The following is a 55446-nucleotide window of genomic DNA, read 5'->3' as shown; positions in this document are numbered from 1 at the left end:
GTTTCATTGATAATTCTTTTGTTGACTATCATTTCACGAGTGCCCACACAGATTGCATGGTCAAATTGTTAAAGAACGTTAACTCGACACTGTGTGTCGGTTGAGGCTGCGTATCTTACCAGCGCTAACCTCGATGTCAACAACTAATTTCAAAAAACATTTTTCGAAACTCTTTACTGACAAGGCTTGTTAATAGATACATTCTTATTTTAAAGAACTCATCACTTTTAACAAGCAAGGCCGGCAATTCTAATCATTTACACTTCAGAGTCAAGCTCAAAAATGGCAACAAAACTTAGCAGGCCAATCACCAACAAGTTATCCACAATTTGTGAATAGCTTACTAATAAGCCGTCATCCCGTTGGTGAGGCGGCATTATAGGGACACCTAAAGTATTAGCAATGGTTTTTTTGACTTTTTTTGCCAATTGATGACAAAAGAAACGTAAACGGGGAAAAAACACAAAAAACGGCCAAAGCAACGCTTCAAGTACCCATTGTTATTGAAGCGCAACGTTAAGCGTAGACAATAACTACTCTCTGTGTGGTAGAACCTTTAAAAAAGAGGGCATATTAGCCCTATAAAGAGATCTAGCTCGGTAGGCTAACAATAAAAGAAGGGTTTAGCAGATTTTCACGGTCATAACGCAGTGGAGTATCATCAAGACTTTTAACAATAGCTCCTGCACTTTCAGCAATACATTGACCTGCTGCAGTATCCCACATCATTGTAGGACCAAGCCTCGGGTAATATTGAGCTCGCCCTTCAGCGACTAAGCAAAACTTCAATGACGAGCCCACCGCGACTAATTGGTATGTAGAAAGCTGCGCTAAGAACTCTTCCATCTTCGGGCTAGGATGAGAACGGCTCCCGACCACAACCGGCGAACTGGCAGGTTTTACTTTGATTTTTTCTCGCTGATTATTACTAACGAGCCAAGCTTGACAGCCATTACCTAGCCACGTCTGACCAAGGGCAGGAGCATGAACAACAGCCATGACCGGTTGCCCATCTTCTATCAACGCAATATTAACGGTGAACTCACCATTCTTACGGAGGTACTCTTTCGTGCCATCTAAAGGGTCAACTAACCAAAATCGCTGCCAGTTTTTTCTCTCCGACCAAGGGATATGTGCTGACTCTTCAGAAACAATGGGGATATCGGGTGTTAATGCTGCCAACCTTTTTAAAATAATTGCATTTGCAGCTAAGTCGGCCGCGGTAACTGGGCTGCGGTCCTCTTTTTCTGACACCTCAATATGAGAGTGGTAAAGCGACATAATGGCCTCACCGGCTTCCAATGCAATTTGGTACAGTGACTCAAGCTGGTTTCCCACACATCACTCCTTTCGTTATTCAATAATTTTTCGATCTCTCAGTACATCGACACATTGATCAACTAATCGCTGCACATCATCATGACCCGCTGATAAATGAACCTCAGCGCCTAATGGCTGCTCATACTCTGAATCAATGCCAGTAAACTGTTTGATCTCACCTGCACGCGCTTTTTTATATAAGCCTTTCGGGTCTCGCCTTTCACATTCATCCAGCGGTGTGTCTACGAACACTTCCAGAAACTCTCCAGAAGGAAGCATGTCACGCACTAACTGACGTTCGTGGCGGTGGGGAGAGATAAATGCACTTAATACAATCAACCCCGCATCGGCCATAAGCTTTGCCACTTCGCCAATTCGACGAATATTTTCCCGGCGGTCTTCCGCGGAAAATCCAAGATCTTGGCACAACCCATGTCGAACGTTATCGCCATCTAATAAATAGGTGTGATAACCCATTCCTGCCAAGCGGTGCTCCAATGCCCCGGCAACCGTCGATTTACCCGCCCCACTTAGCCCTGTAAACCACAGTACACATGGTTGTTGTTTTTTCTGATCGGCCCGGAAGGCTTTATCGATTTGGTGAGTATGCCAAACAATGTTGTCATTGTTTGTCGAACGAAAAACCGACGTCATAACTGACTCCATATACGTTTATCATTAAAAAGGAAAAAGTCGAGGTATCAAGGCCAGTACGACGACCGAATACACCAGTGAAATAGGCAACCCAACACGTAAGTAGTCTTTCAGCTTGTAATTCCCCACGCTATAGACCAACAAGTTAGTTTGATAACCATAAGGAGAAATAAAACTGGCACTTGCACCAAATAAAATCGCCATGATGAAAGGCATAGGATCAACGCCATAACTCAGCGATAGACTGTAAGCAATGGGGAATGTCAATGCAGCTGCCGCGTTATTGGTCACAAGCTCCGTTAATACTAAGGTAAGTAGATACACAGCAACTAAAGCACCGTACATCCCCCCCCCTGCAAACCCGGTCATCAGCATATCTCCCATTCGTTCAGAGAGCCCGCTCGATAACATCAATTGAGCGAGTGACAAGGCCGAGCCGACAATCACCACAATATCAATAGGAAACCGTCGTCTAAGTTCGGCAAACGAGACCACTCCGAAGGCAATCAACAATACTAAGTAACCAGCCAATCCTTTGATAATGGGCAAGGCATCCAATAATGCCGCCGCGATAACCAGCATGAAACCAAAGAGAACCATCGTACTTTTCTGGCTATCCAGCCTGGCACTCGAGTCCAACCCGTTCACGAGAACAAATTCACGATTAAGCTGTTGCTTTTTACTGTTGAAGTTTTTCCCCGGTACCACCACTAAGGTATCGCCAGCATGCAGTTCAATGTTACCTAGCCCACCAGCTAACCGTTCATGGCCGCGACGAATAGCCACAACAACCGCATCGAACCGCTCTCGGAACTGGACACTCTTTAAGGTCTTGCCACGGATTCCAGCTGAATGACTGACAATAACTTCAAGCATGGACTGGCCATTAAGATGATGCTGACCGAACAACTGGAGCCCGTTGATTTCCTGCAGTGTCGTAACACTCTCCACATCACCACAAAAGAGCAAGATATCACCCGCCTTAAGCTGCGTGTCAGGACAGACCGGCGCTAATGTTTGACCATCTCGAATGACCTCCGCTAGGAACAACCGTCTTAGCGCTCTCAAACCATTTTCGGCAACACTTTTACCGACTAAAGGAGAGCCCCCGATAACTTTCGCCTCCAAGAAATAAGGCAGATCGTCCTGTGAATTCTCATCATAGATAGGAAGCAGATAACTCAACGGGATCAAAATCAGCAAGCCAACAGCCAACACCGCCAGGCCAATCGTCGTTGGCGCAAAAAATCCTAAACTGGGCAATCCGGCATCTTCGACAAAACTATTGATGATCAAATTCGTCGAGGTACCGATCAAGGTCAGTGTCCCACCTAAAATGGCGGTATAGGATAAGGGGAGCAACAAACGCGATGGTGCATGGCGCTGATTACGCTTAATCGCCCCAATTAAAGACACCACAACTGCGGTATTATTGGTAAAGGAGGAAAGAAAGGCGGTAGATAGTCCTAACTTTGCTACAACCGTCGATTGTCCTCCACTTGATATTTGTTTACCGACCCAGCTGATCAATCGGGTTTTTTCCAATCCAATAGAAACAAGGATCAGCAACACCAAAGTCAATAGTGATGAATTGGTAAAATTGCCTGCCAGCGTAGGCAGATCAATCATCCCGGCCTGAAAGCCAACGAAGGCCGCTCCCGCAAACAAATATGCAGGCTTGATCCTTGTTGTTAGCAGGCAGGTTACAATCACCATCAACATGGCGAGAACCATTCCTTGTTCCCATTGCATCATCATTATCCCAACAACTTACTGATGTCCTTCGCCTGCCAATCAGGGAAGTGTTTACGGATCAGAGCGTTGAGCTCCACTTCAAACGCAGATACCGAAGTTGAGGTGAGGGTTTGCTCTATGGCAAGTGCCTCTCTAACCATTCCAGCACCAACGGTGACATTGGTTAGGCGGTCTATCACAATGAAGCCACCGGTATCTGAACTATTAAGGTAGGGATCAACGGCAATTGACTCTGTCAGGGTCACTTCACATAAACCAATACCGTTCAGTGGCAGGCTGTCAGTCTCAAATGTGCCAAGATTGTTGATGTCCACCTGATGACGAATAGCTGAAATGCTCCCCACCGTCTTTTTACCGGCCACTTTAATATCGTATTGCCGTCCCACTTCAAGCGGTGCTTCTGCCATCCACACAATGTCAGCGAGCACTCGGTTGCCTAATGGGACCTCGTTATTGGCAGCAGCCAAGGTATCACCACGGCTAATATCAATTTCATCGGCCAATGTCAGCGTTACAGCTTGGCCCGCAAAGGCAGCAGGCAAATCACCGTCAAAAGTCACAATACGCTCAACATGAGACTGCTTACCCGATGGAAGCACCTTAATGGCATCACCTACGTTGATCGTGCCCGATGCGACAGTGCCAGCAAAGCCACGGAAATCTAAATTAGGTCGATTCACATACTGGACCGGCAGACGGAAATCTCCCGCTTGGCGGTCAACATTGATATCTACCGATTCCAGCATCGCTAGCAACGATTCACCATCATACCAAGGAGTCTCATCGCTGAGGTCAACGACATTGTCCCCTTCCAGAGCGGATAGCGGTACCAGCTTGATGTCCAGCTGTGGATTGAGCTGCTCGGCAAACGCAAGGTACTCATCACGGATAGATTCAAAACGTGACTGTTCAAAGCCCACCAGATCCATTTTGTTGATAGCCACGATGAAATGGCGGATCCCCAGCAGGCTGGCAATGTAGGAGTGGCGGCGAGTCTGATCCAATACCCCTTTACGGGCATCAATCAAGATAACGGCCACATCACAGGTTGAGGCTCCGGTCGCCATGTTGCGGGTATACTGCTCGTGTCCAGGTGTATCGGCAATAATGAACTTACGCTTTTTGGTCGAGAAATAACGATAAGCGACATCAATTGTGATCCCCTGCTCCCGCTCGGCCTGAAGGCCATCAACCAACAGTGCCAAGTCTGGCTTATCACCGGTCGTCCCGACCTTCTGGCTATCGGCATGAATGGCAGCCAATTGATCTTCATAAATCTGCTGCGAGTCATGGAGCAGGCGACCAATTAAGGTACTCTTGCCATCATCTACCGACCCGCACGTCAGAAAACGCAGTAGAGATTTGTGTTGATGCTGGTCGAGATAGGCTTCAATACCCAGCTCGGCCACTTGTTGTTCAATTGCACTATTCATTACTCTCTCCTTAGAAGTATCCCTGACGTTTTTTGAGCTCCATCGAGCCGGACTGATCATGATCAATCGCCCGACCTTGTCGTTCACTGGAGGTGGCCACCAGCATTTCTTCAATAATGCCGGTGAGCGTATCGGCCTCTGATTCAATCGCTCCCGTCAGTGGGTAACAGCCCAAGGTTCTGAACCGCACACTCTTTTGTTCTATCTGTTCACCGGGTTGAAGTTTCATTCGGTCATCATCAACCATGATCAACATGCCATCACGCTCAACAACCGGTCGCACGGCCGACAGATATAAAGGCACAATCTCGATACCTTCGAGGTAGATATATTGCCAGATATCCAATTCAGTCCAGTTAGATAGCGGGAATACACGTATGCTTTCACCTTTGTTTATCTGGCCGTTGTAGGTCTTCCATAGCTCCGGTCTTTGGTTCTTCGGATCCCAGGTATGGTTCTTGTCACGGAATGAGTAAACCCGCTCTTTAGCACGAGACTTTTCCTCATCACGTCTCGCGCCACCAAACGCGGCATCAAACCCGTATTTATTCAGCGCTTGCTTGAGACCTTGGGTTTTCATGATATCGGTATGCTTAGATGAGCCATGGGTGAAAGGGCCCACCCCCATTGCCAACCCTTCAGGGTTTTTGTGTACCAGCAGGTCAAAGCCGTATTTCTCGGCAGCCCGATCACGAAACTCGATCATTTCACGGAACTTCCAATCGGTATCGACATGCAAAAGCGGAAACGGGATCTTCCCCGGGTAAAAGGCCTTACGGGCAAGATGTAGCATGACCGAGGAGTCCTTACCGATGGAGTACATCATGACTGGGTTATCAAACTCGGCGGCAACCTCGCGAATAATATGAATACTCTCCGCTTCCAGTTGCTGTAAATGGGTGAATCTTTTCGGGTCCATTACTCTCTCCATGCTAAGCCAGTTTCACCACAGCACCTTGTTCATCCGCATTGGGATAATCCGGCTGTGGTTGCTTTCCAAACCAATGTAATTTTTCTGATAAATTGACCACTTCACCCACCACGATCAGTGACGGGGAAGCCGCCTGTTGAGCTAACTCTCCCAACTCTTTGAGTTGGCCTTTGTAAACCTTCTGGGTTGGCTGAGTACCACGCTCAATGATCGCAACCGGAGTGGTACCCTCGCGGCCATGCTGAATCAGCTGCTGCTGGATATCTGAGGAGTTCATCAGTCCCATATAGATGACCAAAGTCTGATTGCCCCTGGCCAAGGTTTGCCAGTCGAGCTGATCACTACCGGCTTTTAGGTGCCCTGTGACGAACATCGCCGTTTGGGCATGATCCCTATGGGTCAATGGAATGCCAGCATACGCCGTTGCCCCCGCCGCTGCAGTGATCCCCGGTACCACCTCAAACGGAATATTGTGATCAAATAAGACCTCCAACTCTTCACCACCGCGGCCGAAGACAAAGGGATCACCTCCTTTTAGGCGAACAACACGCTTACCTTTGGCAGCATATTTCACCAGCAAGCGGTTGGTCTCCCCTTGAGGCACGCTGTGAAAGCCCGCTTTCTTACCGACACACACCCGCTCGGCATCACGACGGACTAAGTCCATCACCTCATCCGATACCAAGTAATCGAACAGCACCACATCGGCCTGTTGCAATAATTGCAACGCCCTGAGAGTCAGTAGCCCAGCCTCCCCGGGACCAGCACCAATAAGAGCGACTTCGCCACCAAAGCTTTGCCCTTGACTCAATTGATCCAGTTCATACTCGGCCGATTCAATCTGTCCAGCAGCTACCAATGAGGAAAAACGCCCATTGAAAGCTTGCTCCCAGAAACGGCGACGGGCCGAGAATGATGTGACCGTCTTGGCCAAGCGAGAACGAAAACGTCCCGCGATCGTAGCCATTAGGCCGAGGTGTTGTGGCAGTAATGCCTCGAGCTTTTCACGTATTAATCTTGCCAGTACCGGCGCTTGGCCCGATGACGAAACGGCGACGATAATGGGTGAACGGTCGACAACCGATGGGACGATAAAACTGCAGCGCTGAGTATCATCCACCACATTGACCAACACCTGCCGCTGGTTGGCTGATTGGTAAACAAGAGCGTTTAACGCCTTGCGCTCAGTAGCGGCAATCGCGAGGAAAATGCCATCAAGGTGATGTGGCGAGAATTCCTCGTCCTGGTAAGTTAACTGGCCGTTATCGACCGCTTGCTGGAAAAGAGGAGACAGCTCCGGGCTGATGACTTTTACGTCGGCCCCTGCCTTTAACAACATCTTCGCCTTGCGCCAAGCAATATCATTGCCCCCGACAACCAAGCACGGTCGGCGCTTTAAATCAGCAAAAATTGGCAGATAGTCCATATGAGAGTGCCCCTGAGAATCCGTTGATAGAAGCACTATAGTTGCGGTGATTTATTACCTGAAATTCTTAAATTTCATTTTTTATTCCAAAAAGTTCGCCCCAAGATATATCTCTCGCTTGCTCGATAAAAACAGAGATAAATCAGCTTATTTGGGCAAAACCCTGTAATTGTCGGGAAAGGGATGCTCCATCACTGTGATATAGGCTATTTCCTCATAAGCTATGACTTTTTGGCCTAGGCTTATGCGTAGCCAAAATGTTGTTTTCTGATCCAACCTATTCCAACAACTCGAGAAAATACGCAGAAAAACGCGATTAATCACACATAAAAGCTATTCTCTTACGCAATTTAGGAAGCGTTTTTGTTACCTTATGCACGCTTTCCTATACCGAACTCACGGAGAAAATTATGAAGTTATCAGCCAAACCCTTATCGGTTGCGATTTTGGGTGGCATGCTGGCTATGGCAGGACCGGCTACAGCAGACACCATCAAGCTTCGCATCCTGGAAACAACGGATATCCATACCAATGTCATGGACTATGACTACTACAAAGACAAGCCGACTAAAAAAACAGGCCTCGTCCGTACAGCAACATTGGTAAAGCAAGCCCAGTCTGAGGTAACCAACAGTGTTTTGGTTGATAACGGGGATTTGATCCAAGGTAGCCCTATGGGCGATTACATGGCGGCTAAGGGCCTAAACCAGGGTGATATCCACCCCGTTTACAAAGCGATGAACCAACTGAACTATGAAGTGGGTAACATCGGTAACCACGAGTTCAACTACGGCTTAGACTTCTTGGACAAAGCAATTGCAGGGGCGAACTTCCCTTATGTCAATGCCAACGTCTACGACCTGAAAACAGGTAAAAACCTATTTACACCTTATGTGATCAAGTCTCACACATTCAAGGACACTGATGGTGCCGAGCACGAAGTGAAGATCGGCTACATCGGCTTTGTGCCACCGCAAATCTTGGTGTGGGACAAGCGCCACCTAGAAGGCAAGGTCAAGGCTGAAGATATCAAACAGTCTGCTGAAAAGTTCGTCCCTCAGATGAAAGCAGAGGGTGCTGATATCATTGTCGCAATCCCGCACTCGGGCGTGTCGACAGACCCTTACAAAGTCATGGCTGAAAATTCGGTGTATTACCTCACTGAAGTGGAAGGTATCGATGCGATTGCCTTTGGTCACTCACATGCTGTTTTCCCAAGCACAGCATTCGCTAGCCTGCCAAATACCGATGTGGAGAAAGGCACCATTAATGGTATTCCTGCCGTCATGCCAGGCCGCTGGGGTGATCACCTCGGTGTGATTGATTTGGTTTTGAAGCAGAAAGACGATAGCTGGACGGTAACCAGCGCTCAGACAGAGGCCCGCCCAATCTTCGATAAGATCAAAGGCGAAGCGATTGTTGAAGCTGACGAGAAAATGGTCGAGGCCATTAAAGCTGAACACGATGGCACCCGCGAATTTGTTAACCAGCCTATCGGCAAAGCCAACGATGTCATGTACAGCTTCCTAGCTCTGGTACAAGACGATCCAACGGTACAGATCGTCAGCCTTGCCCAGCAGGATTACGTTGAACGCTTTATCCAAGGCGATCCGGATCTAGACGGTATTCCAGTATTGTCTGCAGCGGCTCCATTCAAGGCCGGCGGCCGTGGTAACGATCCAACAAACTTTACCGAAGTGGAATCTGGACAGCTAACCTTCCGTAACGCAGCTGATCTCTACCTGTACCCAAATACCCTAGTGGCACTGAAAGTTACGGGTAAAGAAGTAAAAGAATGGCTGGAATGCTCTGCAGGCCAGTTCAACCAAATAGACCTGAACAGCACCAAGCAGCAAGGCCTGATCAATTGGGATGGTTTCCGCACCTATAACTTCGATGTTATCGACGGCGTCAACTACACCATCGATGTTTCCCAGCCAGCCCGTTACGATGGCGACTGTAAGCTGATCAACGACAAATCAGAACGTATTCAAGGTTTGACCTTCAATGGCAAGCCTGTTGACCCAGCCCAGCCATTTATCATCGCCACCAACAACTACCGCGCATACAGCGGTAAGTTTGCCGGTACCGGTGAAGAGTACATTGCATTCGCTTCGCCAGATGAAAACCGCACTGTTGTCGCGGATTACATTACCCGTGTAAGCAAAGAGCAAGGTGAAGTAACACCAAGCGCCGACAACAACTGGCGTTTTGCCCCGCTGATGAGCGAGAAAGAGCTAAACGTCACTTTCGAAACCTCACCGAGCGACAAAGCTGCCAGCTTCATCAAAGACAAAGCACAATACCCAATGGAAAAAGCCGGTAAAGATGAAATCGGCTTTGCGGTTTACCGAATCGACCTGCAAAAATAAGTCAGAAGAACGAATCGCCTATGAAAATACCGCAGCCTCGGCTGCGGTATTTTTTTTGGTATGATATAGCGTTATCTGATCCCTGCGAGCACAAGATGAAAACAGCCCTGACCCAGTATCTCCAGAACCATGGCGCCGATGAAGAGACCCTCCAGCAAGCCAATGCGGCAGCAGAGCCGATGGAACTTCCGACCCGCCATATCCTGCTCAACCAAGGCGCGCAACCTGACTGTGCTTATTTTCTGGCTGAAGGTATTTGCCATGCCAGTTACCTAACGCCTGAAGGCCGTCACTTCAGCAAGGAGTTTTACTGGGAACAAGAGCTCATCATCGGCTTTGAAAGCCTACTGACTGGCCGACCTTCCGAGTATTTACTGGAGACCTTATCAGCTAGCCAGTTACTGGCACTGCCCCTTACGCTTATCAAACAATGGAAAACGACCAGCCCTCGCCTCTATATGGCCTTGCTGGAGCGCCAACTACTGTTTAAGGAGCACAAAGAGCGCTTTATGCTCATCCACTCCCCGGAAGAGAGATACATCTTGTTTTGTGATCACTTCCCTGTTCTTCAGGCACAACTTGCCGATTACCAAGTTGCCTCTTACCTTGGCATTACCCCCACCAGCCTGAGACGGATCCGAAGCTGTGAATAACAGCAAAAATAACAGCTCAACTTACCTTAAGTTAATGCCAAGCCTATAGGGTTCATTTATCCTGATGGGCCTATGAACCACATCAACCACCAGGAGAATGTAATGCAATGGCAATGCCTTCGCTTTGACCAACTAACCACACACCAGCTTTATGACTTACTCAAGCTGCGTAGCGATGTCTTTGTGGTTGAACAGATTTGTGCGTACCCGGACTTAGATGACCATGACAAAAACCCCGGAACTTACCATTTACTCGGCTATCAAGCAGAGACATTGATTGCCTACTTGCGCCTATTGCCTGAAGGTACGACCTATGATGGCGTCAGCATTGGTCGGGTTGTGACATCGCCAACTATACGTGGCAAAGGGGTAGGTTATCCGCTGCTTGAGCAAGGGCTGGCGATGGCCGAACAACTGTGGCCAGGGAAAACCATTGAGATTGGCGCTCAGTCGCACTTACAACATTATTACCAGCGCTATGGTTTCGAGGCGTTCTCTGCTGAATACCTTGAGGATGGCATCCCTCATATCGATATGCGGATCACCAAATAAAAAAGCCACAGAGGTGGCTTTTTTATTTGTTTCTATCTAGGCGCAAATAATGCGCTACTGGGTACGGCGAACAAAACTGCCATCGGAGCGGCGGAAAAACAATACCGGCTCGCTGTTACGACGTTCAATTTGCAGAGCGTCCAAACCACCCTGCGCAGTCTGGCGGTAACGTAACCATTGGCCAGCCTTGATTCGGCTCAGTGGTTTGTCATCGCCTTCAATCGCAGCCACCGCATAGAGATCATTGAGCGGCAGGTTATGCTGGCGAAATATATTGGCGAGGGTCTCGCCACTTTTTACCTGATAGCGCTGCCAATCAGCACTTGCTGACTGAGATAACGCCGCTTTCACCGTTTTTTCTGGCTGCTTGGTTGCAGGCTTGGAGGCAACAGGCTGACTCTCAACCGGATCTAATGGCCTGATACGGGAAGGACGAGGCGGCGATACCGGCTCTTCCCTATCCCCTACCGCCACACTTTGTGGTTGCTGGCTCTCCAAGTTCAGTGACAACTCACGTCGAACAGGCTCGGATGACTCAACCTGCACTGTTTGCTTTCCTACAGGCATGATCAATAAGACAGCCGTAACCGGAACCAATACCGCCAAGGCACGGCGATGCAGTTTAGGTAACAGCTGCCACTTGCTTTTCAGCGGTGCAAGCTTGGCACAAATAGCCACCCCTCCCTGTTTGAACGCCTCCTTATCAAAGGTGATACGAGGCCACGTAAATTCACTCTTTTTATTCGAACGGCGTTTGGCCTGTCCCATACACTCCACTCCAGCGCTATCTGATTCACGCTATCCATCGACAGCTTATTACAATGGTTTACCCCTAGGGGGAGAAACTGTTATCCTGCCTGCTTTATTTATTCTACTAAAGAGATGACACCATGTCTGACGTAAAACTAGATACAGTTGAAACTAAAGCAAGCTACGGTATCGGTCTTCAAATGGGCCAGCAACTAGCACAAAGTGGTCTAGAAGGCCTGAATGTTGCTGCTATCGCCAAAGGTATCGCTACTTCTCTAACTGGTGATATGCCAGAAATCGAAGTCGACGACATCAACAACGCACTACGTGATCTACACACTCGTGCAGAAACTGTTCGTCAAGAGCAAGCTAAAGCTGCAGCCGCTGATGGCGAAGCGTTCCTAAAAGATAACGCACTACGCTCAGAAGTTACAGTAACTGAATCTGGTCTTCAGTACGAAGTTCTTGTTGAAGGTAACGGTGAAATCCCGACTTCAGACAAGCAAGTACGCGTTCACTACCACGGCGAACTAACAGACGGTACTGTTTTCGACAGCTCCGTATCTCGCGGTCAGCCTGCTGAATTCCCAGTAACTGGCGTAATCGCTGGTTGGGTTGAAGCTCTACAAATGATGCCTGTTGGCTCTAAGTGGAAGCTATACATCCCACAAGACCTTGCATACGGTGAGCGCGGCGCAGGTGCTGCGATCCCTCCATATGCAGCTCTAGTATTCGAAGTAGAACTACTAGACATCCTTTAATCGCCCAGCGATTACTGACAAAAACGGTGCTTCTGGCACCGTTTTTTATTGGCCTAATATCACCACCTTCCCGTATTATCCTACCCAAATTTTGTCCCTTTTTATCTTTTAATTCATTTTTTGCCATAGAATTTGGTATCTAAGCCGCATTCCTGACTAATCTTTAATAAGAAACCCAATAGTCGACGCCTACATGGAGGATTGCGAAAGATGTACCTATTGACCCGAACCCGAGCCAAAACTTGGCTACTGCTGCTTGTTGGCTGCTTGCTATTACCTGCCACCAGCCACGCCTTCAGCCTTTCTGACTTATTCGGCGGTGATGACGAAGAAGCGGCATCCACCCTTAGCAACCCACTTACCGATTTACTCAGCAGCCAGCTAGATGTCTCGACAGAGCAAGCCGCAGGCGGAGCTGGCGCCTTGCTTTCCATTGCCGCTAGCCAGCTTGGTGGTGAGCAAGCAACCGAACTAACCCAGATGATCCCCGGGCTGGACTCCCTGACCGGCAGTCTGCCTCCCGGCACCAGTGCGTTGCTAGGCAATATGGATACCATCAACCAGATCTTCAGTGCACTCGGTATGGATCCCAGCATGGTAAGCCAGTTCATACCGGTCGTGATGCAGTTTGTGGGCGATCAGGGAGCCAGTTCGTCCCTGATGGATAACCTCGGCAGCATCTGGCAAGCCGCAGGATAACTAGTTACGGATAAAAACGCGCGCAAAGATACCGCGCAAGCCCTACCTTTCTGTCAGCATGATGTAAAAAAGCCTTACCCAGCAATGGGTAAGGCTTTTTCATTCCGCTATTTAGACAAGCAGATCCGACTAGATACCGGAACCATCCGCTTCGGCATCATCTTCATGCAAGCCACATTCACGCTTGAGGCCAAAGAAACGAGTTTCCTCTTCCTTCATACCCGGCTGCCACTTTTGGCTGGTATGGGTATCCCCGATAGAAAGGTACCCCTCGTCTTTAAGTGGGTGATAAGGAAGTTGATACAGGGCCAGATACTGCTCAATGTCCCGGTCACTCCAATCAATCAGCGGCAGGAACTTGAACAGGCCATTTTGCACCGCCAGCACCGGCAAGGTCGCCCGGCTTTGTGACTGTTCACGGCGCAAGCCGGAGAACCATGTCGAAACTCCAAGCTCATCCAAGGCGCGGCGCATCGGCTCGACTTTGTTCAGTCGGTTATATTGCTTGATCCCATCAAGGCCCTGCTCCCAAAGCTTGCCAAATCGCGCCTCCTGCCAATTAGGACTCAATTCAGCACGGTAAATGTGCAAATTCAAGCCCAGACGATCAGTCAACTCATCGACAAACTGGTACGTTTCCGGAAAGAGGTAACCGGTATCAGTCAGAATCACAGGGATATCAGGCTTAATCCGCGTGACCAGATGCAGCATCACGGCAGATTGAATGCCAAAGCTCGACGCCAAACCAAACTGCCCGGGCAAATTGTCCAGGGCCCAACGAATTCGTTGTTCTGCGCTCATCACTTCAAGCTTGGCATTGACCTCTGCCAATTTCAGAATCTGCTCCACCTTGCTGGCTTGCAGCAACGAGGCATATTGGCTATCAGGCATAAAAGTCTCTCTTTGAAATCAGAACCGGCTCAATAATCCCGGTACGGATAGTGAAATCGCCAAAATCTTCCCCGGCTTCCCTTTCTTTGGCCCAACGACCCACTAGGCTATCTATCTCGGTAAGAATTTGTTCGACTGTAATGTTTTCACGGTACATTTTCGGGATCCGGGTACCATTACGGTTACCACCAAGGTGCAGGTTATACCGCCCAGGCGCCTTACCCACCAAGCCGATTTCAGCCAGCATCGCCCGTCCACAACCATTCGGGCAACCGGTCACCCGCAAGATGATGTTGTCATCTTCGGGCAGGCCGTACTTAGCCAACAACTGTTCGATGTCAGTCACAAACTCCGGCAGAAAACGCTCCGCCTCAGCCATTGCCAGCGGGCAGGTGGGCAGCGAGACACACGCCATGGCATTTTTCCGCTGCTCGGAAACGCCATCATCGATCAGGCCATGATCACGGGCGATCTTTTCGATCTTAAGTTTATCTGCCGCAGGAACGCCAGCGACAATCAAATTCTGGTTCGCTGTCATGCGAAAATCCCCTTTATGGATTTTCGCGATTTCCGCTGCACCTGTTTTCAAAGGCTTACCCGGATAATCCAACAAACGACCATTTTCAATAAACAACGTCAAATGATGCTTACCATCAATCCCTTCGACCCAACCAATATTGTCGCCGCGTTCGGTAAATTCATAAGGTCGGCTCGGGGCAAACGCAATCCCCGCCCGTTTCTCGACTTCGGCCTTGAAGACATCGACACCAACCCTGTCCAGCGTGTATTTGGTCTTGGCATTCTTACGGTTAGATCGGTTACCCCAATCGCGCTGGGTGGTGACAACTGCCGCAGCGACATCGAGGGTTTTCTTCAACGGGATAAACCCAAAATCATCCGCCTGACGAGGGTAAGTTGCCTTATCGCCATGGGTCATGGCCAAACCACCGCCCACCAGCACATTGAAACCAATCAACTTGCCCTGCTCGGCAATCGCGACAAAGTTCAGATCATTGGCATGAACATCGACATCGTTTTGCGGCGGGATCACCACGGTAGTCTTGAACTTCCTGGGCAGATAATTGCTGCCCAGGATAGGCTCTTCGTCTGTCGTTTCCAGCTTTTCACCATCCAACCAAATCTCGGCATAGGCACGGGTTTTCGGCAATAAGTGTTCACTGATCTTTTTCGCCCACTCATACGCCTGCTGGTGCAACTCAGACTCCACCGGGTTGGTGGTACACAGCACATTACGGTTCACATCGCCAGCGGTGGCAATGGAGTCAATCCCTATCTGATTCAGGGTTTGATGCATCAGTTTGATATTCGGCTTGAGCACACCATGAAACTGGAAAGTCTGGCGGGTGGTCAAACGAATACTGCCATACAGAGAATGCTCCTCGGCAAACTTGTCAATCGCCAGCCACTGCTTGGGGGTGATCACCCCGCCCGGCATCCGAGCTCGCAACATCACATTTTGTAGCGGCTCCAGTTTCTGTTTAGCTCGCTCAGCGCGGATATCCCGGTCGTCTTGCTGGTACATACCGTGAAAACGGATTAGCTGAAAATTATCAGCGGTAAAGCCACCGGTGATCCGATCATTCAAATCCTCGATGATGGTGCCACGCAGGAAGTTACTTTCACGCTTGAGGCGTTCGTTATCCGACAGTTTTTGCTCGCTCATTAGTACACATCCTTTTGATAACGCTTGCTCTTGCGCAGTTCACTCAAATATTGCTCAGCCTGCTCACGGCTCAGTTTTCCCTGCTGCTCGACAATCGAAAGCAGAGCCTCGTGGACATCTTTGGCCATACGAGTCGCATCGCCGCAAACATAAAAATGGGCACCGTCTTGCAGCCATTGCCACACTTCAGCCGCATGTTCGAGCAAGCGGTGCTGGACATACACTTTCTCAGCCTGATCACGGCTAAATGCCACATCAATCCTATCCACAACACCTGATTTCAAGTACTTCTGCCATTCCACCTGATACAGGAAATCTTCGGTAAAGGTACGGTCGCCAAAGAACAGCCAGTTCTTGCCATCAGCCTCACGATTATCACGCTCCTGTACAAAGGCACGGAATGGGGCGATGCCAGTGCCCGGGCCAACCATAATCACAGGTGTCGCATCGTTTTCCGGCAGCTTGAAGTGGTTATTCGGCTCAACAAAGACCCTGACGCTGTCGCCTTCTTCCAGACGCTGGGCCAGGTAACCAGAGGCGCCACCCTGACGGGTTTCCTCGCCTTTCTGGTATTCCACTAGCCCTACTGTCAAATGGACCTCCTCACCCACCTCTTCCTGGCTCGAGGCTATCGAATACAGGCGCGGGGTCAGGCGGCGCAGTAAACCAAGCAGCTGCTCGGCACTCAGGATTGCTTTTTTCTCACCCAGCACATCAATAATTTGGCTATTGCCAGCATATTCGCGCAGCTTGTCTTTATCCTCGACCAGCTTGGCCAGCTTTTTACTGCCCGAGAGTTCAGCATATTTGGTCACCAACTGCGGGTTAGACAGTGTGATCTCATAATGCTTAACCAGTGCCTCTTTCAGTGATACCGGCTCGCCATCCACCTCAACCTGCTCATCAGCAGCCAGCCCCACTTTGGCTAATACTGCCTCGGCAAGGGCAGGGTCGTTGTCATACCACACCCCCAGCGCATCTCCCGGCTGGTAGATCAGCCCGGAGCCTTCTAAGTCAATTTCCACATGGCGGACATCTTTGCCTGACTGTCGGCCGGTAATTTTCTGGCTGGTCAGCAAAACTGCCGGGTAAGGGTTCTTCTTGTTGTAAGCCGATACCGCTGGTGCCGCTTGGCCAAGCGGTAACTGAACCACATCCGCTTCACCGGATACCACCTCAGATTTCAACGTTTCCTCAACCTTACCCAGAGCCTGGGCACGCCACTGCGTAGCCTCTGACTCATAGTCGACGTCACAATCGAGACGAGGCAGGAATGCTGTTGCCCCTAGTTTGCCAAGGAAGGCATCAAAGTCTTTGGCAGTCTGGCAGAAATATTCGTAGCTGGAGTCACCCAAGCCAACCACCGCGTACTGCAAGTTAGGTAGTTTCGGGGCTTTTTTCGATTGCAGAAATTCATGCAGCTCAATGGCATCATCGGGGGCCTCTCCCTCACCATGGGTGGAGGCCACAATAATGACATGGGTCTCTTTGGCGAGGTTTTTCCCCTTGTAGTCACCGGCGGCAAATACCTCAGCCTTGATGCCCTTGGCGTCAGCCTCATCTTTCAGCTGCTCAGCAACACCTTTGGCATTCCCGGTCTGGGAGGCATAAATAATAGTCAGCTTACCGGCAGGTTGATTGCTGGTTGCTAATGCGGGGGCCTGAGAAGGCTGAGTCTGGCCAGCCACCTGAGTTTGGCTAAGACCCCAAAAATATCCACTGATCCACGCCAACTGTTGTGGCGAAAGCTCGGCAGCAGCCTGCTGTAATTGACCTATTTGCTGATCATTGAGCGGGCTGGCCAAAGCTGAAAGTTCCTTAAGTAACATGACACGACGATCCCTATACATTGCGTATGGGTTAGATTAGCTACTCAGGGAAATAACAAGAAAGAATAGATAAGAATGTTTTATAACGATTTGTAAGGGTGGAAGGTAAAAAAACTGCAACTCATGCTGCAGTTTTTCTTTGTATTCAAAAAGTATCGGCTATCCTCACTTGGTGAAAGCCGACCTCAAATGCCCGCTCGGTGGCCGTATCAATATCGTGATAGCACTTTTCACTACCAGACCCATCGGTAAGAGGGACAAAGCCGCCCCGGCGATGGCGAAACTCGACAATCCATCCATTCGCCTGAATGGAGGGTTCGATTACGGCTTCCACTATATCGCTATTGGTATAGAGGTTCTGCAATTCTGTTAACGTCATAAGCCTCTGCCCCTTCCAGTTACACCTTTTATAAAAATGGTACAAAAACGAGAAAATAGGCAACAAAAAAGCCACGATTTCTCGTGGCTTTGGAATAGATGTGCTAATTGAGCCGCTTAGATATCGAACTCTGCACCTAGGAACCAACCATCAGCGAAGAATTCACCACCGTTAGACCCCTTGATGAAGTCAAAATCATAGTCCATCACACGGTAGCCCGCGCGCAGATTCAAATCTGCTGCTACCAATGGAATGGTCCACTTCACGCCGGCCTGGCCGTCTACGGTGCTAGTACTGTCATAGTTACCGAAATTAAGATCACCGAACAGTGATACAGGTGTCATTGGGATACCCAGCTCAACATTACCGTAGATATTTGGCTGCCATTCGCTGAAGCTCTCATCATTGAACTTGCCCGAGTTGAACTTGCTCATGGTTACACCGATATCGAACGCCACTGCGTTGTTATCCAGGATTTCGTAGTATGCGGTATAATCCGTTTGACCGAATGAAACATTACCGTTGTCGACATCGGTGTAGCGCAAGCGGAAGTTTGGCACCAATGGAACGAAGTGCTCAAATGCCACATAGTAAGAGCCCGAGGTATTGCTGTCAGACTGGCTACGGCTATCATTAACTTTGGCATCGGTGAACCAAGCATCGGCACCGGCTTTTACCCCAAAAAGCGTTGCTGCTTGGGCAGGTACTGCCGCAGACAGCACGACTGCAGCGGCTACCGCAGAAAGCGCTAATTTTTTCATTTCGAGTCTCCGCTCTTTATTAGTATTTAGATAAAAAACGGCCAGACTATATCAGATGCTGGTTAATAAAGCCTCACCTGTAATGTCAAACATCTATTTTCTTTTCAAAATTTTACATTCTTTTTGTGGCCTAATTCCCAGCCACTATCAGCGGTAATATCGCTTTCTGTGCGTTTGCTCGGCCTTATGCTCACGATAAAACCATACCCCGACAACAATCAACAGCAACCAAGGCAGCAGTTTAAACATCACCCCAATCATGCCTGCGACCGCCATGACAACAAAGCCTGCGGCAACCGCCAACGCCATACCCAGGATACTCACGCCGGTACAGACCAACACCACAGCAAACACCAGCAAAAATAGAAACTCAATCATCGCGCGCTCCCCCTTATATCCAATAAGCTCTTTGGCAACATCATACGCCTTGTATGACATAGACACTGCACAAACCAGACCAAGTTTACCAAACCAACTAAATACAAAAAAATCAAATAATTAAAAAAGGCCCACTACTGAGTAGAGGGCCTCTTCTTGATAAGCTTGGTATTTTTCGCCAACTATTTGGCTTAATTAGCCATTATTATTCCACGGCTTTACACGTCTAGATGAGCTGGGATCTTCGCCATCGCCTGCTGCAATACCTCAATACCAGAGCCTGGTTTATGGGCATTTTCACTGATATGACGACGCCATTGGCGCGCACCAGGCAAACCCTGGAACAAACCCAGCATATGGCGGCTAATGTGGTTCAGGTAAGCACCTTTAGCCAGCTCACGTTCAATATACGGGAACATAGCCTCCACAATTTCACGGCGCTTTTTCACCGGCTTATCAGAGCCGTACAAGCGTTGATCAACCTCAGCCAGCAAATAAGGGTTTTGGTAGGCTTCGCGGCCAACCATAACTCCATCCATGTGCTGAAGGTGTGCTTCAATCTCTTCCATGGTCTTCACACCACCATTGATCCCCATGGTCAGGTGCGGAAAGTCTTTCTTAAGCTGATATACACGCGGGTAATCCAGAGGTGGGATCTCGCGGTTTTCCTTCGGGCTCAAGCCACTCAGCCAAGCTTTTCGAGCATGGATAGTAAAGTCTTCACAACCGCTTTTTTCGCTGACAGTGCGAATAAAATTGGTCAGAAATTCATATGAATCCTGATCATCAATACCAATTCGGGTCTTGACCGACACCGGAATATCCGCCACTTCGCGCATTGCAGAAACACACTGTGCTACCAAGTCAGCCTCACCCATTAGGCATGCACCGAAACGGCCATTTTGCACGCGATCAGAAGGACAACCAACGTTAAGGTTAATCTCGTCATAGCCGCGCTCAGCGGCCAACTTGGCACACTTAGCGAGATCTACCGGGTTTGAGCCACCCAGCTGCAATACCAGCGGGTGCTCTTCTTCGTTGTAGGCCAGGTAGTCACCCTTGCCGTAAATAATGGCACCCGTGGTCACCATTTCGGTATACAGCTGAGTACGCTCACTGATCAAACGATGGAAATAACGGCAATGACGGTCAGTCCAATCGAGCATTGGCGCAATAGATAAACGACAGTCTGGGTATTGACCCAACTGTGGTTGCTCATCATTAGACTGTTCATTCATTACAACAGCAGTATCTGTCATCGGAAACCTCATTATCGACCGCTAAATCTCTCGTTCAAGGCGCTTTGGGAAGGATCCTCCCATGCCATGGATCTCACAACGCTGCGAGGAGGCGGATTCTACCCTATTACTGCCTCTATCCCAAATCACATCGCCATGACCTATAAAGACTAGGCAACAGCTACTGTAAACCCCAACACTTCAGATGAGCATATAGAACATAGCACCCATTTTAAATAATTAATATAAAACCAATAAGAACATACACATAAAAACACAACACGTTATCACGTACAGCTTAAATAGTAATTAGAACACTGGTATATAAAAACCCCTTAAAAAGCTGAACACACTCAATAAGCAATTGAAAAGATACACATAAAATCCTTATCTGACATAAAAAACAAACACCAGAACAGCTTTTAGCTGAAATTTACCCTCATAGCTGTGCGGCGTATTGACGAAATACTCCCGTCATGAAAACCAGTAAAAAGATCATGATAGACTCAAAGCTTCTATTAAAAGGATCATAATAGGCTTAAAACTTACATTAAAAAGATCATAATAGACTAATTAATTAGAGTAAAAATAACATCATGTTCTAATTGATTTCACCAGCCAAACCAAATTAACATAAGACACTGATTTTAATCAAAATAGTTATTTACCACCAACAGACAAATAGCTAGATCACCTTAGCCAGAAAAAAGCCCCAAAAGCTGAACACCAAAACAAACCCTTACTGAACAATGCCTTACCGCAAGAAAGCACTAGAACCACAATCAAGCGCACCTTTTAGCTGAAATAAAGGCGAAATACTGAACGCGCATACAAAAGGCTTTGAGCTGGGCTAAAAACACAACCACCAGCTGATCTTTTCTGGCGTGATTAACGGAAACGCCATAACAAAGGTCACTTTAAGTATGAGTGTGGTAATATATAAAGCTTATCGCTTGTATTTTGAGGTTATATGGCAAATAAAGGTCAGTTGCTGGCAACCGCCCAGCAGCTCTGTGAGCAACGAGGAGTAAGACTGACACCTCAAAGACTGAAAGTTCTGGCTCTGATCATTGAACATCACAGTTCCATCAGTGCTTATGAACTCTTAGATTTGCTGCGCGAAAGCGAACCACAAGCCAAGCCGCCGACGGTTTACCGAGCGCTGGACTTTCTTCTTGCCCAAGGCTTTGTCCACAAAGTCGAATCAACCAATAGTTATATTGCCTGTTGCTTGCTGGGCCACGCTGATCATTGTTCCCAGCTTCTTATCTGTAGCCAGTGCGGTAACGTCGAAGAGTGCCACGACGAAGAGCTTGCCAAGCTCCTTCGCCAACGCGCGGAGCAGCGAGGCTTTGAGGTCACTAACCATGTCGTTGAAAGCCATGGTGTTTGCCAGCATTGTAAAAACAAGTAAGTTATTTTATTCAGACAGAGATCGTCGTTATTAAATTATGCGCGCAGAATTCGTAAACCCTTTCTTAGCGTCACTGTTGAATGTTCTCAAAACAATGGCGTCAATGGAGCTGGCTCCTCAGAAACCCCGGCTGAAAAAAGATGAAGTTGCCAGAGGCGATGTCTCAGGCTTGATTGGTATGGTCGGACCGAAGACCAAAGGTTCGATGTCGATCACCTTTGATGAAGGCCTGGCATTGGAGATCATGCAGAGAATGCTGGGCGAACGCCCACACAGTATTAACGAAGAAGTCACTGATATGGTCGGTGAAATCACCAACATGGTGACCGGCGGTGCAAAACGCATTTTGGCCGAGAAGGGTTACGAGTTCGATATGGCAACACCTGCCGTCGTCTCAGGCCGTGGCCACACTATCACTCACAAGTGTGATAGCGCCATCATCATCATGCCGTTTGATTCCGAATACGGTAAAGCTTTTATCGAAATATGCTTTGATGGCTAACCCCCGCCATTAGACTCCCCTTTGATTTTCAGCCAGCCTCGCTGGCTGAAAGCCTTTCCTGCTACGTATCATCAAACTTATCACTTTGATTTTTATGTGAAGTTGCCACAAATATCGAACAAAAAACTACCAACTGTCATATATTCGATCTAGACTCGATATGCTGGATAGGCATCAAGACACTTATGGTTTGATGTCCCCTGCGCGTCATTTTGCTTACCCGTAGGGACTAAGCAAGGAAATACCCTCATTCAAAGGAAAGAACGTAACATGAACAAACTGACTGGAACCGTTAAATGGTTCAACGATGAAAAGGGCTTTGGCTTCATCTCTGGTGCTGATGGCAAAGATGTATTCGTCCACTTCAGTGCGATTCAGGCTCAGGGCCGCCGCAGCCTGCAGGAAGGTCAAAGTGTTGAGTTTATCGTGACAGATGGTCAGAAAGGTCCGCAAGCTAGCGAAGTTGTTGCTCTGTCTTAATGCCGCCAACCAACTTTTGATAAAAAAAACGCCGCTATAAGCGGCGTTTTTTATTACCTCAGCAATCCATTGCCCTTACTGGCGCCATTGTTTGAATGCGTTGATCAAACCGTTGGTTGAGCTATCGTGGCTCGCCACCGCTTCTTCACCACCTAGTTCAGGTAGGATCTGGTTTGCTAGCTGCTTACCAAGCTCAACCCCCCACTGATCAAACGTGAAAATGTTCCAGATTACGCCCTGGGTGAAGATCTTGTGCTCGTAAAGAGCAATCAGAGAGCCCAATACCTCAGGAGTCACTTGCTTAACAAGGATAGAGTTAGTTGGGCGGTTTCCGTCGAATACCTTAAATGGTACTAGCTCAGCGACTTCTTCCTGAGTTTTACCAGCAGCGAGGAACTCAGCTTCAACTTGCTCTTTGGTCTTACCAAATGCTAGCGCTTCGGTCTGGGCAAAGAAGTTCGCCATCAATTTAGGATGGTGATCGCTAAGCGGGTTATGGCTGATTGCCGGGGCAATGAAGTCACAAGGGATCAGTTTAGTCCCTTGGTGGATCAACTGGTAGAATGCATGCTGACCATTAGTTCCTGGCTCACCCCAGATGATTGGGCCTGTTTGGTAATCAATCGGGTTACCGCCGCGGTCAACGCACTTGCCGTTTGACTCCATGTTACCCTGTTGGAAATACGCCGCAAAGCGGTGCAGGTACTGATCATACGGCAAAATAGCCTCAGACTCAGCGCCATGGAAATTGTTGTACCAAATACCGATCAGTGCAAGGATCACTGGTAGATTTTGCTCAAGCGGCGTTTGGGCGAAGTGCTGATCCATCGCATGGGCACCGCCAAGCAACTCTGCGAAGTTGTCAAAACCAATAGACAGGCTGATAGATAGGCCAATCGCTGAACATAGTGAGTAACGACCACCAACCCAGTCCCAGAACTCGAACATGTTATCGGTATCGATACCGAACTCAGATACTGACTGAGCGTTAGTTGATAGCGCCGCGAAGTGCTTGGCGACGTGAGCCTGATCACCCGCTGTCGCTAGGAACCAATCACGTGCAGAGTGCGCATTAGTCATCGTTTCCTGAGTGGTGAAAGTCTTAGAAGCGATCAAGAACAGTGTCGTTTCAGGGTTAAGATCTTTTAGCGTCTCAGCAATATGAGTACCGTCAACGTTCGATACGAAGTGCATGTTAAGACGGGTTTTGTATGGTGCCAGCGCTTCGGTCACCATATATGGACCGAGATCCGACCCACCGATACCGATATTGACTACATCGGTGATCTCTTTACCGGTATAACCTTTCCATTCACCGTCAACAATACGTGCAGTGAAGGCTTTCATCTTTTCCAGTACTGCATTGACGTTTGGCATTACGTCTTCACCGTCAACCAAAACTGGCGTGTTGCTGCGGTTACGCAGCGCCGAGTGCAATACCGCGCGACCTTCTGTTTGGTTGATCTTCTCACCGCTAAACAAATCAGCAATCGCAGCTTTTACTTCTGTCTGCTCAGCCAGGGCAAATAGCTTACCCATGGTCTCTTCAGTGATCAGGTTCTTGGAGTAATCCAGTAGGATGTCATCGCCAAAGTTGGCCGAAAACTTATTGAAACGCTCGCTGTCACTTGCAAAAAGCTCGCTGAGCTGAAGGTCCTGTGCGTCTTCGAAGTGTGCAGTCAGCGCTTTCCACGCATCAGTATGGGTCGGATTGATGTTTTTCAACATGATGAAATTCCTGATTTTTAATTGTTAATCCATTAATCTTGTCAGCATTATCCAAGTAATGGACCCCCGATTTTAGTAAATGTTATTCGTTATGTTGACCCTAGTGTAGCTCAACTTATCAGGCCAGCTAAATTTTTGTAATTTTACAACTTATGAATGATTATGACGTGAAGAGATACTTACCTTCATTGCGTCAGGTCACGAAATTCGAGAGTAAGTTGCAGGGGCAAAAACCGCCATGTATTTAATCTATGCGGCATATCTTGCTCTAGTATCAGTAAGGATAATAACTATGTGGTACCAAAAAACAATCCAGCTTCGCCCAAGAGCCCGTGGCTTCCACCTTATAACCGATGAAATTGAACAACATATTCCGGCGCTGGCTCAGATCAATATCGGCCTGGCTCACCTCTTTATTCAGCACACCTCGGCCAGCCTAACCCTCAATGAAAATGCCGATCCGACGGTACGCAGCGATATGGAGGCGCACTTCAACCAAGCTGCTCCCGAACGCGCTCCATACTACCAACACACCTATGAAGGCGATGATGACATGCCGGCCCATATCAAGGCCTCAACGCTTGGGGCCAGTGTCAGTATACCGATAAGCCATGGCCGGCTGGCATTAGGAACCTGGCAAGGAATTTACCTCGGTGAACACCGTAATCAGGGCGGTAGCCGGCGAGTCGTGATCACCCTGCAAGGAGAATAATGCCTAGCTGGCGACCCAAAGAACGGAGGTTACTCGGTGTCACCATGGAAAAGTAGGTTTCTTGCGAGGTTTGCGCTTCTTCTCGATATCAACGATACAGAGGAAGTCTTCATGAAACTGCGGAAGCTCGAGGATCGCCTTTGGCACAAATAGCTGCACCTTCGAATCTGCCAAAATAATGGTTTGCAGCGTGTCTGCTGGCATACACACAATCTCGCCGGCAGTCAGCTTCACCCCATAATTGAAAAACACCTTGCCGTTGTTACCAACGGATTTAACCAAGGGGTAGCCAAACAGGGTCAGTGGCTCTGTTGTTAGCTTAATTGTTTCATTGAAGGTCGCTTCGATATAAAACAGTTCGGAATTGAGCTGCTCGGCTAATTTGTCGACTTCATGTTTAATCGCCGCCGAGAAGACCCATTCATTGAGTACTGGCTCCCATTTGCCGCCAAGCTGTAAACAACGCTTGTATACAAAGCGGTTCTTTCGTCCCGTGGCCAGGGTACAAATGTCGATATTCCCCTGCTGCTCAAAAGGCATCAGCAACCGGAACACGCTATCGTTGGCGTGGTGGGTATAGCGGTCTGATATCTCTTCGGCATGCAGCATGAAGGTGCCTAAAGGCAGAGTCTGGCTATTTTCATCAATAATGATACGGCAGTGGCCTGTCCCTTTTCTGCACAGGAAATAGGCCTCTTTACGCTCTAGCACCGTGAATTCTTGCATCAACCCAAACCTTATAAAAACAAAACAGCGCTATCTTGCGAGTATGGCATAAGGTTAGTCAATCTCGTCGATAACCACATGACTGTTACTCGACCTCAGGGATTGGATCCTGTCGAAAGTTTCCCCTAGCTTACCCGGCAGTTTGTAGCCATGTGCGATTCGGTCATCAATATCTTTATCCGTCTCTGATTTGGGGATGTTATTGGTGACTTCGCTGATTGCCGACTCTCTTTCGTCTAACTTGATGTCACGGTCATAAATTTCCACTTCCTCAAACGCCTCGAGGTAAAGCGTACGAAATTCTTCCGCGATATATTTTTCAGATAGCGTTCTGAGCTTGGCCGATTTACGCTTGCTGATATAGATTTCAACCCGGCTAACCGGTTTTTTCAGCGTCAGTATATTGGTCCGGGCTTCGAGGATCTCACGATCGGTCGGGGTATCTTTCAGTGCTTTGAAAACCGCAAAAGACGGGGGCCATTCTTGGCCTTTCTTCAAGCGCTCATCCAGATTGTCTTTGAGCCGGCGATAGCTATTACGATCCAGCGAGGCGGCAAACTGCATCAGCCTTTCACCCGGCTCATCACCGAACTCCTGGCGCACCTTGCTCTGCCCGAAATTCATGTTCATATCATACCAAAACTGCATGATTTTCTTTTGGCTGGTTCCGGTGTACTTATCCAACATCACCTGAGTTTTCGGGGAAAATCCCGAGACCGCTTGGCCCTCAGCTGAAAAGCTTATCGCCCCGGTATCATCCGGTTGTGGGACAGGTGCCGTTGCCCTGACCGCAGGTGCCGCCGGCTCTCTCTCTCTCTGAGCGGGAACCGGAGCAGAAAGCGCTGACGTCTCACTTTTGCCTGATTGCTTGGGGGCTTTAAGCTCGCTTTTAATTCGGTTCCAATACTCGGCGTGCGTTTCACTGATGTTCTTTGGCGAACTCATAGTAAATCATCCCCTTCGTCGTCACTCTTAAAGTTAAAGTTAGCAATCTTTTCTTCCAAGATATCAATGGCGCCACGTTTCACAGCCTGAGGCCTAGAGGCTGAGCGGTTATAGCCCTGCTTGTAACTTTTTTCGCTATGAAGATGGGAGTGAAGGCGACTTCTTAGCTCATCAAGCGAATAGAGGTGTTTGCTTGGCGTTTCCTTGATACGTTCGATAAACGATGCCCAAACCTGAGTTTGGTTGCCATAACCACTCTTAAACATCACGGCTTCGGCCCAAGGCTCAATCACATTCGGGGAGAGTTCGAGAATATTGATCGCTTTACCTGAAATCGTCTTATTCACCGGAGTAACTTGAGAGCGATGGAAACTAGATACCCGTTTGGCATTGCTATACACATCTTGACGGGCATGGGGCTGGGCATAGCCCGCGTTACCTTGCGGCGCGCTGTGCTCAACCGCGCGATGCTCCACATAAGTATCGATGTTCAAGCGCCCATTGATTTTGCCGCTGGTACGATAGCTTGCCGATGCCTTGTTGACCCCAATGATCAGCTGCTCCATCGACAGCTTGGCGATCAGGTTGTCAATCATACTCTCTGAGGCACACATCATCTCTTTAAGTTGGGACATGCTAGTGATGAAGGCACCATCCCTGTCCGATAGCTCTGCCAGGGCAACCAGCAGCAGCTTATCTTCAAGGTTAACGGTTTTTTGGCTCCAGGCCTTTTCGAGATATTTCGATGACATGAGTATCTATACCAGAGAATTTATGGATAACGGCGAGACAGAGGACATATTGTAACAAACACAGACGGTGGTACGAACAAGTATAGCGCAGATTATTTCTTGACCAGACAGGCACCGAGCCCGTAAACCGCCCGCTATTGCCTTGTGCGACACAAGCAGCACAACGGGCTCGCTATCAGGCCAACACTAAAAAGGCTGGTTGATCATCACCCGGAACAAACTGTCCTCACTGCCCCAGGCCATTTCAGTCCGTACGACGATCCCTTCAACCTGGAAGCGCACCGCACCGCCAACACTCCATTTCATATCACTATGGAGTTCAGCCAGATCATACTCATCAGCTACCCGGCCCACATCGACAAAGGCCACCCACTGCCACCAAGGCACGTCATACCATTCGAATACCGGCCACTCTTCCAGTGGTTGCCAGTCGGGCATCACCCGGTATTCCATGCTGTAGCTAAGCGCTGAGCGATCAACAAAGCGGCCTCCAGAAAAGCTCCTAAGCCGATACAAGCCGCCCAGACGGTTTCCTGCATAGGCCGGTGGTCGGCGGAACTCTTCGCTGCCATTGATCTGCTCGGTGCTATTCCAGCTTGGGGTATCAGCCGTATATATATTGAATGCCAGTACCTGCTGATCGAACAACTCGCCCAGGTTTCCGAAGGACCAGAACCAACTCTGTTCAAACTCCCATTTCCACCAGCTAGGACGCTCACTGCTGCCGGGATCGACGGTCACCGAGAGCTGGCTTTGACTCCCCTCCGTCGGGTTACGGGTGTTGTTGCGGTTATCCCAATCAAACCGGGTTTCCAACCCCCACACCTTCTCGACCTCGGTAAATTCAGCAGGTTCAACTTGCGATGTCGGCAAGTCATCAAATTCCCGTCCTTGGTAAAACGGCCGGAACTCGACGGAACTCACACCACTATTCCAGGGCGTATGGCCCGTGAGCTTGCGTGCAGGTATCAGGGCTGCACGGATCCCCTGACTTTCCCCTGCCCCCAGAGGCAGGACATAGCGCATCGACAGCCGGTACTGGAACTCCTTGGCATCAGCCATTACCTTGTCATCTGCACTGGAATCATTACCCGAGGATTCACCCAAGTAGTAGTCAAACTGCTTGTAGCTAGCATCAAACAATTCAGCTCCAAACAACCAACGGCTGTCTTGGCTGAGAATATAATTACTCGCCCCCAAATAGGTCAGCCAGGTCCCTTTTTCACTGTATACCCCAGCCCCGAGCAAGGCCGCTTGTGGCTGGCCTGCCCCCTTGAGCAGGCCGGCCATACCGACAGACAACCCCATGGCGTCGGTCGAGAATGCAAAGGGAACAAAAGCCGTATCAGGCGTCCATGAAGGCCAACTGTCGGCCAAGGTTGTCGTTGAGCATGAAAAAGCCGCAACCATTGCTGCGGCTTTAAAAATTTTGGTCATGATAATGGGCTATTCTTATGTCGATTAAAGGTAAGACATTGACACTCTTGATGTTAGCTTAGTCACCAGCTCATAAGCAATAGTTCCAATATGGCCAGCAACAACTTCTGCTGGCAAGCCCTCGCCCCACAAGATCGCTTCATCGCCCACCTTGTCGGTGCTATCGGGGCCAAGATCGACCGTCAACATATCCATCGACACCCTCCCCGCCATCGGGACAACACGCCCATTGACCAGTACCGGCGTGCCATTGGGTGCGGTACGCGGATAGCCATCACCATAGCCGATCGCTATCACCCCTACCTTAGTATCACGCTCGCTGGTCCAGATCCCGCCGTAGCCCACTGATTCACCTTGCTTGACATCACGTACCGCAATCAAGCTGGAGGTCAACGTCATGACAGGCTTCAAACCGTATGAGTCCGCACCACGGCCTGTTTCGGCAAACGGAGAAACACCATACATAATGATCCCAGGGCGAATCCACTCAAGGTGGCTATCAGGCCATTCCAATATACCCGCCGAGGCCGCTAATGAACGTTCCCCTCGGCAACCATCAGTCAAGGACATAAAGGCATCAATCTGACGCGGTGTCACTTCGCTCGCAAGCTCATCGGCACAGCCGAAATGGCTCATATAGCGCAGCGGCTTGGCAACATTATCACAAGCATGAAGCCGCTCGACAAAATCGGTATATTGCTCAGGGCGAACACCTAGTCGATGCATGCCAGTATCGATTTTCAACCACACAACCACCGTACTATCAAGCTCGGCTTGCTCTAACGCTTCGAGCTGTTCAATAGAATGGACAACAGTATGGATATTGTTGGTTACCAGTACCGGGAGATCCGATGGGGCATAAAAACCTTCCAGCAACAGCACTGGCTTGACGACCCCCGCTGCACGCAGGGTCAGGGCTTCTTCAATACGGGCAACACCAAAGCCATCAACGTCGGGCAGGCTTTTGGCGACATGCTCCAACCCATGGCCGTAGCCATTTGCTTTCACCACCGCTAGGATCTTACTGTCTGGTGCCCGGCTGCGGATTTTCTGCAGGTTGTGAGTCAATGCCTCGGTACGAATATACGCTGTTGCCGCTTTCATCTTTGTTCCTACTTATAAATGCCCCGGCAAACCGGTATTACATCATGTGGCGGTATATACCCATGTAACCTCAAGATACTTGAATATACACCTTATTCATCATCAAAGGCTGGACCGGCGTAATTATCGAACCGGGAATACTGGCCTTGGAATGTCAGTCGTACCGTACCGATCGGGCCGTTACGCTGCTTTCCAAGAATGATTTCGGCAATGCCCTTCAGGGCACTGTCTTCGTGATAAACCTCATCACGGTAGATAAACATGATCAAATCGGCATCCTGCTCGATGGCGCCCGATTCACGCAAGTCCGAGTTTACCGGGCGTTTATCCGCACGCTGCTCCAACGAGCGGTTCAGCTGCGACAGCGCGACCACTGGCACATTGAGCTCTTTGGCCAGAGCTTTGAGCGAGCGGGAGATTTCCGCAATTTCCAAGGTACGGTTATCTTGCAAGCTTGGAACCCGCATCAGCTGAAGGTAGTCAATCATGATAAGGCTAAGGCCGCCATGGTCACGGGCAATACGTCGTGCCCGCGAACGTACCTCTGTCGGGGTCAGGCCTGAACTGTCATCGATATACATGTTCTTCTTTTCCATCAGAACACCCATAGCAGAAGACACTCGCGCCCAGTCTTCGTCATCAAGCTGCCCGGTACGGATCTTGGTCTGATCGACGCGTGCCAACGAGGCCAGCATACGCATCATGATTTGCTCCGATGGCATCTCCAACGAGAAGATCAAGACCGGCTTTTCTTCCGACATCGCTGCGTTCTCACACAGGTTCATGGCAAAGGTGGTCTTACCCATCGAAGGACGGGCAGCAACGATAATCAAGTCCGATCCCTGCAAGCCAGCCGTCTTTTTGTTTAGGTCGGTAAAACCGGTTGTCACCCCGGTCACGCCGTCTTGTGGTGATTGATAGAGGATCTCGATACGCTCAAGGGTCTTTTCTAGGATCCCTTCTACATTCTGCGGACCTTCGTTTTCCGAGGTACGTTGCTCGGCAATGGCAAAGACCTTGCTTTCTGCCATATCCAGCAGCTCTTCACTGTCACGACCTTGGGGATCATAACCAGCATCAGCGATCTCATTGGCCACGCTGATCATGTCACGGATCAGTGCACGCTCACGGACTATCTCGGCATAGGCTAAGATATTGGCCGCTGATGGCGTGTTTTTAGCGAGCTCTGCCAAATAGGCAAAGCCACCGACATCCTCAAGTTGATCGGCCGTTTCAAGGTGCTCGGACAAGGTGATCAAATCAAGCGGGTTGCCGCCTTCTAACAAGGCGGCTACGCCTTCAAAGATAATCCGGTGAGGGCGACTATAGAAGTCTTTGGCCACAACTTTCTCGGCAACAACATCCCATTTTTCGTTGTCCAGCATCAAGCCGCCGAGGACCGACTGCTCTGCCTCGAGCGAGTGCGGCGCCATCTTGATTGCGTCCATCTTGGAGTCTTTCTGGGGGTTCGGTTTGCTATTCTCTGCCATAGAAATTGAAATGATTGCCGGAAACTAGGCCGTGCATTATACCTTAATTCACAAAGAGTCTATCTATCAATATAGCGTTGATGGCAATTTTCCCGATTGAAATGCCATATTAGGCGCTTACAAGCTAATAGGTACATTCAGTTAGTATTTCCTGACCAAAAGATGACATTAATCGGTTACACTGCTGTGTTTGGTAATTGTTTGTTTCAACCGATGAGGAGGCCGCTTGGCAAGAACCCTGTTAGCTCTATTACTGCTTGCCAGCACCCATGCCAATGCCGCCACCAGCGATGAGCGCCCAACCCGGATCCCGCCGCCATTAACCACCGAACTGGAGCTTGGCTACCAGTCTCTGGGCGGAAACTCGGACTCGCAAACCCTCAATACCCGCATCGGCGGCACCTACCTCAAGAACCAGTACCGACACAGCGGCGAGTTGCGATTCCTACTTGCCGAAAAAGACGGTGAAGAAGACAAGCGCAAGGGCCAAATCGAGCTGCAGAGTGATAAAAAGGTCAACGAACGGACCTATGTACTGGGCAATGTCAACTATGTCGATGATCGCTATGGGCCTTATTTTAACGACTTCACGCTCGCAACGGGTATGGGTTACCAGCTCATCCGACGGGAGACTTTGCAGGTAGAAGTGGAAGCTGGCCCAGGCTACCGACATCAGGAGCCCAACCTTGATGAACTCGATGATGACGACATTGTCGTTAGGGATACGGTGGATGAGCTAATTCTTCGTGGCAGTGCCAAGATGACCTGGAAACCGTCGAAAACCGTCGAGATCGGTGTCCGGCTGACCGGTATTGCCGGCAACAGTAACAGCACGATGGAAGCCGAGTTCAATCTCACAACAGACATCAGTGACTTTGCCGCCATCAAGATCAGCAACAACCAAAAGCTCAACAGCTGGGTACCCGAGGGCTTAAAAAAACGCGACTCCGCCATGACCGTGAACTTACTGTTCAAGATGTAAGGTCTGCCATTACCCAACGGCTTTTACTTCCCCAACACCCATATCACTATTTTTCAGGCATAAAAAAACCAGCCCGGAGGCTGGTTTTAAGCTACCAACAAAAACGTTATTAGTCTTCAGCAACAACGTTTAGGTTAGCAGTTGCGAATACGTCAGAGTGCAGCTGGATGCTGATCTCGAATTCGCCAGTCGTACGTAGTGCACCTTCTGGTAGGCGAACTTCGCTCTTCACTACTTCAACGCCAGCCGCAGTAATTGCGTCAGCGATATCACGAGTACCGATAGAACCGAATAGTTTACCTTCGTCACCAGCTTTAGAAGCGATAACTACAGCTTCAAGCGCGTTGATTTTCTCAGCGCGTGCTTCAGCAGCAGTCAGTTGCTCAGCAACTTTAGCTTCTAGTTCAGCACGACGAGCTTCGAACATTTCAACGTTAGCTTTAGTAGCCATTACTGCCTTGCCCTGTGGGATAAGGAAGTTACGAGCAAAACCCGCTTTAACGTTAACCTGATCGCCAAGGCCACCTAGGTTACCGATTTTATCAAGTAGAATAACTTGCATTATCTTGTCCTCTTAAACTTAATTAAACCGCTACCGATTACAGATGCTTATCTGTGTATGGTAGAAGTGCTAGGTAGCGAGAACGCTTGATAGCGCGAGCTAGCTGACGCTGGTATTTAGCGCGAGTACCAGTGATGCGGCTTGGTACAATTTTACCAGCTTCAGTGATGTAGTTTTTTAGAGTTGCTACGTCTTTGTAGTCAATCTCTTGTACGCCTTCTGCAGTGAAACGGCAGAATTTACGACGACGGAAGAAACGTGCCATGGGCTATCTCCTGATCTAAATTATGTCAATGTGGTTGGCTGCAACACTAATTACCAATGCCTTAAGAATGGCGTGGTATGAGACAGAGCCTCTTACCTTAATGTGACTGCCAACAGCTAAAACTTGAGAGAGTATTTGTTGACCTTGCTTGCTAACTACCACGTTAATGTACGAAACAATTACTGCAGTAAATTGGCTTCCTGCTAGTTAGAACGCTAAAGCTATTCTTGCTAGCAATGTGCTTCGCTTGGGGTCTTAGGCAATAAAGCCAGGCAACACCAGGCGACTGGTCATTCAAAAATTACTCAGCTGCTGCTTCGCCTTCAGATGGTGCTGGAGCTGGTTGCTCTGCACGCTCTTCACGACGTGGGGCACGCTCTTCTTTAGCCTTCATCATTGGAGATGGCTCAGTGATAGCGCCTTTAGTACGCATGATCATGTTACGGATCACTGCATCGTTGAAACGGAAGTTAGACTCCAGCTCGTCAATTACAGACTGCTCAGCTTCAACGTTCAGTAGAACGTAGTGTGCTTTGTGCAGTTTGTTGATTGGGTAAGCCAGTTGACGACGGCCCCAATCTTCTAGGCGATGGATCTGGCCACCAGAATCTTTGATAGCAGCAGTGTAACGCTCGACCATGCCAGCAACCTGTTCGCTTTGATCAGGGTGCACCATGAATACGATTTCGTAATGACGCATTGGTTGCTCCTTACGGATTAATCAGCTTCCTGAGTTGGCTCGGTTATCCAGAGGAAGCAAGGAACTAAAAATAGAACCGAGAATTTGGACGCTGAATAGTACAGAGAATGGACAATTGAAGCAAGAGAATTTTATAGCTTGGAGGAAGTTAAATAGTTAAGGAAAGAAAGTGGATGGTGGGCAATAAAAAAAGCAGGCGCGCAATATTCACTGCGCGCCTGCTCTTGCTAGAAACTAGGTTCTGACTTCCTCGTTTCTATTGACGCTGACGTACCGCTTCGAACAAGCAAATGCCGGTTGCGACTGACACGTTCAGGCTAGATACCGAACCCGCCATCGGGATCTTGATCAAATCATCGCAGGTCTCACGGGTCAGGCGACGCATGCCTTCGCCTTCTGCGCCCATCACAATGGCTAACGGACCCGTCAGTTTGCTTTGGTAAACATCGTGGGTGGCCTCGCCAGCCGTCCCAACAACCCACACACCCTTGTCCTGTAGCGCACGAAGGGTACGAGCCAGATTGGTCACTCGTACCAGTGGCACGACTTCAGCTGCACCACAAGCTACCTTGCTTGCCGTGGCATTCAACTGGGCCGAACGGTCTTTCGGTACAATCACAGCTACAGCGCCGGCTGCATCGGCATTACGTAGGCAAGCGCCCAGATTGTGCGGATCGGTTACCCCATCCAATACCAGCAAAAGCGGGTTTTCTTGGCTAGCCAGAAGGTCATCAATGTTATTTTCATTGAACTGCTTCCCCGGACGCACACGGGCAATAATGCCCTGATGCGATGCCCCTTTCGCTTTATCATCCAGCGCTTTACGACCAGCCTGCTGAATAGTGATACCCAGCATTTGCAGCTCATTGATCACTGGCAGCAAACGGTCATCTTCACGGCCTTTCAGCACAAAGACTTCAATGAAACGTGAAGGGTCAGACGCCAAAACGGCTTTGACGGCATGAATGCCGAAAATCATGTCATTACTCATGGTTTAGTTCTTCTTAGCTGCTCGTTCTTTCTTACCGGCACGCTGTTTCTTCTTACGGGCCTTGGTCGATTTCTTCTTCACGGCCGGCTTACCCTTGCCGCCCTCTTTATCCGCTTTACCTGCCGGTGCTTTGTCGCCCTCGAGTTTCGGGATAGCACCCGCTTTCAGCTTCTGGCGTACCGAGCTACGCTCTTTCTTCGACTTAGAGCGATGCTCCTGCTGGGCTTCGCCATCAGCCACGCGGTACACTTTCATACTCTGGCGCTGCATGCCTTCGGCTTTGCGCATGCGCTGTTTTTTCTCGCGGTTTTTTGCTGTCTTGCCGTCACCACGAGGCTTGCGGTTGCTGCCAACAATGTCAAAATCAATCTGGCGATCATTCAAGTTAATGGACGCGACCTTCACTTTGACCGTATCGCCCAGGCGGTAAACCTGCCCAGAGCTATCACCAATCAGGCGCTGTCCAACCGGATCAAACTGGTAATAGTCATTGGCCAAGTTGGAAATATGAACCAAGCCGTCAATGTTCAACTCATTAAGACGAACAAAGAAACCAAAGCCAGTTACATTGGCAATCACACCATCGAACTCATCACCGACGTGATCTTGCATGTACTCACATTTCAGCCAATCGGCCACATCGCGGGTCGCGTCATCGGCACGACGCTCTGTGGTTGAACACTGCTCGCCAAGACCGTCAACATCATCAAAAGAATAGTGGTAACCGCCTGTTGGCGTCCAGCGATCCTTATTGGTCCCTTCCTGTTTGGCCACAAGGTACTTAATCGCACGGTGCAGGGTCAAATCAGGGTAGCGACGAATTGGTGAAGTAAAGTGCGCATATTGCTTCAACGCCAAGCCGAAGTGACCGATATTATCGGCTTGATAAACCGCTTGCTTCATCGAGCGCAGCAGCATGGTTTGGATCAGCTCTTTGTCCGGGCGATCCTGAATTAATGCTGCCAGCTCGGCATAATCTTTTGGCGATGGCTCCAAGCCACCTGACAACTGCAAGCTTAGCTCACCAAGGAAGTCACGGAATCCCAGCAAGCGCTCTTCGCCCGGGGAGTCATGTACCCGGTACAGGGCCGGCTCTTTGGCTTTCTCCACAAAGCGCGCAGACGCGATGTTCGCCAGAATCATACATTCTTCGATGATCTTGTGCGCATCATTGCGAACAGCCGGTACAATACGATCGATTTTGCGATCAGCATTAAAAATAAACTGCGTTTCAATCGTTTCAAACTCAATTGCGCCACGCACTTCGCGCTCGCTTTTGAGTACCTTGTACATGCTGTAAAGCTCTTCAATATGCGGCACCAACGGGGCATATCGCTCGCGCAGCTCTTCATCGCCGTCCAGCATTTTGCTAACTTTGGTATAAGTTAGACGGGCATGAGAGTTCATGACCGCTTCATAGTGCTTGTAGCCTGACAGTTTGCCGGTTTCAGATATGGTCATTTCACACACCATACACAAACGGTCAACCTGCGGGTTCAGTGAACACAGGCCGTTGGACAGGACTTCCGGCAACATCGGGATCACCTGCGAAGGGAAGTATACCGAGTTACCACGCTTCACCGCCTCATTATCGAGAGCCGTGTCTGGACGCACGTAGTAGCTGACATCGGCAATCGCCACCCACAGGCGCCACCCACCTGATTTTTTACGCTCACAATATACAGCATCATCGAAATCGCGGGCGTCTTCACCATCAATGGTAACCAGCGGCAAGTCGCGTAAATCAACACGGCCTTTCTTCGCTTCTTCAGGTACTTCTTCGCCAAGACCCTGAATTTGCTTTTCAACTTCAGACGGCCACTCGTGCGGAATATCATGAGTACGCAAAGCAATTTCGATTTCCATGCCCGGCGCCATATTTTCACCAAGCACTTCAACCACTTTACCAACAGCATTATATTGACGCGTCGCACGCTGGTTGACTTCGACTACCACCACGTTGCCCATACGGGCACCCATGCGCTGGTCATTCGGGATCACGATATCCTGGGCAATACGGGAGTCATCCGGTACCACATAACCCATATTGTCTTCGATAAAGAAACGACCGACAATTTGTCCTTCGTAATGCTTCAGTACACGTACCACACGACCTTCACGGCGGCCACGCTTATCAGTGCCCGCCACCTGAGCCAGGATGTAATCACCATGGATAACACCTCGCATTTGGTGGTGGGGCAATAGCAAATCTTCTTCTTTGCTATTGGTGCCTTCAGGGCGCAGGAAGCCAAACCCATCTCGGTGGCCAATCACATGACCTTTGATCAAATCGAGACGTTCCGGCAGGGCGTAGCACTGGCGGCGGGTAAAAATCAGCTGGCCATCACGCTCCATGGCGCGAAGGCGGCGGCGCAGACCTTCATATTGGTCGTCACCCTCAAGTTTCAGCTCTGCAAATAGCTGATCACGGCTAACAGGCGCCGAGTAACCCCGGATCACTTCCAGCAACATTTCACGGCTGGGGATAGGATTTTCGTAGTTTGATGCTTCGCGATCGCGAAAAGGATCGACCGGTAAATCGGTAGTACCTTTTGACATAATTAGATCCAAGTTAGCGAAGAGATACTTCAAGTATATCTGCGCCCTAGGTGAACAGACGGGAGCTAAGTCGAAAATTTAGCTCCCCAGAGAGATTTTGAAGTTATTGCGTTTCTATCACTGCGCTGACTGATCCAACAGGACACGTAGAGGCGGGTTGTCATCGATCATCTCTGACAAGGTGTGGTTGTCCAGCTCATCCAAGAAGGCTTGGCGCGCATCGAAGAGGATCCCCTTCAGCCGACAGGCTGGTGTTATATGGCAAAAATCCTCGCTGCAATTGACGATTTGCAAAGGTTCAATTGCCCGCACAACGTCGCCAATCACTATTTTATCGGCAGGCATACCTAGGCGGATCCCGCCATTTTTACCGCGTACTGTTTCGACGTAACCCAGCTGCCCCAGCTTATTGATGATTTTCACCATATGGTTACGTGACACGCCGTACACCTCGGTCACTTTGCTAATACTCGCGAGCTCCCCCTGTGGCAGGGTAGCTAGGTATATAAGGGCACGCAGGCCATAATCGGTAAAACTCGTCAGTTGCACAATAACTCCTCCTGTCGACATTTTAATCTGGATATTGACTAAAAGATACAGATACGATACAACTTAAAACATACATTATAAATACACCATTATAAGGTGAAGTCATGCTCAGCTCCCAAACTATTGAGATCGTTAAAGCAACCGCGCCAGTTATTGCCCAGACTGGCCCAGCTTTGACAGCACATTTCTACGATCGTATGTTCAGCCATAACCCCGAGCTCAAAGATATTTTCAATATGAGCAACCAGCGCAACGGGGATCAACGTGAAGCGCTGTTCAATGCAATCTGTGCCTATGCCAACAATATCGAAAACCTACCGGCCCTGCTGCCAGCGGTAGAAAAGATTGCCCATAAGCACACCAGCTTCATGATCACCGCCGAGCAATATGCCATTGTCGGTAGCCATCTGCTAGGTACGATTGACGAATTACTATCGCCAGGCCAAGAAGTGCTGAATGCCTGGGGAGAAGCCTACAGCCTGCTTGCAGACATCTTTATCCAGCGGGAAGAAGCGCTCTACAAAGAGAACGAAGACAAGGACGGTGGCTGGCGCGGCACCCGTAAATTTACCTTGGTTGAGAAAAACCAAGAGAGCGATGTAATCACCAGTTTCACCTTCAAACCCGTCGACGGTGCAGCTGTCGCAGCCTACCTGCCGGGTCAATACCTGGGGGTTTACCTCCAGCCAGCAGGGTTCGAGTTTCAGGAGATCCGCCAATACAGCCTATCCTCAGCCCCGCAAAGCGATCAATACCGCATCTCAGTCAAACGCGAAGAGGGAGGCACGGTGTCGAGTTACCTGCATGACACCCTGCAAGTCGGCGACGATGTTCTGCTTGCTCCACCGGCCGGTGATTTCTTCCTCGATGTGGAAGCAACAACACCCGTCGCACTGATTTCAGCCGGTGTGGGCCTGACCCCAACCCTGTCAATGCTGGAAACCCTGACCAACCACAAAGCTGACGTGCACTGGCTGCACGCCACCGAAAACGGCAAGCATCATGCATTCAAGCATACTGTCGCCCGTATGGTTGCCACCCACGAACATCTGTCCAGCAACATCTGGTACCGTGAGCCATTGGCTTGTGACAATCCGGCCGAAGATTTCCAGTTCGACGGTATAATGGATCTCAACAAAGTTAAAAAGCGAGTGACGACGCCGGACATGCATTATTACTTCTGCGGCCCGGTCGGTTTTATGCAGCATGTAGCCAAACAGCTGATCGCAATGGGGATCGCTAAAGAGCAACTCCACTACGAATGTTTCGGTCCACACAAAGTGCTGTAAGCAAAAACGCAAAAGAGAGGCTTGAGCCTCTCTTTTTCTTTCACCTTGCTGTCAAACCGCTTCCTGCTCCACTCTCTTACCCTACCAAAAGCTATCCCGCCGCTTGGCCCTGGCAATCACATTGGCCGGCATTCGATTTTCCAATCCGCGCCGCAATCGAGCAATCTTGTTATGGGTGTTTTGGCTGGCAGTCGCGGTGTTATACAGCCAGCGGTAGGCATCTTCAAAGTCCAGTGGGCTACCATAGTTACTCAGCAGTAACTCGGCAAGCTGGATACGGGCGTCGACATTTCCCATCGCGGCGGCTTCACGCAGGTAAGGGATCGCCCGCTCCCGATCTTGCTGGACCAAGGTGCCACGAGCATAGTAGCGCCCGAGCTGCTCCAGTGCCGCCGGAGAGCCTTGCTGGGCTGCCGACTGCATATAGTGGACTCCGAGCTCAACATCCCGCTCGACACACACGCCCCAAGCGAGCATATCGCCATAGAGAAACTGGTAGGAAGGAGACTCAACTCGGATCGCCCTGGCCTCGATGTCCTGAACCAACTGGCAATCGTCGGCCTGAACTTGTTGCAAGTGATTGTTAGAAACGAACATCCGGTTAAGCTCGTTTTCGCTATACACCGGCACGGCATCGCCGACCTCTTCCAGGGCGGAAACAGGGACTGCGCTGCACAGGGCAATTGCAACTATAAACGGGCGTAGGCTCATGGATGGATCTCTTTCCGAACGTGCTAACCTTATCGGCGGCGGGCGCTGAGACTTTAGAGAAAAAAACGCCTAAGCGGCAACTTTGTGGCACATCAATGACATAATCTAAATACGTTTTTGACGCAATCCCTGACACCTATTTTTGGAACCAATCCCCGTTGAGACAGCACTAGTAAGCAACTGAGCGCCTATTGGTTTTTAACGAGTAATTTAGCCATAAAAAAAACCAGCCCCATAGGGCTGGCTTTCAAATCAATCACTGTAATCAGCAATTATTCACCGTATGGGTGAACCTTGATAATTGTCTCGTTACGATCAGGGCCGGTAGAAACGATGTCGATTGGCACACCCGTTAGCTCTTCGATACGTGCGATGTAGTCTAGAGCCGCTTGTGGAAGCGCATCCAAAGACTTAGCACCGAAGGTGTTCTCAGACCAGCCAGGAACCGTTTCGTAGATTAGCTCTAGATCTTCGTAAGCATCAGCCGCCATTGGTGATACCTCTAGGATTTCGCCATCTTTGGTCTTGTAGCCAGTACAGATCTTAAGTTCTTTTAGGCCATCCAATACATCTAGCTTGGTTAGGCAGAAACCTGAGATTGAGTTGATTTGTACCGCACGGCGCATAGCAACCGCATCAAACCAACCAGTACGACGTAAACGGCCTGTTGTAGCGCCAAACTCGTTACCGACTTCACCTAGGTGCTTACCCACTGGGTCTTGCTTATCCAGACCATCGTATAGCTCAGTCGGGAATGGACCTGCACCAACACGTGTGCAGTATGCTTTTGCAATACCTAGGATGTAACCAAGGTGGCGCGGACCGAAACCAGAACCTGCAGCAACACCACCAGCAGTAGTATTTGAAGAGGTTACGTATGGGTAAGTACCGTGGTCGATATCAAGCAATGTACCTTGCGCACCTTCGAACATGATCTTATCGCCACGTAGACGGGCATCATCAAGTTCTTTCGTTACGTCGATAACCATTGAAGTTAGAATGTCAGCCTGAGACATAATTGTCTCAAGGACTTCATCGTAGCTTACAGGCTCAGCATTGTAGTAATGCTCAAGCTGGAAGTTGTGGTAAGCCATCACTTCTTTAAGCTTCTCAGCAAATGCTTCTTTGTCGAAAAGGTCACCAACGCGTAGGCCGCGACGAGCAACTTTATCTTCATATGCAGGACCGATACCACGACCCGTTGTACCGATCGCTTTCTTACCACGAGCGATTTCACGCGCTTGGTCAAGAGCAATATGGTATGGAAGAATTAGCGGACAAGCTTCTGACAGGAACAGACGTTCGCGCACAGGGATACCACGTTCTTCAAGTGGGCCCATTTCTTTCATCAGCGCGTCAGGAGAAAGTACAACACCGTTACCGATGATACATTTAACGTTGTCACGTAGGATGCCTGATGGGATCAGGTGAAGGACAGTTTTTTCACCGTCAATGACAAGGGTGTGACCTGCGTTGTGACCACCTTGGTAGCGCACTACGTATTTTGCATCTTCGGTCAATAGATCAACGATCTTACCTTTACCTTCGTCACCCCATTGGGTGCCAAGAACGACTACATTATTTGCCATCTTTCTTCATCTATAGTAGTTAAAAAGGGATTCTAGCACCTTCAACGTTGGCTTGCAGTCATTTTTTGACCATAGGCGGCAAATGTACAAGATGCCTGTCACGCAAACGTGCTAGCGGAATTTACATACTAGTGTACATCATATAAGCGATGACACTGCCAGCAACCACCAAGCAACCGCCGATTCGACGCAGGGCATTATCATTCTGCTGACTCAACTGGCTCACCATCTCACGCCAACCTCTCGGAGCCAACAACGGCCCAAGCCCTTCAAAGACAAGGACTAACCCCAATGCCATCCATATTGCTTTACTCATCATTTTCTCCTCGCAGTACAAGCGGGACATACCCAATAAAAAAGGCAAGACCGAAGTCTTGCCTTTTCATTGCAACCAGAATGGTACTTAGTTGGCTACCGCGTTGGATTCTTTCATGTATCTGAAGAAATCCGTGTTCGGGTCAACAACCAAGATATCGTTCTTAGAGTTGAAGCTGTTCTCGTATGCTTTCAATGAACGCAGGAAGCTATAAAACTCTGGGTCCTGATTGAAAGCCGTTGAGTAAATCTCTGCGGTTTGCGCATCGGCGTCACCGCGAACAACGGCTGCCAAGCGGTTAGCATCGGCCAAAATCTTCGCGACTTCAAGCTCAGACTGGGCACGGATAACCTCGGCTTTCTCGCGGCCCTGAGAGCGGTGCTTACGGGCAACCGACTCACGCTCAGCACGCATACGGCGGTAGATAGATTCGCTGATCTCATCCGGTAGGTTGATTTTCTTCATACGGAAGTCAACCACCTCAACACCCAAGTCTTTGAAAGCGCTAACTTTAATGTCGGCCAGTACATTGGCCATGATTTGATCACGCTGACCTTCTACCTCTTTACGAGGAGCAATTTCAGCGACGATTTCGGTTGCCGGTGCGTCATCTTCTTCAACAACAGCATTGCTGTCGATTAAATTACCGCGGTCTGGGCCTGAAACAATCTGCTTAATTTCACGAGAACCGATTTCAGCACGTAGGCTGTCAATCACTTTACGTTTTAGCAGTGCTTCTGCTGTTGATGAATCACCACCACCTGTTGTCAGGTAGTACTGGCCGAAATCTTCGATTTTCCACTTCACGTAGGTATCGATGATAACGTCTTTTTTCTCAGACGTTACAAAACGGTCAGCTTGGTCATCCATGGTCTGCATACGGGCATCCAACGTACGGACACGATCAAACACTGGCACTTTGAAGTGCAGGCCTGGTTCGTAGATCCGTGCGACATCCGAATCAGGAGCCTTGAGGATACGACCGAAACGCACCACAATACCGCGCTCGCCTTCCTGTACCACAAACATTGACATTAGCAACGTCGCGATAAAGACAACAATCACCGGGATCATTAACTTACGCATAATTAAAATCTCCCCTGGCGGCCAGTATCGGTACTGCGTGGAGCGGTTGATACCGGAGCGGTCTCGACTTTCTCCAATTCAATACCGTAATCGGTAGATGAGCCACTCTTTGGCTGACTGCTCTGCTGGGCTGGGTTAATCAGCTTATCCAGAGGCAAGTACAACAGGTTACCGCTTGATTGCGAGTCGACCATAACTTTGCTGGTGTTAGAGTAAACACGTTCCATGGTCTCAAGGTACAGACGGTTACGTGTCACATCTTGTGCCGCTAGGTATTGTGGCAACAGCTTTTCAAACTGAGCGACTTCACCCAATGCACCGTTGATCACGCGCTCAGAATAACCTTCCGCTTCTTTCTTCAGACGCTCAGCACGACCAGTTGCCTTCGGCAAGATGTCATTGCTGTATGCTTCTGCTTCACGAACGAAACGCTCTTCATCCTCTCGCGCTGCGATAGCATCATCGAAAGCATCTTTTACCGCTTCCGGTGGACGAGCAGACTGGAAGTTGACATCAACAACGAACAAGCCCATGTCATAACGCTGAATAATGCTGTCGATCGCTTCTTGCGTATTCGCACGAATCACCTGACGCCCTGTGGTCAGAGCCTGATCCATGGTCGAGTCACCAATCACCGCACGCAGTGCAGAGTCTGTGGCCTGACGCAAACTATCATCGGCATTAGTTACGCTGAACAGATATTTTTGTGGCTCTGCCACACGGTACTGAACATCCATTTCAACTTTCAGTACGTTTTCGTCTTTGGTCAGCATCAAGCCTGAGCTGCGCAAAGAGCGAATAGCCTGCACGTTTACCGGCTCGACTTCATCGATAAAAGTAGGTTTCCAGTTCAGACCTGGATCTACCATTTCGTAGAATTTACCGAAACGCAAAACAACCCCGCGCTCCGCTTCGCCGATGGTATAGAAACCAGAAAAGCCCCATACCGCTGCAGCCACAACTGCTATTGCCCCAAGACCTGCAGCGCTGCCGCCGGTCGAAGGTCCCTTTTTATTCCCAAAAATACCACCGAATTTACGACTCAGTTTTGAAAAAACTTCATCGAGATCCGGTGGACCTTGTTCACGACCACCGCGATTATTGTTCCCCCAAGGGTCTTTATCACGGCCGCCGTTGTTTCCAGGCTCATTCCACGCCATTATAGAACTCCATCAATATGATATGACGACAGTTTTTCTTATTACTCTAGCAGTCCATTAAGCAACGATAAAGTCATCTAACGAAGTACTTTCTCTTTTTTGTAACCTAGACCACTCTACCAGCGGTAAGCGAATGTCAATTTGCAGGCTGCCATCATTGTCATATTCCTCACTGACAATGCACCCCAGCTGGTAAAACTTGCTCCGGTAGCGCCCAATGTACTGAGGCGGTAACCGCAGGGTATGCTTCACCATGGTACCAGAGAGACGTTCGGTCAGAGCTTCAAACAACAGCTCAATCCCCAGCCCTTCCATCGCCGAGACCCAAACCCGTTGAGGAACACCGTTTTCATCACGTTCAATACGTGGCGATGCACCTTCTAGATTATCGATCTTATTCATCACCACCAAGATTGGCACCTCACCGGCATCAATCTCTTCGAGTACCGTCTCAACCGCTTCAATATTTTCACGGAAACGGTCATCACTGGCATCGACCACATGCAGTAGCAAACTGGCATCCTGAGTTTCTTTCAGGGTTGCCTTGAAGGCCGCGACCAAATCATGGGGCAAGTGACGAATAAAACCGACCGTATCAGCCAAAATTGAGGTACCAACATCGGCCACATCAATCTTGCGTAGAGTCGGGTCCAGAGTAGCAAACAGCTGGTCAGCAGCATATACGCCAGCATCGGTCACCCGGTTGAACAACGTCGACTTGCCGGCATTGGTGTATCCAACCAGTGAAATCGTTGGGATTTCGGCACGGTTTCGTGCACGGCGCCCCTGATCACGTTGCTTGGAGACTTTTTCAAGACGGCGCAAAATCGTCTTGATCCTATCGCGAAGCAAACGGCGGTCCGTTTCCAACTGGGTTTCACCCGGTCCACGCAAGCCGATCCCGCCTTTTTGACGCTCAAGGTGGGTCCAACCGCGGATTAATCGGGTTGAGATGTGACGTAGCTGTGCCAGCTCGACTTGCAGCTTACCCTCGTGGGTACGCGCTCGTTGAGCAAAGATATCGAGGATCAGACCGGTACGGTCCAATACACGGCATTTGCAAATCTGCTCCAAGTTGCGCTCTTGCGCTGGAGAAAGAGAATGGTTGAATATAACGATTTCGGCGTCTTCAGCCCTAACCGCTTCGGCAATTTCCTGTGCTTTACCTTCACCCACGTAATATTTAGGGTGGGGAGTTTTACGACTACCGGTTACCACCCGTAGCGTATTGACTCCCGCCGAGGAGACTAGCATTTCGCATTCGCTTAAGTCTTCCCACTCCCCATCTTGCGTGAAGTTGATATGAACAAGAATTGCCTGCTCACCGGCTTCATAACGGTCAAACAAGCAATCAACTCCTTAATGAAGAGTATTATTCTTCGGTTTTTTCTTGTGAACGTTCTGCCGAAGCTGGGCGATCACCTGTATGGTGGTGGTTAACTGGACGAGCCGGTACCACTGTTGAAATCGCATGCTTGTACACCATCTGGTTTACAGTGTTCTTCAGTAGGATCACAAACTGATCAAAAGACTCAATCTGGCCCTGTAGTTTGATACCATTAACCAGGTAGATTGAAACTGGGATTCTTTCACGACGCAAAGCGTTCAAAAATGGGTCTTGCAGAGATTGCCCCTTAGCCATTATTTCTTTTCCTTATTTGTTTGTAGTTGTAGTTAGCAACGAACAAAATTAAAAATACGCAAAACAGTAACCAGTATACACGTTAATCAAACATCACATCTAACTGAGTTTGTGACGGTTTGTAACGCCAATTCTGGGTCACTGCTATCCAACCACGTCAGATCTTTCCAGCTTCTTAGCCAGGTGATTTGACGCTTCGCCAATTGACGAGTAGCACAGATACCGCGGAAAACCGCATCATCCAAAGAACACTGCCCGTCCAAATATTCCCACATCTGGCGGTAACCAACACAACGAATTGAAGGAAGGTCTGGGTGCAGATCATCGCGTTCATACAAAGCTCGTACTTCCTGCTCAAAACCTGCGTCGATCATTTTCTCAAAGCGTTGCTCGATCCGCCGATGCAGCACAGCCCTGTCCGTGGGCGTTATTGCAAACTGGTGAACCCTGTAAGGCAAGGTATCACCTTGAGTTTTCGTCAGCTCAGTTAAAGTTTTACCCGAAATTCGAAAAACTTCCAATGCGCGTGAAAGACGTTGGGGATCATTGGGGTGGATCCGAGCCCCGGACACCGGGTCGATCCGTACCAATTCCTCGTGCATCGCCTGCCAACCTTTCTCCGCCGCTTCCTGCTCAATCTGAGCGCGGATCACCGGTTCAGCCGCTGGCAGTGGCGATAAACCTTCCAATAATGCCTTGTAGTACAGCATAGTACCACCAACCAATAAAGGAATGCGCCCTTGTGCAACTATATCAGCCATTTCTTTCAGTGCATCAGCGCGAAAGTCTGCAGCTGAATAACTTTGCGCTGGATCACGAATATCGATCAATCGATGTGGCGCTTGCGCCAATTCGTCGGCATCGGGCTTTGCCGTACCGATATCCATATTCTTATAGATAAGGGCTGAATCAACGCTTATCAACTCTACCGGAAGTTGTTGGCGCAATCGGATCGCCAAATCAGTTTTGCCCGACGCTGTCGGGCCCATTAGGAAAATTGCCTGTGGTAATGGCTTAGTCATAATTAAAAGCTTCTACTGCTGCGCTCACGTCGACCGGGCGCAACAAGTCTGAAAAGTAGTGTTCGAGTTCTGGACCCCATAGCTGCTCCAGTTCAGTAACCAACTGGATTGCTTGGGATAAGGTATAGGCTTCTGTGGGCACAGTCAGCTGCCCAACCAGCCAGTCTAACAGCTTGTCCCACCCTTGCGCTTCTGCGTCTTCGGCCACGGACATGAGGTAGGCTAGCAGCGCCGGTATCAATTGTTGCAAGTTCTGATGACGTAGTGGCTGGCATACCGACAAGATAATCAACTGCTGTTTATTCTTGGCCTTAAGCTGTATACCGAGCTGCTTAAGCAACATCGCATGCTGCTCGACGCAGTTTATCATATCCGGCTCGACGGGAATGGAATGCGGGATCAGCAGGGGCTGTGGTTTCAATCCTTCTCCCTGTGCCAAACGTAACTGTCCTTTGGTCCGCAGGCTCTGAGCTCGGGGCAATGACAACAGGGCCAGACCGTTATCACGGTTAAGCAGCAAGTATTGCTTCGCCACGAGTGACAGGGCCTTGCCCAGCCCGACTCCATTGGTCGTATCGATGGCATCCTGGCGAGTTGGTACCTGGCTGACAGCTTTCCTCTCAGGAAAGGAGGCTGGCTGCTTGGCCTGTGGTTGAGCCGGCGATGGGCTAGCAAGAGATGGACTGGATACCGACAAAGTCGATGAAGCTGGCGTCGACGACGATGCCACCGTCTGCATCAGCTGTTGGTAGACCTCGACTTCTTCCGGACTAGGGCCGTCATCCTGATAGCGGGAGCGGCTATTGCCACCAGAACGGCCTGCTCCACCCTTAGCACCATCATTTCCACGATAGGTCTGTTCATCCCTTGACGGAACGTAGGAGGTATCCGTTCCGTCCCGATAGCCTGATGATTGCTCAGAGCCTTGAACATCAGCATCACTGCCCGCGGTACTTCCTGAAGGCGTACCAGCTGCTGTTAGCCAGTCACGGGCAGGAGCCTTGTTAGGGTAATCCGGGGTGCGAGCCACGGCAGCCAATGCCGCATTAGGTTCGGCAATACCATGAGAATGAGAAGACGGAGTTGAGGAAGAAGCCGATGAGTACGGTGCTTCCGGTGCTCGGGCACTGGCCCTAGGAGCCGGCGCATTCACCACCTGCTCGGCGTCATCCGCTGCCCCTTCAATCAGGGCACTTTGCAGTCCCTGACAAATAAAGTCATGCACCAAACGGGCCTGGTGAAAGCGGACTTCATGCTTGGCCGGATGCACGTTGACATCCACTTGGTGTGGATCGACCTCGATAAACAGCACATAGGCCGCATATTGATCGGCGGCCAGACTGGTCTCGTAAGCTTGGCGGATAGCATGATTGATCAGCTTGTCTTTCATCATCCGGCCGTTGACATAACAGTACTGGATATCGTTCTGTGATCTTGCGCCCTGCGGACTGCAAATCCAACCGCCGAGTTTGAGATCGCCATGGGCCAATTCAACCGCCAGGGCATGCTCCAAGAAGGCCTGCCCGCACACAGCGGCCAAGCGACGTTCTTTTTGGATTTGGGTGTTGGCCGCACGATATTGACGGATCACCTTGCCGTTATGACGCAGGTTAATGGTGGCATCCATCCGGCTAAGGGCGATGCGCTTTAGCAGCTCGTCAATATGGCCAAACTCGGTCTTTTCGGTACGGAGAAATTTACGTCGGGCCGGTGTATTGAAAAACAGATCCAATACCTCCAGCGTAGTCCCGACAGGATGGGCCGCAGGCTTGAGTTGCACCTCCATGTCCCGCCCTTCGGCATACGCAGCCCAGGCCTCTTCTTGCTCAGCGGTGCGGGAAGTTAAGGTCAGGCGCGACACCGAACTAATACTGGCTAGCGCCTCACCGCGAAACCCCAGACTGGCAATGGCTTCAAGATCATCGAGCGTGGCAATTTTTGACGTGGCATGGCGGCTTAGGGCCAAGCCCAGCTCGTCCTTGGGGATCCCCTTACCGTTGTCGCGGATCCGGATTGTTCGACTGCCCCCCTTGTCGATATCAATATCGATGCGGGTTGCCCCTGCATCCAGGCTGTTTTCAACCAGCTCTTTGACCACCGACGCGGGTCGCTCTACCACCTCACCAGCAGCAATTTGGTTCGCCAAACGAGCTGGCAAGATCTGAATAGGCATAATCAACTACTCGGAATAGTAAGTTTTTGTCCAACCGCCAATTTATCTGAACGTAATTGGTTCGCTTCACGTAAACGACTGACAGTTACTCCATAACGAGTGGCAATCTTACCGAGAAAATCCCCCCGCTGCACGGTATGGACTACCGATGCCGGGGCCTTCACTGAAATTTTCAGCTGTTGGCCAACCGCCAGTTCATCGGTGCGTAACGTATTGTCACGCCTGATACTCGCGACAGTCACCCCATACTGGTTGGCTATCTTGCCAAGGAATTCACCACGCTTCACTGTATGCGTCACTGTTTTGGTGGTTGTCGCTCTAGCTACCGTTTCAGGAGCGGTTATCGGAACCGTCGTTGACACTCTCAGTTTTTGGCCGACTGCCAGTTCATCGGAACGTAAGTTGTTGTCACGCCTGATACTCGCGACAGTCACCCCATATTGGCTGGCTATCTTGCCAAGGAAGTCACCGCGCTTCACTGTATGCGTCACCGTCTTTGTCGTTGTCGCCACAGCCGCCGTTGTTGCGGATGCCGTTACCGGGGCTTTACCCGGGATCACCAAAACCTGACCAACCTTCAAGGTATTCGACTTGAGATTGTTCGCCTGCTTTATAGCAGCCACAGACGTACCATAACGGTTAGCGATCACGCTCAGCGACTGACCACTGGCTACCTTATACTTGACTCCCTGGTTGCGGGAAGCAAACAGAGTCCCTTCCGGTGGCTTCTCGTTAAAATACGACAATACGCCACGGTAGACCGCATCCGCCAGTTTGTTCTGGTGTGACTTCGAGTTTAGCAGCCGCTCCTCGGTCGGGTTGGTAATGAACCCGGTTTCAACCAACAACGACGGAATATCCGGAGACTTCAACACCGCCAGGCTGGCATGCTCCGGCCTGCTTTTGTGCAAGGTCGTGACCTTGCTCATCTCTTTCAATACCCGACTGGCAACGTCGTACCCTTCCTTCTGGGAATGGCTAAACTGCAAATCAAGAACCGCCATGCTCAAGTACTGGTCATCACTGCCACCGGACAGTACATCACCGCCACCGAGTAGCTCAGACTGCTTTTCATGCTGCTCAAGCCAGCGGCCAATTTCATTGTTCGCCCGGCGGGTATTAAGCACCCATACCGATGCACCACGAGGTTGAGGTTGATGGAAACCGTCAGCGTGAATAGAGACCAGTAAGTGGGCACGTTCTTTACGGGCCAAATCAGTACGCCGGTTAAGGTTTACAAAGTAATCCCCCTGACGGGTCATCACGGCCTTCATTCCCGGGGTGGCATTGATCCGAGACGCAACCTTTTTGGAAATATCCAACGTCACGTTCTTTTCATACAACCGGCTCGGGCCAATTGAGCCAGGATCCTCACCACCGTGGCCAGGATCGATCGCAACGATGATATCATCGCTGCCGTAAGGCAATATGGCCTGCTGGTTCGCAACAGACGGCTTCGAAGTCGGTTCAGGCTTCTTAACTAAGGCTGCTTTACCATGCGGCAAGTCCAACACCAAGCGATGGCTGTAATGACCATCGGGCGTAGGTGCCAGCGTAAACAGGTTTGGGGTCATCCCCGCTTTCATTTCCAGCACCAGACGATAGGTCCCTTTTTCTGGCGCACCACTGTTGCGAATTTTGGTCAGGATCGCACTGTCCTTCACCACCACTGGCAACTTGGTTTTCAACGAAGTCTGCTTGAGATCCACCACCAAGCGATCTGGCTTGGTCAAAGTGAAATAACTGAAAACCGCTTCGTCTTTTAGATCCAACACCACGCGAGTTTCCTCTGGTGCTGGCCAAACCCTGATCCCTTTCAACTCATTTGCCATGGCCAATGAGCTAAACAGACTGGCCCCTAAAATCACAGCATTCAAAAAAGCCCGTAACGACATCCTATCAACACAACTCCAAGCGTTTAATGAGTTCACTACCGTATTCGTTATTTGCCGTCAGGGTAACTTTACGTTGCTCACCGTGATAGCGCATATCTAATTCAAGATCAGCTTCTGGCAATACGCCAGCCCCTTTCTCCGGCCATTCCACCAAGCAGATAGCATCCGCGGCAAAATAGTCACGGATCCCCATAAATTCTAGCTCTTCAGGATCCGCAAGGCGGTACAGATCAAAATGATAGACCTGCCAAGGCGGAAGTTCATAAGGCTCCACCAAAGTATAGGTAGGACTTTTCACATTCCCAGGGTGACCCAAAGAACGAATAAAGCCTCTGCTAAAGGTGGTTTTCCCAGCCCCCAAGTCACCATGAAGATAAATGGTGGTCTGGCGCTGACAGGAGTGGGCCAGCTTGTGGCCTAAATCTACCGTCGCCTGCTCATCAACGAGCAGGATTTCAAAACTATGCATTGTCTTCTTATCTTGGATTTACTAATTGTCGAATATGAGGGAACAAGTCGCTGGCAAGCATACCACGCTCCCCCTCAGCTGCGCAGCGGTCAGCAGCGGTGCTGTGGATCCATACTCCGCATCGGGCAGCAGCAGCCAAAGACAAACCTTGGCCCAACAACGCCCCTATGATACCGGAGAGCACATCCCCCATCCCACCCGTTGCCATTCCTGGGTTCCCCGCTGCACATACCCAGCACAGGGTACCATCATCCACTAAGGTCCCTGCACCTTTTAGCACGACCACTCCGCCGTACTTCTGTTGCAGGGTTCTTGCGGCGCAGAAACGATCGGCTTCCACCTCGGCGACCGAACAGGCCAGCAACGTTGCCGCCTCACCGGGGTGAGGAGTAATTATACGATTATTTTTATAGTCTGGTGAATGCGCCAATAAGTTCAATCCATCTGCATCCACCACATGCCTTTTTTCTGTCTGGGCGAGCACGTCGTATAAAGCCCGGCTCCATGCCGATTGACCAAGCCCAGGGCCCAAAACCAGCACATCAGCCCACAACTGACGCTGGGCCAGCACAGAACGTTGTGAATCCTGCCAGCCAAGAACCATTATTTCAGGTCTTGATGCCACAATTGCCAACACATTGTCAGGTTGCGTCAGTACGGCCGTCAGGCCTGCTCCGGCCCTTACCGCCGCTTCGGCCGCCATACGGATCGCCCCGCCCATCCCATGATCACCTCCGGCCAACAAGATCTTACCGTGATCACCCTTGTGGGCATCACGCTGGCGCGGAGGCAAACAGCAGGCGATATCTGAAGCTTGGCTAAGAATAGCCGGTGGTGACTCGATTTGCTCAAAAGCATCCGCCACCTCCAACCCAGCAAACTGCACGTGGCCAACATAACAGGCCGCCTGCGCCGTCCATAAGCCTTGCTTGCTGCCAATAAAGGTCACCGTGACCCAGGCTTTGATGGCCTGGCCGAGGATCTTCCCGGTATCCGCGCACAGCCCAGAAGGAATATCCACCGCTATCACCGGCAACGCGATCCGATTGATCATCGAGATCAGCCGCTGTCCTTCAGGGCGTACTTCACCACTAAGGCCGGTTCCCAGCAAGGCATCAATCACCACCTCGATCATGGTAGGGATCGCCTTACCGGGGGGCAAGATCTGACCTCCGCCCGCCAGCCAGGCATCCCGAGCTTTGGCTGCATCTCCTGTGAGCCGTGCGGCGTCCCCCAATTGCCAAAGCGTCACCAGATAGCCAGCTTCGCGTGCCAATCGGGCGACGACATAGCCATCCCCGCCGTTATTACCGCCGCCACAGCATACCAATACGTGCTGCTGGCGGGAAAATTCTTGTTCAAGCACTCGAAACACCGCGGTACCAGCCCGCTCCATCAACTGGTACATATCCAATTGTTGCTGCGCAGCGACCTTCTGCTCTCCCCGGCGAACCTGCTCGGCTCGGTAAAGTTTGCCAGACCAATATTCCGCACTCATGAAAGCCTCCCTTTTCTCGTCAACATGGCGGACCTATGCCACATTGACAAGATCCATTGTAGCGACAGCATCAATCAGTACGATCAACAGACCAAGATCTTCATGATGATCCTCTCAACATTTGCTGTGGTTGTGGTAAACTTCCGCCCCCAATGAAGCCCGGTACTGCAAGTATGACCATCGACTATCGCAATCTTACCCAGAAAATCAAGCAATGGGGCAAAGAACTCGGCTTCCAAGAGGTTGGGATCAGCGATGTCGATTTAAGCCAACATGAAGCGCAACTGCAGCGCTGGCTTGATGCTAGCTACCACGGCGACATGGACTGGATGGCCCGCCATGGCATGATGCGGGCACGCCCAGCAGAATTACACCCAGGAACCGTTCGGGTGATCAGCGCAAGAATGGATTACCTACCACCAGAGGCAAGCTTTGCCCACAGTTTAAGCCACCCAGAGACTGCCTACATCAGCCGGTATTCCCTCGGCCGTGATTACCACAAGCTGATACGTAACCGGCTCAAGCGGCTCGGACAATTGATTGAGCAGGAAGTGGGACCATTTGGCTATCGGCCATTCGTTGATTCGGCTCCCATCTTGGAACGCCCGCTGGCTGAAAAAGCCGGACTGGGCTGGACAGGTAAGCACTCGTTACTGCTTAATCAGCAGGCTGGCTCATGGTTTTTCCTTGGTGAACTGCTTATCGATTTACCATTGCCTGTTGATAGCCCAGAGGAAAACCAATGTGGTAAATGCGTCGCCTGTATGACCAGCTGCCCTACCCAAGCGATTGTCGAAGAGGGTGTGGTTGATGCTAGGCGGTGTATTTCTTATCTCACCATAGAGTTTGACGGTGTGATCCCTGAAGAGTTCCGGGAAGCGATAGGTAACCGAGTATACGGCTGCGATGATTGCCAGCTTGTCTGCCCGTTCAACCGCTTTTCCGAGGTGACAAAAGAAACCGATTATCACTGCCGTGACAACTTACGCCTACAACCTTTGACTACACTGTACACTTGGACCGAAGCCGCTTTCCTGAAAAATACTGAAGGTTCAGCAATTCGCCGCATCGGCCATATTCAATGGCTACGAAATTTGACCATTGCGATGGGAAATGCCCCATATAGCCCAGAAATAATCGAAGCATTGGAGTCCAGAGAGGGTGAAAATGCGTTATTGGATAAACACATCGATTGGGCAAAAGAAAAGCAACTCGAGAAGCGCCAGCAGGCTGCTATCAATGTCCTGCCAGTGAGCACTAAACGACTAGTGCGCATCGTGGAGAAAGGCCTACCGCGCGATGCCTAGCAGAGAGGGGAAACCGTCCGGCTGCCATATTGCAACGTTATCCACACATAGTGAGAGCTTGATCAGGCTTCTGAGTTAATGTGGAAAACATTTTCAATTTTGTCTGTTTATCTGCTATTCCCAATATTAAACACAGCCCAATAGTACCTACTCAAAAAAAGTTATCCAAACATCCACAGAGTGGATCAGGTTGTATATAAGTTTTGAATAAAGGGGATCAAAGTCATAAAAAACAACACTTTATATTGTGGATTGTTTTTTTTAGATTATTGTTTGATTGAAGAATAAAAAGATAAATACAGACTTGTTCACACTGTATCGGCACACGTAATCAACCGACTTACCCACAACATAGAATTGTGGATAACTCTGTGCACGATCTCAGTATTTTCTATCCGCCACAAGCTCAAGCCCACGAACGACAAGGCATTCAGGCATAAACTGGTCGGGATAAATTAAGACAGATACGATTCACAGCTCCCTGCTGGCAATTAACATTACCCGTATCACACCATTCAAAGAGCTTGTGTCGTCATGTGACACTAAACAGAGCATCTCGATATTGCTTAACAAAAATAAACAGCCATAAGGCTGTAAGGGCAAATCAACAATGATGTTTTCGAAGCTGATCGCTTCATAATGGTTCCCAATAACCAACAGGTTATGGAACATTGAAACAACACACAAGATTATCGAGAATCGATTAACCCAGGAATGTTGCAATTGAACTAATACTTCACAGTAGTAGCTTTGCCGTTCCCCTGCTCATACAGCGGCAGCAATGAAATTGGAGCGACGTGGCCGACTAGGTACTCGAGGTTCCTCGTAGGAGCACATCTTTCCTGAAATTGGAGCGACACACGAGGTTCGAACTCGTGACCTCAACCTTGGCAAGGTTGCGCTCTACCAGCTGAGCTAGTGTCGC

51 protein-coding genes and 1 tRNA gene are annotated in these 55446 nt (G+C 49.8%); 12 read left to right on the top strand and 40 right to left on the bottom strand.

What is annotated here, in order from left to right; all coding sequences use genetic code 11:
* Nucleotides 1-591: 591 nt before the first annotated feature.
* Genes cysQ through cysG form a run of 6 tightly spaced genes read right to left on the bottom strand, consistent with a single transcriptional unit; the run spans nt 592 to nt 7519 of the window.
* Complete coding sequence (gene cysQ, locus ACVA53_RS18635; RefSeq protein ID WP_446505904.1) at nt 592-1338, bottom strand: 3'(2'),5'-bisphosphate nucleotidase CysQ; 747 nt, start codon at nt 1336-1338, stop codon at nt 592-594.
* A 15-nt stretch (nt 1339-1353) separates the two neighbouring features.
* Complete coding sequence (cysC, locus tag ACVA53_RS18630; protein WP_255045153.1) at nt 1354-1974, bottom strand: adenylyl-sulfate kinase; 621 nt, start codon at nt 1972-1974, stop codon at nt 1354-1356.
* Between the two features lie 24 nt (nt 1975-1998).
* Entirely contained in the window at nt 1999-3726 is a 1728-nt protein-coding gene (locus ACVA53_RS18625; protein WP_446505908.1) for an SLC13 family permease, read from the bottom strand.
* A 5-nt stretch (nt 3727-3731) separates the two neighbouring features.
* Nucleotides 3732-5162 carry a sulfate adenylyltransferase subunit CysN gene (gene cysN, locus ACVA53_RS18620; RefSeq protein WP_446505903.1) on the bottom strand — a complete coding sequence of 477 codons (1431 nt, stop codon included), beginning with the start codon at nt 5160-5162 and terminating at the stop codon, nt 3732-3734.
* A gap of 10 nt (nt 5163-5172) precedes the next feature.
* Nucleotides 5173-6081, bottom strand: a complete 909-nt coding sequence (gene cysD / locus ACVA53_RS18615; protein WP_446505902.1) for a sulfate adenylyltransferase subunit CysD — start codon at nt 6079-6081, stop codon at nt 5173-5175.
* Between the two features lie 13 nt (nt 6082-6094).
* On the bottom strand, nt 6095-7519 hold the full coding sequence (cysG, locus tag ACVA53_RS18610; protein WP_446505901.1) for a siroheme synthase CysG: 1425 nt from the start codon (nt 7517-7519) through the stop codon (nt 6095-6097).
* Between the two features lie 410 nt (nt 7520-7929).
* On the opposite strand from cysG, the gene ACVA53_RS18605 reads away from it, so the two are divergent.
* The 3 genes from ACVA53_RS18605 (at nt 7930) to ACVA53_RS18595 (ending at nt 11096) form a co-directional block, all read left to right on the top strand.
* A complete protein-coding gene (locus ACVA53_RS18605) occupies nt 7930-9891 on the top strand; it encodes a bifunctional 2',3'-cyclic-nucleotide 2'-phosphodiesterase/3'-nucleotidase (RefSeq protein ID WP_446505900.1) in 1962 nt (653 codons plus the stop codon).
* 95 nt (nt 9892-9986) lie between these two features.
* A complete protein-coding gene (locus ACVA53_RS18600) occupies nt 9987-10544 on the top strand; it encodes a Crp/Fnr family transcriptional regulator (RefSeq protein ID WP_446505899.1) in 558 nt (185 codons plus the stop codon).
* 102 nt (nt 10545-10646) lie between these two features.
* A complete protein-coding gene (locus tag ACVA53_RS18595; RefSeq protein ID WP_446505898.1) occupies nt 10647-11096 on the top strand; it encodes a GNAT family N-acetyltransferase in 450 nt (149 codons plus the stop codon).
* A 54-nt stretch (nt 11097-11150) separates the two neighbouring features.
* Here the strand turns inward: ACVA53_RS18595 and ACVA53_RS18590 are convergent, their stop codons facing one another.
* Nucleotides 11151-11864, bottom strand: coding sequence for a LysM-like peptidoglycan-binding domain-containing protein (locus tag ACVA53_RS18590; RefSeq protein ID WP_446505897.1), 714 nt, complete (start codon nt 11862-11864; stop codon nt 11151-11153).
* 122 nt (nt 11865-11986) lie between these two features.
* On the opposite strand from ACVA53_RS18590, the gene ACVA53_RS18585 reads away from it, so the two are divergent.
* Both ACVA53_RS18585 and ACVA53_RS18580 read left to right on the top strand, forming a co-directional pair.
* A complete protein-coding gene (locus ACVA53_RS18585; protein ID WP_255045145.1) occupies nt 11987-12607 on the top strand; it encodes an FKBP-type peptidyl-prolyl cis-trans isomerase in 621 nt (206 codons plus the stop codon).
* A gap of 210 nt (nt 12608-12817) precedes the next feature.
* Complete coding sequence (locus ACVA53_RS18580; protein WP_255045144.1) at nt 12818-13306, top strand: DUF2780 domain-containing protein; 489 nt, start codon at nt 12818-12820, stop codon at nt 13304-13306.
* A gap of 129 nt (nt 13307-13435) precedes the next feature.
* Here ACVA53_RS18580 and ACVA53_RS18575 read toward each other — a convergent pair whose 3' ends face one another.
* From ACVA53_RS18575 to dusA, 7 genes are all read right to left on the bottom strand, one after another.
* Nucleotides 13436-14197, bottom strand: a complete 762-nt coding sequence (locus ACVA53_RS18575; protein ID WP_255044262.1) for a phosphoadenylyl-sulfate reductase — start codon at nt 14195-14197, stop codon at nt 13436-13438.
* The gene (gene cysI, locus ACVA53_RS18570; protein WP_446505896.1) at nt 14190-15881 is read right to left on the bottom strand and encodes an assimilatory sulfite reductase (NADPH) hemoprotein subunit; all 1692 of its coding nucleotides are present in this window, start codon (nt 15879-15881) and stop codon (nt 14190-14192) included. The genes ACVA53_RS18575 and cysI overlap by 8 nt, the downstream gene beginning before the upstream one ends.
* Nucleotides 15881-17710 (bottom strand): assimilatory sulfite reductase (NADPH) flavoprotein subunit, encoded by a 1830-nt coding sequence (locus tag ACVA53_RS18565; protein ID WP_446505895.1) that lies wholly within the window; start codon nt 17708-17710, stop codon nt 15881-15883. Before ACVA53_RS18565 ends, cysI begins: the two co-directional genes overlap by 1 nt.
* A gap of 145 nt (nt 17711-17855) precedes the next feature.
* On the bottom strand, nt 17856-18089 hold the full coding sequence (locus tag ACVA53_RS18560; RefSeq protein ID WP_255044259.1) for a thymidylate kinase: 234 nt from the start codon (nt 18087-18089) through the stop codon (nt 17856-17858).
* Nucleotides 18090-18205: 116 nt separating this feature from the next.
* Nucleotides 18206-18850: a TIGR04219 family outer membrane beta-barrel protein gene (locus tag ACVA53_RS18555; RefSeq protein ID WP_446505894.1), complete on the bottom strand. Its 645-nt coding sequence runs from the start codon at nt 18848-18850 to the stop codon at nt 18206-18208.
* A 147-nt stretch (nt 18851-18997) separates the two neighbouring features.
* Nucleotides 18998-19288: an envelope stress response protein PspG gene (gene pspG / locus ACVA53_RS18550; protein WP_446505907.1), complete on the bottom strand. Its 291-nt coding sequence runs from the start codon at nt 19286-19288 to the stop codon at nt 18998-19000.
* A gap of 158 nt (nt 19289-19446) precedes the next feature.
* Entirely contained in the window at nt 19447-20466 is a 1020-nt protein-coding gene (gene dusA, locus ACVA53_RS18545; RefSeq protein ID WP_255044264.1) for a tRNA dihydrouridine(20/20a) synthase DusA, read from the bottom strand.
* 970 nt (nt 20467-21436) lie between these two features.
* Between dusA and zur the strand changes: the two genes are divergently transcribed.
* The 3 genes from zur to ACVA53_RS18530 all read left to right on the top strand — a co-directional run bounded on the left by zur (nt 21437) and on the right by ACVA53_RS18530 (nt 22862).
* Nucleotides 21437-21880 (top strand): zinc uptake transcriptional repressor Zur, encoded by a 444-nt coding sequence (gene zur / locus ACVA53_RS18540; protein WP_039466471.1) that lies wholly within the window; start codon nt 21437-21439, stop codon nt 21878-21880.
* Nucleotides 21881-21917: 37 nt separating this feature from the next.
* Complete coding sequence (locus ACVA53_RS18535; protein ID WP_255044256.1) at nt 21918-22382, top strand: chemotaxis protein CheX; 465 nt, start codon at nt 21918-21920, stop codon at nt 22380-22382.
* Nucleotides 22383-22652: 270 nt separating this feature from the next.
* Nucleotides 22653-22862: a cold-shock protein gene (locus ACVA53_RS18530; protein WP_255044255.1), complete on the top strand. Its 210-nt coding sequence runs from the start codon at nt 22653-22655 to the stop codon at nt 22860-22862.
* 75 nt (nt 22863-22937) lie between these two features.
* Here ACVA53_RS18530 and pgi read toward each other — a convergent pair whose 3' ends face one another.
* Complete coding sequence (gene pgi / locus ACVA53_RS18525) at nt 22938-24590, bottom strand: glucose-6-phosphate isomerase (RefSeq protein ID WP_255044254.1); 1653 nt, start codon at nt 24588-24590, stop codon at nt 22938-22940.
* A 292-nt stretch (nt 24591-24882) separates the two neighbouring features.
* On the opposite strand from pgi, the gene ACVA53_RS18520 reads away from it, so the two are divergent.
* Nucleotides 24883-25302 carry a secondary thiamine-phosphate synthase enzyme YjbQ gene (locus tag ACVA53_RS18520; protein ID WP_446505893.1) on the top strand — a complete coding sequence of 140 codons (420 nt, stop codon included), beginning with the start codon at nt 24883-24885 and terminating at the stop codon, nt 25300-25302.
* 39 nt (nt 25303-25341) lie between these two features.
* On the opposite strand, the gene ACVA53_RS18515 is transcribed toward ACVA53_RS18520, so the two are convergent.
* The 6 genes from ACVA53_RS18515 to ACVA53_RS18490 all read right to left on the bottom strand — a co-directional run bounded on the left by ACVA53_RS18515 (nt 25342) and on the right by ACVA53_RS18490 (nt 31756).
* Nucleotides 25342-26028 (bottom strand): hypothetical protein, encoded by a 687-nt coding sequence (locus tag ACVA53_RS18515; protein WP_255044252.1) that lies wholly within the window; start codon nt 26026-26028, stop codon nt 25342-25344.
* A 54-nt stretch (nt 26029-26082) separates the two neighbouring features.
* Nucleotides 26083-26973, bottom strand: coding sequence for a hypothetical protein (locus tag ACVA53_RS18510; protein ID WP_446505892.1), 891 nt, complete (start codon nt 26971-26973; stop codon nt 26083-26085).
* Nucleotides 26970-27725: a hypothetical protein gene (locus ACVA53_RS18505; RefSeq protein WP_255044250.1), complete on the bottom strand. Its 756-nt coding sequence runs from the start codon at nt 27723-27725 to the stop codon at nt 26970-26972. The genes ACVA53_RS18510 and ACVA53_RS18505 overlap by 4 nt, the downstream gene beginning before the upstream one ends.
* A gap of 186 nt (nt 27726-27911) precedes the next feature.
* On the bottom strand, nt 27912-29162 hold the full coding sequence (locus ACVA53_RS18500) for a BamA/TamA family outer membrane protein (protein WP_446505891.1): 1251 nt from the start codon (nt 29160-29162) through the stop codon (nt 27912-27914).
* A 24-nt stretch (nt 29163-29186) separates the two neighbouring features.
* Complete coding sequence (alr, locus tag ACVA53_RS18495) at nt 29187-30266, bottom strand: alanine racemase (protein ID WP_446505890.1); 1080 nt, start codon at nt 30264-30266, stop codon at nt 29187-29189.
* A 92-nt stretch (nt 30267-30358) separates the two neighbouring features.
* Complete coding sequence (locus ACVA53_RS18490; RefSeq protein ID WP_107351039.1) at nt 30359-31756, bottom strand: replicative DNA helicase; 1398 nt, start codon at nt 31754-31756, stop codon at nt 30359-30361.
* A 226-nt stretch (nt 31757-31982) separates the two neighbouring features.
* On the opposite strand from ACVA53_RS18490, the gene ACVA53_RS18485 reads away from it, so the two are divergent.
* Nucleotides 31983-32738 carry a DUF481 domain-containing protein gene (locus tag ACVA53_RS18485; protein WP_255044248.1) on the top strand — a complete coding sequence of 252 codons (756 nt, stop codon included), beginning with the start codon at nt 31983-31985 and terminating at the stop codon, nt 32736-32738.
* Between the two features lie 109 nt (nt 32739-32847).
* Here the strand turns inward: ACVA53_RS18485 and rplI are convergent, their stop codons facing one another.
* From rplI to nsrR, 6 genes are all read right to left on the bottom strand, one after another.
* Nucleotides 32848-33300 carry a 50S ribosomal protein L9 gene (gene rplI / locus ACVA53_RS18480; protein WP_107351036.1) on the bottom strand — a complete coding sequence of 151 codons (453 nt, stop codon included), beginning with the start codon at nt 33298-33300 and terminating at the stop codon, nt 32848-32850.
* Between the two features lie 37 nt (nt 33301-33337).
* Nucleotides 33338-33565 carry a 30S ribosomal protein S18 gene (gene rpsR, locus ACVA53_RS18475; protein ID WP_005421136.1) on the bottom strand — a complete coding sequence of 76 codons (228 nt, stop codon included), beginning with the start codon at nt 33563-33565 and terminating at the stop codon, nt 33338-33340.
* A gap of 301 nt (nt 33566-33866) precedes the next feature.
* Nucleotides 33867-34265 (bottom strand): 30S ribosomal protein S6, encoded by a 399-nt coding sequence (gene rpsF, locus ACVA53_RS18470; RefSeq protein WP_255044247.1) that lies wholly within the window; start codon nt 34263-34265, stop codon nt 33867-33869.
* Nucleotides 34266-34521: 256 nt separating this feature from the next.
* Nucleotides 34522-35256: a 23S rRNA (guanosine(2251)-2'-O)-methyltransferase RlmB gene (gene rlmB, locus ACVA53_RS18465; RefSeq protein ID WP_255044246.1), complete on the bottom strand. Its 735-nt coding sequence runs from the start codon at nt 35254-35256 to the stop codon at nt 34522-34524.
* A 3-nt stretch (nt 35257-35259) separates the two neighbouring features.
* Entirely contained in the window at nt 35260-37815 is a 2556-nt protein-coding gene (gene rnr / locus ACVA53_RS18460; RefSeq protein WP_446505889.1) for a ribonuclease R, read from the bottom strand.
* A 117-nt stretch (nt 37816-37932) separates the two neighbouring features.
* Nucleotides 37933-38364 (bottom strand): nitric oxide-sensing transcriptional repressor NsrR, encoded by a 432-nt coding sequence (gene nsrR, locus ACVA53_RS18455; protein WP_255044244.1) that lies wholly within the window; start codon nt 38362-38364, stop codon nt 37933-37935.
* Nucleotides 38365-38468: 104 nt separating this feature from the next.
* Between nsrR and hmpA the strand changes: the two genes are divergently transcribed.
* Entirely contained in the window at nt 38469-39653 is a 1185-nt protein-coding gene (gene hmpA, locus ACVA53_RS18450; protein WP_446505888.1) for an NO-inducible flavohemoprotein, read from the top strand.
* Nucleotides 39654-39734: 81 nt separating this feature from the next.
* On the opposite strand, the gene motX is transcribed toward hmpA, so the two are convergent.
* The 12 genes from motX to ACVA53_RS18390 form a co-directional block, all read right to left on the bottom strand.
* On the bottom strand, nt 39735-40364 hold the full coding sequence (gene motX / locus ACVA53_RS18445) for a flagellar protein MotX (RefSeq protein ID WP_446505887.1): 630 nt from the start codon (nt 40362-40364) through the stop codon (nt 39735-39737).
* Nucleotides 40365-40636: 272 nt separating this feature from the next.
* Complete coding sequence (locus tag ACVA53_RS18440; RefSeq protein ID WP_255045088.1) at nt 40637-41953, bottom strand: adenylosuccinate synthase; 1317 nt, start codon at nt 41951-41953, stop codon at nt 40637-40639.
* Between the two features lie 121 nt (nt 41954-42074).
* A complete protein-coding gene (locus ACVA53_RS18435; protein ID WP_255045087.1) occupies nt 42075-42269 on the bottom strand; it encodes a DUF2065 domain-containing protein in 195 nt (64 codons plus the stop codon).
* Nucleotides 42270-42356: 87 nt separating this feature from the next.
* On the bottom strand, nt 42357-43355 hold the full coding sequence (gene hflC / locus ACVA53_RS18430; RefSeq protein ID WP_446505886.1) for a protease modulator HflC: 999 nt from the start codon (nt 43353-43355) through the stop codon (nt 42357-42359).
* 2 nt (nt 43356-43357) lie between these two features.
* Nucleotides 43358-44515 carry an FtsH protease activity modulator HflK gene (gene hflK, locus ACVA53_RS18425; RefSeq protein WP_255045085.1) on the bottom strand — a complete coding sequence of 386 codons (1158 nt, stop codon included), beginning with the start codon at nt 44513-44515 and terminating at the stop codon, nt 43358-43360.
* Between the two features lie 57 nt (nt 44516-44572).
* Nucleotides 44573-45862 carry a ribosome rescue GTPase HflX gene (hflX, locus tag ACVA53_RS18420; RefSeq protein ID WP_446505885.1) on the bottom strand — a complete coding sequence of 430 codons (1290 nt, stop codon included), beginning with the start codon at nt 45860-45862 and terminating at the stop codon, nt 44573-44575.
* Between the two features lie 25 nt (nt 45863-45887).
* A complete protein-coding gene (hfq, locus tag ACVA53_RS18415; protein WP_039458576.1) occupies nt 45888-46157 on the bottom strand; it encodes an RNA chaperone Hfq in 270 nt (89 codons plus the stop codon).
* A gap of 86 nt (nt 46158-46243) precedes the next feature.
* Nucleotides 46244-47179: a tRNA (adenosine(37)-N6)-dimethylallyltransferase MiaA gene (gene miaA / locus ACVA53_RS18410; RefSeq protein ID WP_255045083.1), complete on the bottom strand. Its 936-nt coding sequence runs from the start codon at nt 47177-47179 to the stop codon at nt 46244-46246.
* On the bottom strand, nt 47172-49352 hold the full coding sequence (mutL, locus tag ACVA53_RS18405) for a DNA mismatch repair endonuclease MutL (protein ID WP_446505884.1): 2181 nt from the start codon (nt 49350-49352) through the stop codon (nt 47172-47174). The genes miaA and mutL overlap by 8 nt, the downstream gene beginning before the upstream one ends.
* Nucleotides 49353-49354: 2 nt before the next feature.
* The gene (locus ACVA53_RS18400) at nt 49355-51247 is read right to left on the bottom strand and encodes a LysM peptidoglycan-binding domain-containing protein (RefSeq protein WP_446505906.1); all 1893 of its coding nucleotides are present in this window, start codon (nt 51245-51247) and stop codon (nt 49355-49357) included.
* Between the two features lie 4 nt (nt 51248-51251).
* Complete coding sequence (gene tsaE / locus ACVA53_RS18395; RefSeq protein ID WP_255045079.1) at nt 51252-51716, bottom strand: tRNA (adenosine(37)-N6)-threonylcarbamoyltransferase complex ATPase subunit type 1 TsaE; 465 nt, start codon at nt 51714-51716, stop codon at nt 51252-51254.
* A 7-nt stretch (nt 51717-51723) separates the two neighbouring features.
* Nucleotides 51724-53214 (bottom strand): NAD(P)H-hydrate dehydratase, encoded by a 1491-nt coding sequence (locus ACVA53_RS18390; protein WP_446505883.1) that lies wholly within the window; start codon nt 53212-53214, stop codon nt 51724-51726.
* Between the two features lie 179 nt (nt 53215-53393).
* On the opposite strand from ACVA53_RS18390, the gene queG reads away from it, so the two are divergent.
* Nucleotides 53394-54521 (top strand): tRNA epoxyqueuosine(34) reductase QueG, encoded by a 1128-nt coding sequence (queG, locus tag ACVA53_RS18385; protein ID WP_446505905.1) that lies wholly within the window; start codon nt 53394-53396, stop codon nt 54519-54521.
* Between the two features lie 849 nt (nt 54522-55370).
* On the opposite strand, the gene ACVA53_RS18380 is transcribed toward queG, so the two are convergent.
* A tRNA-Gly gene (locus ACVA53_RS18380) sits at nt 55371-55446 on the bottom strand.

Source organism: Photobacterium sp. DNB23_23_1 (assembly GCF_052873815.1).
Note: the sequence above shows the minus strand (reverse complement) of the source record. Positions and strands in the feature narration are given on the sequence as shown.

What these genes read in the sequence shown, in the direction of transcription:
- ACVA53_RS18585 (WP_255045145.1), top strand. Translation starts at nt 11,987, where the DNA reads ATGTCTGACGTAAAACTAGATACAGTTGAAACTAAAGCAAGCTACGGT.
- ACVA53_RS18560 (WP_255044259.1), bottom strand. Translation starts at nt 18,089, where the DNA reads ATGACGTTAACAGAATTGCAGAACCTCTATACCAATAGCGATATAGTG.
- ACVA53_RS18435 (WP_255045087.1), bottom strand. Translation starts at nt 42,269, where the DNA reads ATGAGTAAAGCAATATGGATGGCATTGGGGTTAGTCCTTGTCTTTGAA.
- ACVA53_RS18510 (WP_446505892.1), bottom strand. Translation starts at nt 26,973, where the DNA reads ATGAGTTCGCCAAAGAACATCAGTGAAACGCACGCCGAGTATTGGAAC.
- dusA (WP_255044264.1), bottom strand. Translation starts at nt 20,466, where the DNA reads ATGAATGAACAGTCTAATGATGAGCAACCACAGTTGGGTCAATACCCA.
- rpsF (WP_255044247.1), bottom strand. Translation starts at nt 34,265, where the DNA reads ATGCGTCATTACGAAATCGTATTCATGGTGCACCCTGATCAAAGCGAA.
- ACVA53_RS18490 (WP_107351039.1), bottom strand. Translation starts at nt 31,756, where the DNA reads ATGGCAGAGAATAGCAAACCGAACCCCCAGAAAGACTCCAAGATGGAC.
- miaA (WP_255045083.1), bottom strand. Translation starts at nt 47,179, where the DNA reads ATGACTAAGCCATTACCACAGGCAATTTTCCTAATGGGCCCGACAGCG.
- rlmB (WP_255044246.1), bottom strand. Translation starts at nt 35,256, where the DNA reads ATGAGTAATGACATGATTTTCGGCATTCATGCCGTCAAAGCCGTTTTG.
- hfq (WP_039458576.1), bottom strand. Translation starts at nt 46,157, where the DNA reads ATGGCTAAGGGGCAATCTCTGCAAGACCCATTTTTGAACGCTTTGCGT.
- ACVA53_RS18575 (WP_255044262.1), bottom strand. Translation starts at nt 14,197, where the DNA reads ATGCCTGATAGCCAATATGCCTCGTTGCTGCAAGCCAGCAAGGTGGAG.
- ACVA53_RS18530 (WP_255044255.1), top strand. Translation starts at nt 22,653, where the DNA reads ATGAACAAACTGACTGGAACCGTTAAATGGTTCAACGATGAAAAGGGC.
- cysN (WP_446505903.1), bottom strand. Translation starts at nt 5,162, where the DNA reads ATGAATAGTGCAATTGAACAACAAGTGGCCGAGCTGGGTATTGAAGCC.
- ACVA53_RS18605 (WP_446505900.1), top strand. Translation starts at nt 7,930, where the DNA reads ATGAAGTTATCAGCCAAACCCTTATCGGTTGCGATTTTGGGTGGCATG.
- hmpA (WP_446505888.1), top strand. Translation starts at nt 38,469, where the DNA reads ATGCTCAGCTCCCAAACTATTGAGATCGTTAAAGCAACCGCGCCAGTT.
- alr (WP_446505890.1), bottom strand. Translation starts at nt 30,266, where the DNA reads ATGAAAGCGGCAACAGCGTATATTCGTACCGAGGCATTGACTCACAAC.
- ACVA53_RS18625 (WP_446505908.1), bottom strand. Translation starts at nt 3,726, where the DNA reads ATGCAATGGGAACAAGGAATGGTTCTCGCCATGTTGATGGTGATTGTA.
- rpsR (WP_005421136.1), bottom strand. Translation starts at nt 33,565, where the DNA reads ATGGCACGTTTCTTCCGTCGTCGTAAATTCTGCCGTTTCACTGCAGAA.
- cysG (WP_446505901.1), bottom strand. Translation starts at nt 7,519, where the DNA reads ATGGACTATCTGCCAATTTTTGCTGATTTAAAGCGCCGACCGTGCTTG.
- ACVA53_RS18520 (WP_446505893.1), top strand. Translation starts at nt 24,883, where the DNA reads ATGTGGTACCAAAAAACAATCCAGCTTCGCCCAAGAGCCCGTGGCTTC.
- ACVA53_RS18440 (WP_255045088.1), bottom strand. Translation starts at nt 41,953, where the DNA reads ATGGCAAATAATGTAGTCGTTCTTGGCACCCAATGGGGTGACGAAGGT.
- ACVA53_RS18400 (WP_446505906.1), bottom strand. Translation starts at nt 51,247, where the DNA reads ATGTCGTTACGGGCTTTTTTGAATGCTGTGATTTTAGGGGCCAGTCTG.
- rplI (WP_107351036.1), bottom strand. Translation starts at nt 33,300, where the DNA reads ATGCAAGTTATTCTACTTGATAAAATCGGTAACCTAGGTGGCCTTGGC.
- rnr (WP_446505889.1), bottom strand. Translation starts at nt 37,815, where the DNA reads ATGTCAAAAGGTACTACCGATTTACCGGTCGATCCTTTTCGCGATCGC.
- pgi (WP_255044254.1), bottom strand. Translation starts at nt 24,590, where the DNA reads ATGTTGAAAAACATCAATCCGACCCATACTGATGCGTGGAAAGCGCTG.
- pspG (WP_446505907.1), bottom strand. Translation starts at nt 19,288, where the DNA reads ATGTCATACAAGGCGTATGATGTTGCCAAAGAGCTTATTGGATATAAG.
- cysC (WP_255045153.1), bottom strand. Translation starts at nt 1,974, where the DNA reads ATGACGTCGGTTTTTCGTTCGACAAACAATGACAACATTGTTTGGCAT.
- ACVA53_RS18535 (WP_255044256.1), top strand. Translation starts at nt 21,918, where the DNA reads ATGCGCGCAGAATTCGTAAACCCTTTCTTAGCGTCACTGTTGAATGTT.
- ACVA53_RS18500 (WP_446505891.1), bottom strand. Translation starts at nt 29,162, where the DNA reads ATGACCAAAATTTTTAAAGCCGCAGCAATGGTTGCGGCTTTTTCATGC.
- cysI (WP_446505896.1), bottom strand. Translation starts at nt 15,881, where the DNA reads ATGAGCGAGCAAAAACTGTCGGATAACGAACGCCTCAAGCGTGAAAGT.
- ACVA53_RS18505 (WP_255044250.1), bottom strand. Translation starts at nt 27,725, where the DNA reads ATGTCATCGAAATATCTCGAAAAGGCCTGGAGCCAAAAAACCGTTAAC.
- ACVA53_RS18590 (WP_446505897.1), bottom strand. Translation starts at nt 11,864, where the DNA reads ATGGGACAGGCCAAACGCCGTTCGAATAAAAAGAGTGAATTTACGTGG.
- zur (WP_039466471.1), top strand. Translation starts at nt 21,437, where the DNA reads ATGGCAAATAAAGGTCAGTTGCTGGCAACCGCCCAGCAGCTCTGTGAG.
- motX (WP_446505887.1), bottom strand. Translation starts at nt 40,364, where the DNA reads ATGAGCCTACGCCCGTTTATAGTTGCAATTGCCCTGTGCAGCGCAGTC.
- cysD (WP_446505902.1), bottom strand. Translation starts at nt 6,081, where the DNA reads ATGGACCCGAAAAGATTCACCCATTTACAGCAACTGGAAGCGGAGAGT.
- ACVA53_RS18390 (WP_446505883.1), bottom strand. Translation starts at nt 53,214, where the DNA reads ATGAGTGCGGAATATTGGTCTGGCAAACTTTACCGAGCCGAGCAGGTT.
- tsaE (WP_255045079.1), bottom strand. Translation starts at nt 51,716, where the DNA reads ATGCATAGTTTTGAAATCCTGCTCGTTGATGAGCAGGCGACGGTAGAT.
- ACVA53_RS18600 (WP_446505899.1), top strand. Translation starts at nt 9,987, where the DNA reads ATGAAAACAGCCCTGACCCAGTATCTCCAGAACCATGGCGCCGATGAA.
- ACVA53_RS18565 (WP_446505895.1), bottom strand. Translation starts at nt 17,710, where the DNA reads ATGTTACTTAAGGAACTTTCAGCTTTGGCCAGCCCGCTCAATGATCAG.
- hflK (WP_255045085.1), bottom strand. Translation starts at nt 44,515, where the DNA reads ATGGCGTGGAATGAGCCTGGAAACAACGGCGGCCGTGATAAAGACCCT.
- ACVA53_RS18515 (WP_255044252.1), bottom strand. Translation starts at nt 26,028, where the DNA reads ATGCAAGAATTCACGGTGCTAGAGCGTAAAGAGGCCTATTTCCTGTGC.
- hflC (WP_446505886.1), bottom strand. Translation starts at nt 43,355, where the DNA reads ATGCGTAAGTTAATGATCCCGGTGATTGTTGTCTTTATCGCGACGTTG.
- ACVA53_RS18555 (WP_446505894.1), bottom strand. Translation starts at nt 18,850, where the DNA reads ATGAAAAAATTAGCGCTTTCTGCGGTAGCCGCTGCAGTCGTGCTGTCT.
- ACVA53_RS18580 (WP_255045144.1), top strand. Translation starts at nt 12,818, where the DNA reads ATGTACCTATTGACCCGAACCCGAGCCAAAACTTGGCTACTGCTGCTT.
- mutL (WP_446505884.1), bottom strand. Translation starts at nt 49,352, where the DNA reads ATGCCTATTCAGATCTTGCCAGCTCGTTTGGCGAACCAAATTGCTGCT.
- ACVA53_RS18595 (WP_446505898.1), top strand. Translation starts at nt 10,647, where the DNA reads ATGCAATGGCAATGCCTTCGCTTTGACCAACTAACCACACACCAGCTT.